Here is a 54,381-nt window from a genome sequence, read left to right on the forward strand (position 1 = left end):
TCAGGCTGTCACTATTGATTTTATTTCTTAAGCCGGTGATCGGATTTGAACCGACGACCTACTGATTACGAATCAGTTGCTCTACCCCTGAGCTACACCGGCAGCTCAATGAAATTAGCATTCAGGGGTTGGCCTTGATGGGACGGGTAAGTGATGGGATCCAAGCCAGATTCAATTGATCCAGCCCTTAAGGCGAGGTTGCTCCAGGAAGCTCGTACCCCCTGGCGTGGTCTGCGGCGCGGTCTCTGGGTGGCCTTGGCCGCTTCTGGTGCTGTGGGGTTAGCCACGATGGCAATGCGATTGGCAAGCGGAGCTGAAGTTGCCTCAACTGACCTGCTGATCCAGGTCGGTGCGCTCAGCTTGTTCGGCAGTCTCATCTGGTTGGATCGCAACCGCGTCGGCGACTGAAGACGCTTCAGGTTGGACGAGAGCCTCTGCCGCTGGAGCAGCCGGCTGGGTGGTCAGAAGCGGGTTCAGCAGCAACAGGGGCAGCCCTAGGGACATTCGCTGGCTGACGAGCTGCTGCAGGCTCAGGGATGGACGCTCAGGGAGCGTGGCGGGGTTGCGGATTAGCAGGGCGCTTGCCTGGATCAGCTGTTGCCACTGCCAGGTGATTACTGCTAGCAGCGGGCAGGCCACCAGCAGACCCACGAAGCGAGGGCTGGCGGCCAGTGGGGAGAGCGGCGTAGCTAGGGCGGCGTGCTGGTCTATCCACCAAAAAAGGGGCAGCAGGGCTGCAGCGCCAGCTCCCATCAGGAGCTTGAGCACCAGGCTGCTCTGCAGTGCCGCCAAGCTGAGCTGGGCCCCGCTCCTGGCTTTGATTGGTACCTTGATTACCAGCAAAGACCAAACGTCGGCTGGGCGCTGCCAGAGCAGGATGGCTGGCCCTAGGGCGCCGATTGCCCAGGCCAGTAACCGCTCCAGCCCAGGCAGGGGGCCAGGATCAGCACCCGCCAGCACAAGTACCAACCCCAAAAGCTCCAGTGGCAAGGCCCCAAGGGCTACCAGCTGGAGCCAGAGCAGGGGCTCGCTGCGGGGGTTCACGGAGGTCAGATGGTGAGGGTTCGGCGCTGGGTGGCCAGTTTGAACGCCTCCACCCGATCCCCTTCCTGCCAGCCGGTGTAGCGGTCGGTGCCGATGCCGCACTCGAAGCCGGTAGCAACTTCCTTGACGTCGTCCTTGTTGCGACGCAGGGAGTCGAGGTCGCCCTCGAACACCTTCTCCTTGCCGCGCCACACCCGCACTTTGCAGTTGCGTTGCAGCTTGCCGCTGGTCACATAGCAACCAGCCACGGCACTGCGGCCAATGGTGAATACGGCGCGCACCTCGGCTTCGCCGAGGGACTCCTCCACCAACTCCGGCTCTAGCAGGCCTTCCATAGCCATCTGGATGTCTTCCAGCAGCTTGTAGATGACGTCGTAGTCGCGCACGTCGACGCCGGTGGCATCGGAGGCGCGTTTGGCGCCAGGGGCCATTGAGGTGTTGAAGCCAACGATCACGGCGCCGGAGGCGGCGGCTAGATCGACGTCGGTTTCGGTGATCTCGCCCGGTGCGGAGAGCAGAACCCGCACCTGCACCTCGCCCTGAGGGAGCTGCTCCAGGGAGCCGAGAATTGCTTCCACGGAGCCCTGAACGTCAGCTTTGAGGATCAAGTTGAGCTCCTTGAGCTCGCCCTCGCTGGCCTGGCCCGACATCGAGGCCAGGGAAACCCGGCGTGAAGCCATTTGCTGGGCAAGACGGGTGGCCCGTGCCTCGTTGGCGCGGTCGCCCACCACCGAGCGGGCGGTCTTCTCATCTGGATAGACCTCAAATTCGTCGCCAGCGGTTGGGACTTCGCTGAAGCCGAGGGCTTCAACGGCATAGGAAGGACCTGCCTCCTTAACCCGCTTGCCGGTGTCATCCACCATGGCTCGCACCTTGCCCAGTACCGGGCCGGCCGCCAGCACGTCACCAGCTTTGAGGGTGCCGTTCTGAATTAGCAAGGTGGCAACAGGGCCCTTGGCCTTGTCGAGGTGAGCCTCGATAACGGTGCCCCGAGCCATGCGGTCCGGGTTGGCCTGGAGGTCTTCCACCTCGGTGACCAGCAGGATCATCTCCAGCAATTTGTCGACGTTCTCACCCTTGAGGGCGCTCACAGGCACCATCACCGTGTCGCCACCCCAGTCTTCAGCCACCAGTTCGAGGCCGGAGAGCTCCTGTTTGACCCGGTCGGGGGAGGCGCCTTCCTTGTCGATCTTGTTGATCGCCACCACGATCGGCACCTTGGCGGCCCGGGCATGGCTTATGGCTTCCAGGGTCTGGGGCCGAACACCATCATCGGCTGCCACCACCAGCACAGCCACGTCTGTGACCTTGGTGCCGCGGGCCCGCATGGCAGTGAATGCCTCGTGGCCAGGGGTGTCCAGGAAGGTGATCTTGCGTTGTTCGCCTGCGTGGGGGATCTCCACTTGATAGGCGCCGATGTGCTGGGTGATGCCGCCGGCTTCGCCCGCGGCCACCCTTGTTTTGCGGATTGCGTCCAGCAGGCTGGTCTTGCCGTGGTCGACGTGGCCCATCACGGTCACCACGGGTGGGCGACGGATCAGGTGGGCGCGATCGCTTTCCTCGATCATCTCGACTGTCTTGGCGGCCGCTGCCTCGACGTCGTCTTCGAGTACCGGTACGCCGAATTCCTCGGCCACCGCTTCGATTGTGGAGAGATCAAGGCTCTGGGTCACCGTGGCGATGACGCCCTTGAAGAAGAGGCTCTTGATGATCTCGGAGCTTTCGACGCCGAGCTTTTCGGCCAGCTCCTGCACGGTGAGGTTGCCCTCCGGCACGATCAGCATTTCGGGCCGAACAGACTTGGCCTCGCGGGTTGCCCGCAGTTCCATGGCCCGGCGCCGCTGCCGCTGGCGGGTGGTTTCCTTCTTGCGCTTGCGCATCGCCGCCATGGGCTTTGCGGCAGGGGCGGGTGCGGTGCGGGGCTTGGCCGGGCGGGCCAGGCTGGCCTGCAACACATAGGCCTCCTGTTCACCGGCGTAGCCACCGGTTTCAGCCGTGAGCGCATCATCGTTTTCGCCGATGATGTGAACCTTGGTGCGCTGCTTTTGCGGCGTGCGGCTGCGCAGGGCCTCAAGTTTGGCGCTGTCATCCCAGTCAGGGCGACGGGGGCGTCCTGCTGCACCAGCGGGAGTTGGCGCCCGGAAGCCAGGCCTTCTGGGGGCTGCTGGCGGGGTTGCGCTAGGTCGCACCAGTTCAGGGGTGCCGCCTGGGCTGCTGGGTGCACCTGCTGGGGCTTCGCTGCGGTCGCCGGGGCGCCGCGGCGGCGGAGCTGTGGGGCGGCCGGAGGGCTTCTGGAGCTGCATCAGCTCGCCAGGAGCCATGGGCTTGCGCATGCCGGCTGGCATACCCGGACGGCCAGGTGCAGCCGGGCGACCGGGAGCTCCCAGGCCAGTAGGTGCTCCAGGGGCTGCGCTATCGCGGCGAATCGGCTTGCCGACAAGCTCCAGTGGGGTTGGACCAGGACGGCCCCCAGCTCCAGGCTGGCCGGGACGGGTTGGAGCTGGCACGCCAGCGCGTTGGGGGCTGGCGGGACGCTGACTCAGAGGCGCCCTGCCTGCAGGCGGAGCCGGGCGGCTGCTGGTGGTGCCCGCAGGGGTGCTGATGGGCCTACCCACCAGCTGGGGCTTGCCGGGCGCTGGCCGCATCGGCAATTCCGGTTTGCGGCTCGCAGCTGGTGCCGGAGCTGCAGGGGCCGGGCGGGACGGGGCTGGGGTGGCGGGGCGAGCTGGTTTGGATGCAATCACCACAGGCTTGCTGGGCGCAGCGGGCTTGCTGGGTGAGGCAGGCTTGCTGGGTGAGGCAGGCTTGCTGGGTGAGGCAGCGGCGGGCCTGGCTGGTGCCGGCGGCTTGCTAGGTGCCGGTGGCTTGCTCACCAAAATGGGCTTGCTGGCAGCCGCCGGCTGTTTGACAGCTTCTGGTGCTTTTACAAGCTCAGGCTGTTTTGCAGCCTCTGGCTGCTTAGAGACCAGCTGAGGTTTGGCGACGACTTGTGGCTTGGCAACCACTAGTGGCTTGGAGGCCAGGGGTGGCTTGCTTGCCAAGGGCGGCTTGTTGGGCTGGGCTGGCTTACCCGCAGGAGCTGCGGCAGGGCGGGCCGGTGGCATGACCGGCTTGGCTGCCGCCGGAGCGACCGGCCGGGGGCTGGTGGCTGGTTGGGGAGGGGCGGGCGATGGGACAGCGGTTGTCTCAGCCTTTTTGACGGAGAGGATCGCTTTCGGTGGAGCTGCAGAGGCCGGCGCCGCCGCCTTGCTGCCGTTCGAGCCGCCCTCGATCAAGGAGCGAATCCGTGTCGCTTCGTCGTCGCTGATAGAGCTGCTATGGCTCTTAGCCGCAACCCCCAGCTTCTCGGCGGCGTCGAGCACGTCCTTGTTCTCCAGGCCTAAGTCCCGGGACAGCTCATAAATTCTGACTTTGCCGCTGCTGGTCATTCAGGTCTCCATGGGTCGGGGCCCAAGGGCCGCCATGCGGGGCCGAGGGGCACACCAGGCCGCACGCGCGCTGCGGCCAATGTTCATCTTGCCTCAGAGGCGAGATCGGCGCCTGGGGTCAGGCGCTTTTCCAGCGTTTCGACAATTGCATCTGCAACCTGGCAGCGCAGGGCCCGCTGCAGACGCTTACGTCGTTTCGCCTCTTCTAGACACGCCTGGTTGGGGCAGAGATAGGCCGAACGGCCCATGCCCTGATCCAACCCGAGTCCCCCTTCGGCCAGCCGAATTACCCGCCAAAGCTGCTGGCGATCCAGCAGCGCGCGGCAGGCAACGCAGCGCCGAAGCACGGCACGGCGACTCACCGGGCCTCTGCCTCGGTTGCCTGGGGCGCCTCTTCTGGAGCGGGCTCATATTCGGCCTCGGCCACCTCCTCTTCCTCGTAGTAACCGGCTTCGTCTTCTGGCAGCGGATATAGCTCCCGCAAACGGGCATCCTCCTCGGCCCGGGCGGCCTGTTCGATTTCGAGGCGGGCTTCGGCTTCGGCCTGAAGAGCCTCCTCCTCTTGCCGCTGGGCAATCAGCTCAGCTACCACCGCATCTTCCGAGGACTGGTCGTATTCGCCGGCGTTTTTGATGTCGAGCTTCCAGCCGGTAAGTCGGGCGGCTAGACGCACGTTCTGGCCTTCGCGGCCAATGGCGAGGCTGAGCTGATCGGAGGGAACCAGCACGTGGGCGTGCTGGCCTTCAGGGTCGACCAGGCGCACCATCTCAACCCTTGCCGGGCTGAGAGAGTTGGCGATGTACTGGCCCGGGTCGGGCGACCAGCGAATCACGTCAATTTTCTCGCCACGCAGCTCGTTGACCACTTGCTGAATGCGGGAGCCGCGGGCGCCAATGCAGGCACCCACTGGATCAACTTCGCGCTCCACTGAGTCGACGGCCACCTTGGTGCGCGGGCCGACTGAGCGGGAAGGGGGATTGGCTTCCCTGGCTACGGCGACGATTCGGACCGAACCCTCCTGGATCTCGGGAACTTCATTTTCGAACAAATAGACCACCAGGCCCGCGTTGGAGCGACTCACGAATAGCTGGGGGCCGCGCCGCGCCACCTCGCTCACTTCCTTGAGGAACACTTTGAAGGTGGCATTTGCCCTGTAGTTGTCGTTCGGTAGCTGGTCGCGGCGGGGCAGCTCGGCCTCGACCTCGGGACGACCCAGGCCAGAACTCACGGCCATGATCACGCTTTGGCGCTCGAAGCGGATCACCCGAGCGGTGAGCACGGGGTCTTCCAGGTCGGCGAACTCCTCCTGGATCATGCGGCGCTGCTGGTCACGCAGCTTCTGAGCCAGCACCTGCTTGGTGGTGGCGGCGGCCATGCGGCCGAAGTCTTCTTTCTCCGGGGTGACATCAAGCACCACCGTGTCGCCGATCTGGGCGTCATCGGCAACCTGCTGCACTTCGGCAAGGGCGATCTGGTGGTCTTCGCTCTCAACTTCCTCAACAATTATTTTCGAGGCCAGAACTCGGTATCCCTCCTCCTCCAGGTCCAAACCCACATCGAAGTTGGAGAAGTAGTCCTCTTCGAAGGGGTCTTCGCTGATCCCGAGGTAGAGGGTGCGGCGGTAGCGCTCGTAGCCCTTGAGCAGGGCTTCCCGCAGGGCAGCCTCCACCACGGCGGGCGCAAGTTTCTTCTCGTCGCTGATGTCCTCGATCAGGTTATTCAGACCGGGGAGCAGAACCAGGGCCATGGATCAGGGGTGAGAAATGGTCAGGGAAAGGTCAGTCGGACTCGGATGGGGTGACCAGGCAGACGCTGATCACGGAGTCTCGGGGGATGCGCTGAGTGCGGCCGCGGATGTTGATGTGAACATCCGTCGCATCGCGCTCTAGGAGGAGCCCTTCGCGCTGTACATCGAGCCCTTGGTTGTCACGGCAGAGCACGACAACGGGAAATCCGCGAAATGAGCGGAAATCCCGATCGTCGCGCAGGTCGTCGCTGACGCCAGGGCTGCTGACCTCCAGCACATAAGCATCACCAAGCAGCTCGGCTGCCTCGATCGCCTCGGCCAGCGGTGCACTAAGGGAAGCGCACTCATCCAGGTTTATGTCACTGCCATCAGCTCGCTGCACCAGCACCTGCACCGTCATGGGGATGCGATGGGTGAAGACATGTACTCCTTTGAGCTCAAAGCCAGTAGCAACCACAGCCGCTTGGGCTAGGCGCTCCAGATCTGGCAGGAGAGGGTGGGGCAATGGGGCGGGGAAGCTGGGGGCAGGCGGCCCGCCGGCTTGTGCAGTACTAAAACTGCCCTGCAAACCACAGCTGTTCAGTAAAAAACTGAACCCTTAGCGAAGCGCTGAATGCTCAGCGAGGCGCCAAACCGTGACTAGAGGGTATGCCCGCCGGGCAAGCATTCACCCTAGGGGATGGACGGCTCAGGGGCCAGGCGCCGCCGCCGGCGGTATTTCGATGATCGGGGCTTCGGCGAAGTAATCGCTTTGTTGGACGGTGCCCCTTTGGCTGGCGTCCTGATTTAGGCACTGGGCCTGCTGCTCGCCGGTCCGCAGGTATTGGCATACCCGTGCCCAGAGCTTTGCCCGGGTGCCGGGGCCTCCCTGGCTGAAGTGGACTAAGTCGTTGCCGCCAACCATGCCCTGGATTTCCACCTGGCAAAGGCTGCATTGCTGACGCGTGCCGGGGGGAATTTCTGCCATTGCCGCTGTCCGATCTCGATTCAATTTAGGCCGTTGCAACAGCCTGCCTGCCCCTATCCCCATTCCCTGCCGTCTTGATGGGCTCCCTAGCCTCATAGCCATGCTTCAAAGAATGTCGATGAATTGGGTGTTGGGGGCGAGCTTGTCCCTAGTCAGGCTGGTTTTGACGGTCGGCCTCGGCTTAGTCCTGGGACTTGGATCTTTCAGCGCTCCTGCCCTAGCTCTGGACCCTGCGGTCGATCCCATTGCCCAGGCCATTCCCCACAGCTTTGTGGCCGAGGCAGCTCGGGCAGTGGCGCCAGCGGTGGTGCGGATCGACACCGAGCGCGAGGTGGCTCGCCAAGCCTTTGACCCCGCCCTGCTAGATCCCTTGCTTCGCGATCTATTCGGCGATCCCTCCGGCAGCATGCGGGAGCGGGGTCAGGGGTCTGGCGTCGTAATCGATGCAGCCAAGGGCCTGGTTCTCACTAACGCCCACGTGGTCGATCAGGTCGACAGCGTTGAGGTCACCTTGGCCGATGGTCGCCATGTGGACGGTGCGGTGGTGGGCGCCGATTCGGTTACCGATCTGGCCGTGGTCAAAATCTCCGGCCCGCGGGATTTGCGCTCCGCCCGTCTGGGCGACTCCGAGGCCCTGGAGGTGGGCGATTGGGCCATAGCCATGGGCAGCCCCTATGGGCTTGAGCGCACCGTGACCCTGGGCATCGTTTCTAGCCTGCACCGCAACATCAACAGCCTGGGTTTCTCCGACAAGCGGCTCGATCTGATCCAAACCGATGCGGCCATCAATCCAGGCAATTCAGGTGGTCCGCTGATCAACGCCAGTGGCGAGGTGATCGGTATCAATACCCTGGTCCGCTCTGGACCAGGCGCAGGGTTGGGATTTGCGATCCCTATCAACTTGGCCCGAGGTGTGGCCAGCCAGCTCAGCAGCGGCGGCCAGGTGATCCACCCCTATCTGGGCTTGCAGCTGGTGCCGCTCACTGCCCGCCGCGCACGGGACAACAATCGTGATCCCGAGGCTCTGCTGCAGCTGCCAGAGCGTGATGGTGCCTTAGTGCAACGGGTGCTGCCCGCTAGTCCGGCGGAAACGGCTGGCCTACGCCGCGGTGACCTGGTGGTGGCTGTGGCAGACCAGCCCGTGCCCGATCCGGCCAGCCTGCTGGAGCGTGTTGAGCGCAGCAGCGTTGGTGAGCCCCTGGCGCTCACGGTGGTTCGGGGTCAACGCGAACTCAGCCTGATGATCAAGCCGGCGGCCTTGCCCCACTCCGGTTGAGCACTGCTACGGTCGCGGCCGATTCAGGAATATTTGATGTCGGATCTGCAGGACCGGATGAAGCAGGCAGTGGCTGCTGCGGCCACTGAGCAGATCCAGAGCGGCATGGTGGTCGGCCTGGGTTCTGGCTCTACCGCAGCCCTAATGATCCAGGCCCTCGGCGCCAAGCTCAAAAGCGGTGAACTCAGCGACGTGGTGGGTGTCACCACCTCCTTCCAAGGCGAGGTGCTGGCAGCTGAGCTCGGCATTCCGCTCAAGAGCCTTAATGCAATTGAGCGCATCGATCTTGCAATTGATGGCGCAGATGAGGTGGATCCCGCTTTTCAATTGATCAAGGGCGGTGGTGCCTGCCACGTTCAGGAGAAATTGGTAGCAGTGCGGGCCGAGCGCTTTGTGGTGGTGGTGGATTCCACCAAGCTCGTCGACACCTTGAATCTCAGCTTTCTGTTGCCCGTAGAGGTCCTGCCTGGTGCCTGGCGTCAGGTGCAGGCCCAGCTAGCAGCGATGGGTGGCGATGCCCAGTTGCGCATGGCCGTAAAGAAGGCGGGTCCGGTGGTCACCGACCAGGGCAATCTCGTGTTGGATGTGAAATTCGCCGCTGGTATCAGCGATCCGGCGGAACTGGAGGCGGCGATCAACAACTTGCCGGGCGTGTTGGAGAACGGCCTATTCGTGAACATCACCGACCAGGTGCTGGTGGGCGAGATCGTTGATGGCGAGCCCCGGGTGCGGGATCTGGTCAAGCGCTGAGGCTCAGCCCCCAACCCCGCTCCCGTCTCCGCACAGCTGCAGCAGCACCTGGCGCTGACGGGGGCCATCCAATTCCACCAGCAGCACGGCCTGGTAGCGGCCCAGGCCCAAGCGGCCGTCCACGACCGGCAGGGTGAGGTGGTTGCCCAGCTTCAGGGCGATCAGGTGGGCATGGGCGTTGCGCGGTTCATCGGCGGGAATGCCCGGACGCAGATGCAGGTCGTTGTGGGCGTAAGCCCGGTCGGGGGGCGTCAGGGCCAGGAAATGGCGCTCGATGTCGCCCAGCAACCGTTCCTCGGCCTCGTTCACTACCAGGGCGGTGGTGGTGTGCTGGCCGGCGGCCACCAGCAGACCATTGCGGATCCCGGTGGCATCCACGAAGGCTTGCAGGTCGGCGCTGATGTCGTCGCAGCTGATGTTGGCCGTGGTGGTGCGTTCCAGCCGGGTGGAGTGAAACGTCACCATGGCGAGGCAAACTCCCCCATCTCAGTTCAGCCTGCGCTTGACGGACTCGGCGTGACTGTGGAGCCCCTCGCTTTCGGCCAGGGTGATCACCGCGGACCCGGTGGCCTCCAGGGCCTCCCGGTTAAAGCGGATCAGGCTGGTGTGGCGCATAAAGGTCTCCACGCTGAGGGCCCCGGCGAAGCGGGCCGTGCCCGCGGTGGGCAGGGTGTGGTTGGGGCCCGCTAGGTAGTCGCCGACGGCCTCGGGGGTGTATGGACCCATAAAGATGGCGCCGGCGTGCTGGATTTGTTCGGCCAGGATTTCGGGGTCTTCCACCAGCAGCTCCAGATGTTCGGGGGCGAAGCAGTCGCTGAGTTGGGCGGCGCGGCCAAGGCTGTCGCAGAGCACGATCAGCCCCCAGTCGTTGAGGGCGGTGCGGGTGATTTCAGCCCTGGGGTGGTTTTCAAGCTGGGCCTCCAGGGCTGCTGGCATGGCGGCGGCCAGCTCCGGGCTGGTGGTCAGCAGGATGGCGGCGGCCAGGGGGTCATGCTCGGCCTGGGCCAGCAGGTCGGCGGCTACTTGGTCTGCCCTGGCGCTGTGGTCGGCGATCACCAGCACCTCACTTGGACCTGCCAGCGAATCGATTGCCACCCGTCCGTAGACCGCTTTTTTGGCCAGGGTCACGTAAAGGTTGCCAGGGCCGCTGATCACGTCGACCCGGGGAATGGTGGCGGTACCGAAGGCAAGGGCGCCGATCGCCTGGGCGCCCCCAACCCGATACACCTCCTCGACCCCGGCCAGGTGGGCGGCCGCCAGCACGGTTTCATGGGGCTCGCCGCCGGGGCCTGGGGGTGTCACCATCACGAGCCGCTGCACCCCTGCTACCCGTGCCGGCACCGCATTCATCAGCACGGTGCTGGGGTACGAAGCCCGTCCCCCAGGCACGTAGAGGCCGGCCCGCTGCACCGGCCGCCAGCGCCGGCCCAACAGTTCGCCATGGGGACCGGTGACGGCCAGGTCGGTCGGCAGTTGATGCTGGTGGAAAGCGAGGATTCGCTGGTGCGCCAGGCGCAGTGCGTCCTTCAGGGACTCCGGTGTGGCTTGCCAGGCGTCAGCCAGCCGCTGTGGCGGAATCCGCAGGGGATCGGGGCGCACGCCATCAAAGCGTTCGGTGAGCTCCATCAAGGCGGCATCGCCTTCCGCTTGCACCCTGGAGAGGATCTCCTCGACCCGAACCATCTCTTCGCGCAGGCGCCCGCCACTGGTGCGTTCAGCGATGGTTCCCAGTCGATCAGCGGCGGCGTTTGAACCGTCATCGCGCAGGCAGCTGATCGATAGGGCAACAGGCGTTGCGACCACGGAAAGGTTCAGGGTTACAAGATTGTCAAGTTAGGCCGGCACAGCTCTTGCAGGCGGTGAGGGTCCTTAGGAGGGCCTGGCGGTAGGATCTACCTTCTCTGATCCAGCGTCCGTCCGCCTGTGGCCAATAACACCTCATCGAAGAAGCGCATTGAGGTTGCTGAGCGCAACCGTCTTCGCAACCGCACCTACAAGTCGGCCCTGCGCACCTTGATGAAGCGCTGCTTCACCGCTTGCAGCGCCTACTCCCAGACCCCTGGTGAAGACGCCAAGACAGCTGTTCAAACCACCATGAACGCTGCTTTCAGCAAGATTGATAAGGCTGTGAAGGTGGGTGTGCTTCACCGCAACACCGGAGCCAACCAGAAGTCGCGCATCAGTGCTGCTGTGAAGCAGGTGACCGCGCCGGCCGCAGCCTCCCAAGCCTGAACCAGGTCCCGTCCGTGATTGCCTCGCCAGCATCGACCGAATCGGGTTTGCCCGTTTTGGTTGACAGCCACTGCCACATCGTTTTTCGCAATTTCGACGACGATCTGGAGGAAGTGGCCCAGCGCTGGCGCGATGCTGGAGTTCGTTCCCTGGTCCATGCCTGCGTTGAGCCTGGGGAAATTCCAGCGATTCGCGCCTTGGCAGATCGTTTTGAAGAGTTGCGTTATTCCGTAGGGGTCCATCCGCTCGATACCGAGCATTGGCAGCCCGACACGCCAGAGATTTTGCGTCAAGCCGCCCAGGCTGATAGCCGGGTTGTGGCGATCGGAGAACTCGGCCTGGATCTGTTCCGTGAGCAGAATCTGGCTGCCCAACTGGCCATGCTCGAGCCCCAGCTTGATTTGGCAGTGGAGCTAGACCTGCCTGTGATCGTCCATTGCCGCGACGCTGCCGAGCCGATGTTGACCTTGCTGAGGCAACGGGCCTCCCTAGGTGGCTGCCCTCGCGGGGTGATGCATTGCTGGGGCGGAGATCCTGGAGAGATGGCTGGTTTCTTAGAGCTCGGTTTCTTCATCAGCTTTAGCGGCACGGTGACTTTTCCCAAGGCGGAAGCCACCCATGCCTGCGCCCGCCACGTGCCTGCCGATCGCTACCTAGTGGAAACCGATTGCCCCTTCTTGGCGCCGGTGCCCCGCCGCGGCAAGCGCAACGAACCGGCTTTTGTGGCGGCGGTGGCAGCCCGGGTCGCCGATTTGCGTGGGCAAACCCTCGCAGAAGTGGCTAATACCAGCACTTCCAACGCGGCAAGGCTGTTCGGACTGCCACTTCACAATGTATAATGTTTTATTGGTCTGGAAGCGGAAGCGCTGCTTGTTGTCGACGTCTGCATTCTTGAAGCGACCCCGTTGAGCATGCCCCCGCGGGCGGCCGTTCCCTACGAGGGGAGCGGCTGTTCGTGTGGGCGGTTGCGGAGCATTCAAGTCAGCGGTGATCGGCATCAGGTGCGTTCCACTGCCCAGTCCTTATCCACCCGTTCCTGCAGGTTCACCGCATGAGCAGCGCGATCCAGGTCGCCAAGACCGCCACTTACCTCCCCGATTTGGTGGAGGTGCAGCGCGCGAGCTTCAAATGGTTCCTGGAGAAGGGCCTGATCGAAGAGCTCGAGAGCTTTTCGCCGATTACTGACTACACCGGCAAGCTTGAGCTGCACTTCATCGGTAGCGAGTACCGCCTGAAGCGCCCGCGTCACGATGTTGAAGAAGCAAAGCGTCGTGACGCGACCTTTGCATCCCAGATGTATGTCACCTGTCGCCTGGTTAATAAGGAGACAGGGGAGATCAAGGAGCAAGAGGTTTTCATTGGCGAGCTGCCCTTGATGACCGAGCGAGGCACCTTCATCATCAACGGTGCCGAGCGGGTGATCGTCAACCAGATTGTGCGTTCACCTGGCGTCTATTTCAAGGACGAGCAGGATAAAAACGGCCGTAAAACCTTCAATGCCAGCCTGATCCCCAACCGGGGTGCCTGGTTGAAGTTTGAAACTGATAAAAACGACCTGCTGCACGTTCGTGTCGACAAGACTCGCAAGATCAACGCCCACGTGTTAATGCGTGCTATCGGCCTGTCTGACAACGACGTGCTCGATAAACTTCGCCATCCCGAGTATTACCAGAAGTCGATCGAGTCGGCCAACGACGAGGGCATTTCTTCCGAAGATCAAGCTCTCCTTGAGCTCTACAAAAAGCTTCGTCCAGGTGAGCCTCCCTCTGTCAGCGGTGGCCAGACCCTGCTGCACAGCCGCTTCTTCGATGCCAAGCGCTACGACCTAGGTCGCGTCGGTCGTTACAAGATCAATAAAAAGCTGCGCCTCACCATCCCCGATGCGGTGCGCACCCTCACCCCTGAGGACGTGCTCAGCACTATCGACTACTTGATCAATCTCGAGCTCGATGTGGGCGGCGCCAGCCTCGATGACATCGACCACCTCGGCAATCGCCGGGTGCGCTCAGTGGGAGAGCTGCTGCAAAACCAGGTGCGGGTCGGTCTCAACCGGCTCGAGCGCATCATCAAAGAGCGCATGACGGTCGGTGAAACCGAATCGCTTACCCCTGCCCAGCTGGTGAACCCCAAGCCCCTAGTGGCGGCGATCAAGGAGTTCTTTGGCTCCAGCCAGCTGAGTCAGTTCATGGACCAGACCAACCCGCTGGCGGAGCTAACCCACAAGCGCCGGATCAGCGCCTTGGGCCCAGGCGGTTTGACCCGCGAACGGGCCGGCTTTGCGGTTCGCGACATCCACCCTTCCCACTACGGGCGCATCTGCCCGATCGAGACACCGGAAGGACCGAACGCCGGCCTGATCGGCTCCTTAGCCACCCACGCTCGAGTCAATGAGTACGGCTTCATCGAGACGCCGTTCTGGAGGGTGGAAGAGGGCATCGTCCATAAGACCGGTGATCCCATCTACATTTCTGCTGATCTCGAGGATGAGTGCCGCGTAGCCCCTGGCGACGTGCCCACCAATTCCGATGGCTACATCACCGCAGATCTGGTGCCTGTGCGCTATCGCCAGGACTTTGAGAAGGTGCCCCCTGAGCAGGTCGATTACGTCCAGCTTTCGCCGGTGCAGGTGATCTCGGTAGCTACCTCCTTGATCCCCTTCCTGGAGCATGACGACGCCAACCGGGCCCTAATGGGATCGAACATGCAGCGCCAGGCCGTGCCCCTGCTGCGGCCAGAGCGTCCCTTGGTGGGTACCGGTCTGGAAACCCAGGTGGCCCGCGACTCCGGCATGGTGCCGATCACCCGGGTCAATGGCACGGTCACCTTTGTCGATGCCACAGCCATCGTGATTCGCGATGAGCAGGGCACCGACCATGTGCACCACCTACAGAAGTACCAACGCTCCAACCAGGACACCTGCCTCAACCAGCGTCCAATCGTCCGCCAGGGCGATCCGGTGATTGCCGGTCAAGTGCTGGCCGATGGTTCTGCCTGCGAGGGCGGCGAGATCGCCCTGGGGCAAAATGTGCTGATCGCCTACATGCCCTGGGAGGGCTACAACTATGAGGACGCGATCCTGCTGAGCGATCGTCTCGTGCATGACGATCTATACACCTCGGTTCACATCGAGAAGTACGAGATCGAAGCCCGTCAGACCAAGCTTGGGCCTGAGGAGATCACGCGAGAAATTCCTAATGTGGCCGAGGAGAGCCTGGGCCACCTCGACGAGATGGGAATTATCCGCATCGGCGCTTATGTCGAGAGCGGCGACATCCTCGTGGGCAAGGTGACCCCCAAGGGTGAATCCGACCAACCCCCCGAAGAGAAGCTGCTGCGTGCAATCTTCGGCGAGAAGGCCCGCGACGTGCGTGACAACTCCCTGCGAGTGCCGGGTACTGAAAGGGGTCGGGTTGTGGACGTGCGCATTTATACCCGCGAGCAGGGCGACGAACTGCCGCCCGGCGCCAACATGGTTGTGCGGGTCTATGTGGCCCAGCGTCGCAAGATTCAGGTTGGCGACAAAATGGCTGGCCGCCACGGCAACAAAGGCATCATCAGCCGGATCCTGCCCCAGCAGGACATGCCCTACCTGCCCGATGGCACCCCCATCGATATCGTGCTCAACCCCCTAGGGGTACCGAGCCGCATGAATGTGGGCCAGGTGTTCGAGTGCCTGATGGGTTGGGCGTCTTCCCACCTCGACTGCCGGGTCAAGGTGGTGCCATTTGACGAGATGCACGGCGCTGAAAAGTCGAAACAAACCGTTCAGGCTTACCTCGAGGAAGCTGCCAAATTGCCCGGCAAGGAATGGGTCTACAACCCCGATAACCCAGGCAAGATTCAGTTGATCGACGGCCGCAGCGGTGAGCCTTTTGACCAGCCAGTGACTGTTGGGTACGCCCACATCCTTAAGCTGGTACACCTGGTGGATGACAAGATCCACGCCCGGTCCACCGGCCCCTACTCCCTGGTTACCCAGCAGCCCCTGGGCGGCAAGGCCCAGCAGGGCGGCCAGCGTCTCGGTGAGATGGAGGTCTGGGCTCTTGAGGCCTATGGCGCCGCCTACACCCTCCAGGAACTGCTCACCGTCAAGTCCGATGACATGCAGGGCCGCAACGAGGCCCTCAACGCCATCGTTAAAGGCAAGCCGATTCCCCGTCCTGGCACGCCGGAGTCGTTCAAGGTTCTGATGCGCGAGCTTCAGTCGCTGGGTCTAGACATCGCCGTCTATACCGACGCCGGCGAAGAAGTGGATCTGATGCAGGACGTCAACCCCCGCCGCAGTACCCCCAGCCGCCCCACCTACGAATCCCTCGGCGTCGCGGACTATGACGACGACTGATCGCTGATTGATCGCGGATCGCTCCTCCAGCGGGCGAAGCCGTGCCTCCCATTCCTTTCTCGATCTCCGCGAGCTGCAAGCCGATGTCCAACAGCAACCTCCGCACTGAAAACCACTTCGACTACGTCAAGATCACCTTGGCGTCGCCGGAGCGGATCATGCAGTGGGGGCAGCGCACGCTGCCCAACGGTCAAGTGGTGGGTGAGGTAACAAAGCCCGAAACCATCAATTACCGCACGCTGAAGCCCGAGATGGACGGGCTCTTCTGCGAGAAGATCTTTGGCCCGTCCAAGGACTGGGAGTGCCACTGCGGCAAGTACAAAAGGGTGCGCCATCGCGGCATCGTCTGCGAGCGCTGTGGTGTGGAGGTGACGGAGAGCCGGGTGCGCCGTCACCGCATGGGTTTCATCAAGCTGGCTGCCCCCGTATCCCACGTTTGGTATCTCAAGGGCATTCCCAGCTACGTAGCGATCCTGCTCGACATGCCTCTGCGGGATGTGGAGCAGATTGTTTACTTCAACTGCTACGTGGTGCTCGACCCGGGCGACCACAAGGACCTCACCTACAAGCAACTTCTTACGGAAGATGAGTGGCTGGAGATCGAGGACCAGATCTACGCCGAGGATTCGGATATTGAGAATGAGCCCGTAGTGGGCATCGGCGCCGAGGCGTTGAAGCAACTGCTGGAAGATCTTGAACTCAACGAGACCGCCGAGCAGCTGCGTGGGGACATTGCCGCCAGCAAGGGGCAAAAGCGCGCCAAGCTAATCAAGCGTCTGCGCGTGATCGACAACTTCATCGCCACTGGTGCCCGTCCCGACTGGATGGTGCTCGATGTGATCCCGGTGATTCCGCCCGACCTGCGCCCGATGGTGCAGCTTGATGGCGGCCGCTTCGCCACCTCAGACCTCAACGATCTCTACCGCCGCGTCATCAACCGGAACAACCGGTTGGCCCGTTTGCAGGAGATCCTGGCTCCTGAAATCATCGTTCGCAACGAGAAGCGGATGCTGCAGGAGGCGGTAGACGCCCTAATCGACAACGGACGCCGTGGTCGCACCGTGGTGGGGGCCAACAACCGAGCTCTGAAGTCGCTGAGCGACATCATCGAGGGCAAGCAGGGTCGCTTCCGTCAAAACCTGCTTGGTAAGCGGGTCGACTACTCCGGTCGTTCCGTGATCGTGGTGGGTCCGAAGCTGAAGATGCACCAGTGCGGCCTGCCTAAGGAGATGGCGATCGAGTTGTTCCAGCCGTTCGTGATTCATCGCCTGATCCGCCAGAACATCGTCAACAACATCAAGGCCGCTAAGAAGTTGATTCAGCGCGCCGACGATGAAGTGATGCAGGTGCTTCAGGAGGTGATCGAAGGTCACCCGATCCTGCTGAACCGAGCTCCGACCCTGCACCGTCTTGGCATCCAGGCCTTTGAGCCGAAACTTGTTGATGGTCGCGCCATCCAGCTGCACCCACTGGTGTGTCCGGCCTTTAACGCCGACTTTGACGGTGACCAGATGGCCGTGCACGTGCCGCTGGCGATCGAAGCTCAAACTGAGGCCCGCATGTTGATGCTGGCTAGCAACAACATCCTTTCGCCTGCCACTGGCGAGCCGATCATCACCCCTTCCCAGGACATGGTTCTTGGTGCTTACTACCTCACGGCCGAAAAGCCTGGAGCCATCAAGCCTGAATTTGGCGACCGGGCCAATACCTTCGCCAACCTCGACGATGTGATCGATGCCTTTGAGGAGAAGCACCTTCACCTCCACGATTGGATCTGGGTGCGTTTCAACGGCGAGGTGGAGAACGACGACGAGGACAAGCAGCCCCAAAAAGAAGAAACCCTCAGCGACGGCACTCGCATTGAGCAGTGGCTGTTCCGCCGCGATCGCTTTGATGAAGATGGCGCCCTTATCAGCCGCTACCTGCTCACCACCGTGGGTCGCGTCGTGATCAACCACACGATCATCGACGCCGTGGCTGCGACCTGACGGCCGTTCCGGATTCAAGGTTCCGGGTTTCCGTTTTCCTTCCTCTTACGTCTATCAACTGCGCGCAGCCATGACAGCCACACCCGCTAAGAAAACCACCAAGAAGAGCGCCAAGAAGGCCGCCGAGGCAGCCGCTCTCGAAATTGCAGCTGCTGCAGCACTAAAGGCGAGTAAGGCGCTTAGCAAGCAGGCGCCACCCTTCCGCAACCGCATCATCGACAAGAAGGCGCTGCGCAATCTGGTCGCTTGGGCCTACAAGCACCACGGCACGGCTGCTACGGCCTCACTGGCTGATGAGCTCAAGGATCTCGGCTTCCACTACGCCACCCAGGCCGCCGTTTCGATCTCCGTCGACGACCTGCGAATTCCTGGTGACAAAGCTGCCCTGCTGGCTGAAGCCGAGGAGCAGATCACTGAAACCGAAGAGCGCTACCGACTTGGTGAGATCACCGAGGTTGAGCGTCACACCAAGGTGATCGACACCTGGACCGAAACCAACGAACGGCTCGTGGCTGCGGTTCGCCGCAACTTCAACGAGAACGATCCACTCAACTCGGTTTGGATGATGGCTAACTCCGGCGCCCGGGGGAATATGTCCCAGGTGCGCCAGCTAGTGGGCATGCGCGGCTTGATGGCCAACCCCCAGGGGGAAATCATTGACTTGCCGATTCGCACTAACTTCCGTGAGGGTCTGACGGTCACCGAATACGTGATCTCCTCCTACGGCGCCCGCAAGGGTTTGGTGGACACCGCTCTGCGTACAGCCGACTCCGGCTACCTCACCCGTCGCTTGGTAGACGTAGCCCAGGACGTGATCGTGCGGGAAGACGACTGCGGTACAACCCGCAGCATTCCTATCGATGCCGATGAGAAAGGCAGGTTTGGTTCCAGGTTGATCGGCCGCTTAGCAGCCGAGCCCGTGGTGGCAGAGGACGGCGAAATCATTGTTGATCGCGATGGTGAGATCGATCCGATCCTGGCTCGCCGGATCGAGGCAGGTGGTGTGAAAACAGTGAAGGTGCGTTCGCCGCTCACCTGCGAAGCCTCCCGCTCGGTGTGCCGTAAGTGCTACGGCTGGGCCCTAGCCCACAACCAGCTGGTAGATCTGGGCGAAGCCGTCGGCATCGTCGCCGCCCAGTCGATCGGTGAACCCGGCACTCAGCTCACGATGCGGACTTTCCACACCGGTGGTGTGTCCACGGCCGAATCCGGCGTGGTGCGCTCATTGGTAGATGGCACGGTCGAATTCGGGCCCAAGGCTCGGGTGCGCCCCTTCCGCACCCCCCACGGTGTGGAGGCCCAGCTAGCCGAAACAGACTTCACCCTCAGCGTTAAGCCCACGGGTAAGGGCAAGCTGCAAAAGCTCGATATTATTAGCGGCTCGATCCTGTTTGTCGCTGATGGCGACACCGTGCCCGGAGATACGATCCTGGCCCAGATCGCTGCTGGCGTGACGGTTAAAAAGAGCATTGAGAAGGCCACCAAGGACGTGATCTGCGACCTGGCCGGTCAGGTTCGCTACGAGGATGCGATCCAGCCCAAGGAGGTCACCGACCGCCAAGGCAACATCACCCTCAAGGCCCAGCGCCTGGGCCGGATGTGGGTGTTCAGCGGAGACGTTTACAACCTGCCCCCCAATGCCCTGCCAGTGGTGGGCGGCAACAAGGCCGTCACCACCGGAGAAGTGCTGGCCGAAAGCCGCCTGGTGAGCGAGTACGGCGGCGCCGTGCGCCTGCGCGATAGCGCCGGTGACTCCCGCGAGGTACAAATTGTTACCTCCAGTCTCACCCTCAAAGACTGCAAGTTGGTTGGTGAATCCACCCACTCCGGCGAGATCTGGCACCTCGAGGGCAAGGACAACATTCGCTACCGCCTCAATACCGCTCCGGGCAGCAAGATCGCTAATGGTGAGGTGATCGCGGAGCTCGCCGACGACCGCTTCCGCACCCAGACCGGAGGCACCGTCAAGTTTGCCCCTGGCCTTTCGATCAAGAAAGCCCGTAGCGCCAAGAACGGCTACGAGGTGAGCAAGGGCGGCACCCTGCTGTGGATCCCCCAGGAAACCCACGAGATCAACAAGGATATTTCCCTGTTGATGATTGAGGACGGCCAGTGGATTGAGGCCGGCACCGAGGTGGTGAAGGACATCTTCAGCCAGACCGCAGGCATCGTCACGGTGACCCAGAAGAACGACATTCTTCGGGAAATCATTGTGCGCTCAGGCACTCTGCACCTGGTTTCCGATAGCAAAACCATCAGCAAATTTGCTGACGGCAAGATGGTTACTCCTGGCGAGGAGATCGCCAAGGGTCTTAAGGCAGAGGCGATTCTGTTTGTTGAGTCAGTTGAAACTCCCGACGGTGGGGCCCTGCTGCTGCGTCCGGTTGAGGAGTACGCCATCCCAGATGCTGCCCACCTGCCCGAATTGGGCGCGGTTAAGCAGTCTGGCGGCCCCTCTTTGAATCTCAAGGCCACCCAACGCCTGGCCTTTAAGGACGGCGAGCTGATCAAGAGCGTTGATGGAGTGGAACTGCTGCGCACCCAGCTAATCCTGGAAACCATCGACACCACTCCCCAGATGACGGTGGATGTGGAAGCGGTGTCTGATAAGCGGGCTAAGACGATTGAGCGCCTGCAGCTCACGATTTTGGAAACCCTGCTTGTGCGTCGCGACACCCTCTCCGATGCCAGCCACGGCTCCACCCACACCGATCTCCAGGTGGAGGACGGCATTGCTGTGAAGCGCGGCGATGTGGTGGCCACCACCCAGATCCTCTGCAAGGAGGATGGAGTGGTTCAGCTGCCCGATCAGGTCGATGGCGAGCCAATTCGCCGTTTGATCGTGGAGCGCGATGGCGACACCCGCAACATTGAGCTTGGTTTGGCCAAGTGTGAGGTTGGGGTTGAGCAGCGCATCGTCGATGGGGACCGGCTGGCGGAAGGGGTCGAAGCCCCTTGCTGCGGTCAGGTGGAGGCCATCAACGGCAGCACCCTCACGATTCGCCTCGGTCGCCCCTACATGGTTTCGCCCGACTCCGTGCTGCACGTGCGTGATGGCGAGTTGGTGCAGCGCGGTGACGCCCTAGCCCTGCTGGTGTTCGAACGTCAAAAGACAGGCGACATCGTGCAGGGTCTGCCCCGTATCGAGGAGCTGCTGGAGGCCCGCCGTCCGCGGGAATCCACAATTCTCTGCCGCAAGAGTGGCACCGTGCAGATCAAGCAGGGTGATGACGATGACTCGATAACCGTCTCGGTTATCGAGCACGACGATGCCATCACCGAGTACCCAATCCTGTTGGGTCGCAACGTGATGGTGAGTGATAGCCAGCAGGTGCATGCCGGTGAATCGCTCACCGACGGCCCGATCAATCCCCACGAGTTGCTGGAGTGCTTCTTCGAAGATCTGCGCAGCCGCAAGCCCACCATGGACGCGGCCCAGGAGGCGATCTCCAAGTTGCAGTTCCGGATGGTCACGGAGGTGCAGAACGTCTACAAGAGCCAGGGAGTTGCTATTAGCGACAAGCACATCGAAGTGATCGTGCGCCAGATGACCAGCAAGGTGCGCATCGAGGATGCCGGGGACACCACGCTGCTGCCCGGTGAGCTAATCGAGCTGCGCCAAGTGGAGCAGGTCAATAGCGCCATGGCAATCACCGGTGGCGCACCCGCCGAGTTCACACCGGTGCTGCTTGGTATCACTAAGGCTTCGCTCAACACCGACAGCTTTATCTCGGCTGCCTCCTTCCAGGAGACCACCCGGGTGCTGACTGAGGCGGCGATTGAAGGCAAGAGCGACTGGCTGCGCGGTCTCAAGGAGAACGTGATCATCGGCCGCCTGATCCCTGCTGGTACTGGCTTCAGCGGCTTCGAAGAGGAGCTGCGGGCAGAGGCGGGCCCCCATCCCGACATCCTCGAAGAGGAGGCCATGGGCTATCGCCGTATGCAGAATCTGCGTCCCGATTACACAGTCGAGATGCCTGCCCCGGCGGCGTCGATGGCCGTGCTGGATGATCCCTCCGATGAGGATCTTGAGGCAACTCGCAGCCGCCATGGCATCGAAGCCAGCGCCAGCGGCACGGCAGCATTTACCAGGCCATCCGTTGAGGAGGGTCTGGAGGAGGAGCTGATCGCTGATCCCGCTGCCCTCGAGGGCCTACAGGAAGAGGGTCTGCTCACCGATGAGTGATTCCGTCCGCACCAGCCTTAATACGCCGGTGCCCCAGCGCCGGTTGCCCCGATTTGGCTTCCACACCCACACCGAGCTGCTCAATGGCCGCATGGCCATGCTTGGTTTTATTGCCCTGCTGGTGGCGGAGTGGAAGCTGGGCCACGGCTTGCTTATCTGGCCTTGAGCACATCGCCCGCTGAGCAGCTAGCCACTCCCCTGCTGGGGATGGGTTTGCCGGCCCTGGAGCAGTGGGCTGTTGGCCACGGTCAAGCCGCCTTCCGCGGCCGTCAGCTGCACGACTGGCTTTACGCCAAGGGAGCCCGCAGCCTCGACCAGGTAACGGTGCTGCCAAAGGCTTTCCGGGACCGGCTGGCTGGCCAGCCCCCCAGTGGTGCCTCCGACTGGATCGGTCGCTCGAAGGAGCTGCACCGCAGCGTCGCCCGCGATGGCACCACAAAACTATTGCTGGGTACTCACGACGGCCTCAGCCTCGAGACCGTGGGCATCCCCGCCGAAGGCAGGCTCACGGTGTGTGTGAGCAGCCAGGTGGGCTGCCCGATGGCCTGTCGCTTTTGCGCCACTGGTAAAGGGGGGCTGCAGCGCTCCCTGGCGGTCCACGAGATCGTTGATCAGGTGCTGAGCGTGCGTGAGGTGATGGACCAGCGCCCCAGTCACGTGGTGTTTATGGGTATGGGTGAGCCCTTGCTCAACAGCGAGGCGGTGCTGGCAGCGATCGATTGCCTCTGCACCGATCTCGGTATGGCCCAGCGCCAGATCACGGTGAGCACCGTGGGGGTGCCCAAAAGCCTGCCCACCTTGGCGGAGCAGGCCCTAGAGCGGCTGGGTCGGGCCCAGTTCACCTTGGCGGTGAGCCTGCATGCCCCTGACCAGCAGCTACGGGAGGAGCTGATCCCCACGGCCCATGCCTATCCCCTGGAGGCGCTGCTGGCCGATTGCCGTCACTACGTTGAGCTCACCGGCCGGCGGGTGAGTTTTGAATACATCCTGCTGGGCGGGCTAAACGACCAGCCCCGCCATGCGGAGGCCCTTTCGCGGCTCCTGCGTGGCTTCCAGAGTCATGTGAATCTGATCGCTTACAACCCAATTGCCGAGGAGGAATTCCAGCGTCCGGCTCCTGGCGCAGTGGAAGCGTTTCGACAGGCCCTGATCGATCGCCACGTGGCTGTCAGTGTGCGGGCTAGCCGCGGCCTCGATGCCGATGCAGCTTGCGGCCAACTGCGTCGCCGGCTCGAGGGCAGCCTGGAGCCGGCGTGAGCTAGAGCTTGATCAGGTGGCGTCGAGGCTGGGATCGAAGGCGCCGCGTGCTTCCTTTTCCCCCCAGGGGGTGAGCTGCAGCATCAGCAGAAAAGCGGGTATGGCGGCAGCGGCCGTAGCCAGGAAAAACATGGGCCAGCCCACGTTGCCGGCCACCACGCCGGCCGGGGCCGACAGCAGCGAGCGGCTGAGGGCGTAGATGCCGGAAAGTAGGGCGTACTGGGTGGCCGAAAAGCGCGGGTTGCAGAGGCTCATCAGCAGCGCCACAAACACCGCGCCCACCATGCCTCCGCTCAGGTTCTCCAGGCTCACGGCGGCGATCAGCCCGCCGAAGCCCCAATTGAACTGGGCCAAGGCCCAATAGGTGAGGTTGCCGCAAACGCCGGCGATTGCGAACAACCACAGGGAGCGGTTCATGCCGATCCGGGCAAACAGCACGCCGCCAATCACGGTGCCGGCCATGGTGGCGGCAATCGCCCAGCCCCCCTGCACCAAGCCGATCTGGGCATCGCTGAACCCCTGCAATTTCAGGAAGGGGATGGCCATGGCGTTCAGTAGGCCATCGGGCCAGCGGTAGAGCAGCACCAGCAGCAGCAACTGCCAGGCCCGGTTTGGTCCCGCCCGGAACAGGAACTCCCGCGTTGGACCAAGCACCGCCTGCCGCAGGCTCGTGACCGGGTGTTGCACCGGTTGCAGGGCCGGGGCCCAGATGGTGAAGGGCACTACGGCCGCCAGCAGAGCTGCGGCGGCAATAAAGGCGGCAGGCCAGCCAAAGCGATCAGCCAGCAGGAAGCCACCGGCACCCACCGCGAGCATGGCGGCCCGGTAGCCGAGGGTGGCTCCGGCAGCACCTGGCCCCCGCTCCGCCTCGGGCAGGAGGTCGGTGCGATATGCGTCGACAGCGATGTCCTGGGTGGCACTGCAGACGGCCAGCACCAGGGCCGCGATGCCGATGGTGGTGAGGCTGGCTGGATTAGTGCTGGGTTGTAGCAGGGCCATCGCCGCAATCACTGGCACCAGGATTAGCTGCATCAGCAGCAGCCAGCCGCGGCGGCGATCGGGCCAGGCGATCGGCCAGCGGTCTAAAAGTGGCGCCCAGAAAAGCTTGAGGGTGTAAGGCAGCTCAGCTAGCGGGATCAGGCCAATGAGGGCAAGAGGAACTCCGCTAGCGGTGAGCCAGCCCTGCAGCAACTTGCTGCCCACCATCAGCGGGGTGCCGCTGGCTACTCCCTCGGCGGTCACAGCTGTTAGACGCCGCCAGCTGCCGGAACTCTTATCTGCCATCACATAGGCGTAATTCGGCGAACCCTAGGGGCGATGATGGAAGCCAGCACTCGCAAACGCCTCGGCTGTGCAATTTTTTCGCTCCACCCTGCTGCCGGCCGCGATTGTGGTGTTGTTTGGTCTGGCCCTGTTTGCCGTGAGCGCCCGCATCTGGTTGCCAGGTGACATGGCGGCCCCCGCCCCGATTGGCTGATTCAACGTTGTGAGCGTTTCTCCCCAGTCCGATCAGCCCTCCGGTGGGGAGATTCCCTTCGGTGGCAGTCCCCAGGAGCTGTACCTCGACCCCGAGATGCTGGCTCAGGAGCTGGCAGAAGAGCTGCGCGGTGATCCGCTCGACGATCTTGATAGCAGTGATCCAACGGCCAGTGATGTGGCGGCCGAGTGCGATCTGGGCTTGGCGTTGTTGCGGGGCGATGCAGGGGCAGACAGCCACGGGCAGTGCATGCAGGGTTTGCGCATTTTTTGTGAACACCGTGATCCCCGGGCCCTGCCCCTGCTGCTCCCGCTGCTGACGGAGAGCTGCCCGATCCTGCGGATGAGCGCGGTCTACGCCTTGGGCCGCAACCCCAGCCCCCAGGCGGTTGAGCCCCTGCTGGGCCTGCTGGTCTCAGATGACAACGGCTACGTGCGCAAGGCCGTGGCCTGGAGCCTGGGCAACTACCCCGACGCTCCCATCCTCAATCCCCTAATCCGCTCCCTGCAGGTGGATATCTCCGCGGTGCGCCTCTGGGCTGCCAGCTCCCTGGCTGAGGCGGGCTGCACCGGGCCGGCAAAGGCCGATCCAGCTGCGGCCCAACTGTTGCTCAGCATGCGCATCGACAGTGAGCCGGCGGTGCGCAGCAACAGCGCCTGGGCCCTCGGTCGCCTCTTCGGCGAGCTGGTGGAGCCCCGGCAGCAGCTGGTGGTTGAGTCCCTGTTGCACGCCATGCTCAACGATTTCGAATCGGGTGTGCGCGATGAGGCCCGGCTGGCCCTTGAGCAGCTCGAGCAGCCGGAGGTGTTGGAGCGTCTGCAGACCCTGGTGGAGGAGGGGTTGCTCAGCTGAACGGGAGCTGGATTTCCTGGTTAACATCTTCAAATCTTTCCAGCGTGGGATGGAACAGCTCACCATCTGTTATCGAATCCACCCCGATGGGCGCGTCGATGAGCTGGTGGAAGGGCTGAATGGCATGGCGTGCGAGCAGCTCACTGAGCGCATTGAGGCCAGGCTTGGAGTTGTGCAGCAGCGCCGGTCAACGGCTGAGGCATTTCTCTGCGAGCAACAGGCCCAGCAAAGCCAGGTCCAGTCCCTCTCCTGAACCGATTACCTCTTCCTAGATCGATGTCGCACTTCAGCACCATCAAGACCGAGCTCCGTGATCGCCAGACCTTGCTCGAGGCTCTCGAGGATCTGGGCCATGGCCCAAGGCAGGGCAGTTTGATGGTGCGCGGTTATCGCGGCCAAACCGTGGAGGCCCAGCTGGCTGTGGCCCAGGCCAATGGCGCTGATATCGGTTTTCGCCTCAATCCTGAAACCGGTAGCTATGAGCTGGTTACCGATCTCGACCTCTGGAATCAGGCCGTGCCGGTGGAGCGCTTCTTGGCCCAGCTCAATCAGCGATATGCCCTGCGCAGCATCCTGGCCGCCACGGCTGAGGAGGGTTTCCAGGTGAGCGAGCAAGCCCAGCAGCAAGACGGCTCCATTGAATTGGTGGTTACCCGTTGGGCCTAGATCCGGGAGCTCACCCCGGCATGGTTGATCCCTCTCTGGCATTCACCGCCACCGCCCTTTCCCCTGAGTCACGGCGTAGTGGTCACGAACCACTGCTGGGTGGAGCTTTGGGTCAGAAGGCCGTATGGGTTGACGAGGCTGTCTGCATTGGCTGCCGCTACTGCGCCCACGTGGCCGTCAACACCTTTGCGGTTGAGCCCCACTGGGGCCGCTCCCGGGCGATTCGCCAGGACGGCGACTCCACCGAGCTGATACAGGAGGCGATCGATACCTGTCCCGTTGATTGCATCCATTGGGTTGCTTATGAGCAGTTGCCCGAGTTGCAGCAGCAGCTAGACGGCCAGGAAATTCTTCCCCTTGGTGTGCCTTCGCCGGTGCGGCTCAAGCGCACGTTGCCGCGCCCAGGGGCTGCTTAGCTGGCAGCCCCACGGCCCTGGGATAGGTGCGCGGGCAGGGGGCCAGCGGTTTAACCACCATGGCGTGGCGGCTACCCCTGCCACTAGGTAATTCCCTGGCCAGGCACTGGTCGATGCCAGCCTTCAGGGGGATCAGGGCGGCGTTGAGGTCCCGTTGGTCATCGGCTGACCACTGGCCGCGATAAAGCAGGGCTCGCCCTTGGGGTTGCAGCAGCGGTACCAGGTATTCGGCCACCACCGGCGCGCTGGCCACGGCCCGGGCCAGAGCCCAGTCGAACTGGCCCCGACAGGCCTGCTGCTGGCCGGTGCGCTCGATCCTTTCGCAGCGCAGCTGCACTCGCTCCCCAAGCCCTAGCGCTGCGGCCATGGCCTGCACCGCCTCCACCTTGCGCCCCACCGAATCCACCAGGGTCAACCGGGCCTGGGGAAAGGCGATCGCTAGCGCTAGGCCGGGGAAGCCACCGCCGGTGCCCACATCGATCAGCCGCAGCGGTGCCTGGGCTGCCCCCGATTGCAGCAGGGGCACCAGGGGCCAGAGGCTGTCAAACACCTGGGCTATCCAGAAGTCGTCGTCCTCCACCAGCCGGGTCAAGTTGAGCTTGCTATTCCATTGGCGCAGCTGCTCCTGCAGGTCGCCCAGCGACTGTTCTTGGGCTGGGCTGGGCTGCCAGCCGAGCTCCTGCCAGAGGGCATTGCCGGTGAGGGTGCGAGCCATCCAGCTTGGTAACGGGTTTCTGATCTCTAGGATCCCGCAGACCGGATCGTTTTCCCGGCGCCCTGCCCTTGGCCAGCTCCCCACTCAGTTATTACACGTTGCTCCAGGTGCAGCAGAGCGCCTCGCCCCAGGAGCTACGCCAAGCGTTCCGGGGGCTGAGCAAGCGCTACCACCCCGATACCACCGTGCTGCCGGCTGGGGAGGCTGCATTGGCTTTCCAGCAGCTGCAGCAGGCCTATGGGGTGCTGAGCGACCCGGCCCTGCGCCAGCGCTACGACGACCAGCTGCGCCCGCCTTCGGTACCCAGTAGCCCCGTTGCACCGCCCCCGATCATCATTACTAGGCCTGCTTCGGTGCGGCGTGATCTTTCTGGTGGCGAGTGGCTGGCGCTGCTGCTGCTGGGTTTTGCCCTGGTGTTGAGCTTGGTTCTGGGTGTGGGAGTCGCCTGGATGCGCGGCGCCCAATTGGTGCAATGGCCTAGCTGGTGGCCTGAGGGCGCCCCCACCAACGTGACAGGGTTGGTTTCATGACCGAGATGCCCAGTTCCCAGACACCGCTGTACCACCACCCCCTGCCGGCTTTGGAGCACTGGCTGGAGCAGTTGGGTGCCAAGCGGCAGCGCGCCAATCCCTGCCTCTGGGACCTGCAACGCCCCGAATGGAGCGCCCAGATTGAGCTGGAGGTGGACGAGCTCAAAGTGAGCTGGCACAGCGACGGCCAGGTGTGCGTGCGTCACTTTCCCTATGGGTTGTCGCGGGCCGATGCCGAGGCGGTGATCCTGGCGGGGCCTTAACGGCAGATGCGGCTCTGGCGATCATCTGCGCTGGAGAGCGGCCCGCAGTTGACCCAGCGAACCAGGGAGGTTTCCACGTCGGTGAACAGCACCAACACGCCGCCGCAAAGCAGTACTAGGGCGCCACTTACCAACCAGTGCTGCTTGCTCATCTGTGGGGGTTGGGGGCTGCGCCCATGGCTGCCGTCAGGGTACGGCCCAGGTCTTGCGCCTGCCATTGGGCAGCCAGCCCGGAGGCGGTGAGCGGTTCTAAAGGTGGCAGCTGGGCTAGCACCGGCGCTTGGGCCAAGGCGGCCAGGGTGGTGGGATTGTCGGGATGGAGCGGGCCATTAAGCACCAGTCCCAGCAGGGGAATGGAGCGCTGGCGCAGGGCCTCCACCGACAGCAGGGTGTGGTTGAGGGTGCCCAGGCCGCTGCGGGCCACCAGCAGCACCGGCAGCCCCCAGGTGGCTAGCTGATCGATTTGCAGCCAATCGCGGCGCAGGGGCACCAGCAACCCACCGGCGGTCTCAACTACCAATGCTCCGGCCACTGCCGGCAGGGCCAGCCGGGCCGGGTCGATCGTGATGCCCTCTAGTTCGGCGGCCCAGTGGGGTGACACCGGCGTCTGCAGCCGGTAGGCCTCCGGTAGCAACCGCTCCGCTGGCAGCTGCAGCAGGGCCTGCAGGCGGCCCGAGTCGCCGCCGCCTTCCAGTCCGCTTTGTACCGGTTTCCAGTAGGTGGCCCCGAGCCCCTGGACCACAAGGGAGCTCACCACGGTTTTGCCCACGTCGGTGTCGGTGCCGCAGATCACCAGGGCGTTGCTGCAGCTGCTCATGGGCCGGGTCGCTGACCAACTAGCACTAATACTTCCCAGCTGACGCAGCCATCTGCTGGCCAGCAGTGCAGCAGCCGGCGCAACTGGGCCGCACTGAGGCGGTTGGCTCGGCTAGCGCTGGCCCCGAGGCCCTGTAGCTGCTGCAGAAAGCCGAGGCCGCTGCCGTAGGCGCGGCTGAAGCGCAGCCGGCGGCTGTAGTGAGCCATCAGGCCGCCCCTGCTGGCGGCGGCCAGCAGGGCTTCGGCGTCGGGCAGGCTCAGAGCTGTGCAGGGCACCCCTGCAGCCGCGGCGGCCTGGTGCCACTGGGGAAAACTGGCGCTTGTCGGCACTGCCAGGCCGAGCCAGCCCCCTGGCCGCAACTGCTCGCACCAGTGCTGTACTTGGGCTGGGGGATTCTCCAGCCACTGCACCGCGAAGCTGGAGGTGAGCAGGGAGGCCTGGCCCAGTTGCTCCGGCAGCCCCAAGTTGAGGTCCCAGCTGAGCTGGCCGCCGGCAGTGGTTTGGGGGTTATGGGCCAGCAGTTCGGGGCAGATATCAAGCTGCAGGAAGGCTTCCTGGCATCCCTGAGCCCGCAGCGCCTGGCCCACCAGCCCTGAGCCGGCGCCCAGATCGGCCCGGGGGCCGGCGGCAAGGGGAAGGGGCGCGCACAGGTGGGCCAGGCGCCAGGCCACCCCCTGCTGCAGGCGGGCATGGCGGGCATATCCGGAGGCGTGGCGGCCGAAGCGGCTGCTCACTCGCGAGCTGAATACTGAGTCTTGTAAAAGCGTGTCATTTAAAAGTGTGTCACTTAAAAACGTGTCGCGTACTGGATTTGCGTTCATGCCAGGCCCTCGATCCAGCCACACACGGTGGGTACGAGGGCCGGGCTGAGCAGGCAATGCCCCACGCCCGCCAGCACCAGGTTGTCGGCGGCAGGTAGGAGGTTGCGCAGCTGGTGGCGGGATTGCGGACTCACGATCTGATCCTCGCCGCCCTCCACTATCAGCACCCGAGCCTGGAGCGGGAAGCCAGGCGGTAGCCCCGCCGTGGCCGCCAACAGGTTTAGATCTTCCGCCAGCCGCTGGCGGCCGGAGGCAGCAATAGGGGCGGCGGCGATGCCAGGGGGCAACAGGCTGGGGGGCTGGGGGGCTGCGGCGTGTTCCATGAAGGTTTGCAGCATGGTGCTGGCTTCGGGGCCGGCCAGCTGGCTTGCCATGGCCGCCACGGCGCTGCGCAGCCGGCGGCCGCTGGCCCCCCCTGGCAGGAATGCTCCGAAGCTGGCGAGCAGCACCACCGCATCGGACTGGGCCAGCACGGAGGCGGGCAGCAGATGGGGGCCCAGCGAGTGGGCGATCACCAGCTTCAGCCCCTGGCCGCTCTGCCAGGCCACCGGCTTGGGAGCTTGCCTGCCGTAGCCCCGTTCGCCGCACTGCCACGTCCAGCCGCGGGCGCTCCAGGCGCTGTGGAATGGTTCCCATCCCTGGGCATCGCCGGCCCATCCGTGCATGGCGATCAGCTGCATGCAGGACTCCCCAGAGCTGTGAGCAATCGCTCCAATGTGCCCGCCGGTAGGTCGTGGCGCAGCACCAGCCGCAGTCGCGCAGTGCCTTCAGGCACGGTGGGGGGGCGGATGGCGACGCTCAATAGGCCGGCTGCTTCTAAGCGTTGTTGCAGCTCGAGAGCCCGGTGATCGTCGCCCACCAGCAGCGGCAGGATCGGCCCGGTGCCTGGCGGCCGCGGCCAGCCGGCCGCTTCCAGACAGGCGCGCCAACGGGCGGCTCGCTGCAGCAGGGCCTCGCTGCGGGGTTCGGCCTGAATCAGGGCCAGGGCGGCCAGGGCGCCGGCGGCCAATGGTGGGGCTAGGGCCGTGGTGTAGCGGAAGGCGCCGCTGGATTGCAGCAGCCAGTCCCCCACCAGGGCATCGCCGGCCAGAAAGGCCCCGCCGCCACCAAAAGCCTTGCCGAAGGTGCCGCTGATCAGGGCGATTTCGGGCTGGTTGTGGCCCAAGCCCCGTCCGCTCGGGCCGAGCACTCCCAGGGCATGGGCCTCATCGAGCAGCAGGGCGGCGCCGTGTTCGGCGCAGAGGGCCGTCAGGACCGCCACATCCACACTGGTGCCCTGCATCGAGAAGAGGCTCTCGCTCAGTACCAGCAGCCGCTGTCCGGGAGCGCGCCGGCGGGCTGCTTGCAGCTGGGAGTCGAGCTGGGCCAGGTCGTTGTGGGCGAAGCGCTGCAGCCGGGCACCGCTGGCGCGCACCCCGGTGAGCAGGGAGTGGTGGATCAGCCGGTCGGCCAGCACCAGGCTGTGGCGATCGGCCAGGGCCCCTACCGCCGCCAGGTTTGCCTGAAAGCCGCTGGGAAATAGCAGCACCTGCTCGCGCCCCAGCCAGGCCGCCAGCGCTGCTTCTAGCTCGCCGTGCACCGGCCGACTGCCACTCACCAGCCGCGAGGCTCCTGCCCCTAGTCCCTGGCTGGCCGCGGCGGCCTGGGCGGCTGACACCACCTCGGGGTGACGGCTCAGACCTAGGTAGTCGTTGCTGGCTAGATCCAGCAGGGGGGCACTCCTGATACGGGGAGGTGCCAGATCAAGGGTGGCGGCGCTTGCGGCGGGGGCAAAGCTGCGCAGGCCGCGGCGGCGCTGGGGGGGAATGGCTGCAAGTTGACGCCGCAATTCATCCCGCCAGCTGGCGGCTCTTTCCCCTGAGGGGGGAGAGGTGGTGCCGGGTTGTGTCAACGACCGGACAGTGCTGCGCAAACGCTAAATCCGAGCTTGTGCCACGGCCTGTTGCTACTAGAGCTGGCCCGAGGCGGAACAGGCTCCTCCCTCATAGGATGGCTTCATGATCCAGCTCAAATAGCAGCGTGCCTGAAACGGCGCCCAATGGGCTGGATCCTGCAGCAATTTTCCCCTTCCCGCTCGACGACTTCCAGCTCGAGGCGATCGACGCGCTCAACCAGGGCCACTCGGTAGTGGTGAGCGCCCCCACGGGCTCCGGTAAGACCCTGGTGGGTGAGTACGCCATCTACCGCGCTCTGGCCCATGGCCAGAAAGTTTTTTACACCACGCCGCTGAAGGCCCTCTCTAATCAGAAACTGCGCGATTTCCGTGAGCAGTTTGGTGCCGACAAGGTGGGGCTGCTAACCGGTGATATGAGCCTCAACCGGGAGGCCCAGGTGGTGGTGATGACCACCGAGATCTTCCGCAACATGCTCTACGCGGAAGCCGATGCGGGAGATGACCCGCTGGAGGGCGTGGAGGCGGTGGTGCTCGATGAGTGCCACTACATGAACGATTCCCAGCGCGGCACCGTCTGGGAGGAGTCGATCATTCACTGCCCGCCGCCGATTCAGTTGGTGGCCCTTTCGGCAACGGTGGCCAATGCCGGTCAGCTCACCGACTGGATAGAGAGAGTGCATGGGCCCACCCAGCTGGTGCTCAGTGACCACCGGCCGGTGCCGCTGGCCTTCAGCTTTTGCAGTGCCAAGGGACTGCACCCCCTGCTCAACGACGAGGGCACCGGGCTCCATCCCAACTGCAAGGTGTGGCGCGCCCCCAAGGGCAGCCAGCGCAAGGGTCCGAAAACTCCGAAACCACCCCAGCCCGAGGCTCCGCCCCTGGGTTTTGTGGTGGCCCAGATGGCGGAGCGCGACATGCTGCCGGCCATCTACTTCATCTTCAGTCGCCGCGGTTGCGATAAGGGCGTCAAGGAGCTGGGCAAGGCCGCCCTGGTGACGCCTGCTGAACAGGCGCGCATCAAGGCCCGCCTGGATTTGTTTATGTCAATAACCCCCGAGGCGGTGCGGGAAGGTGGCCACGCCGAGGCACTGCTGCGGGGCATTGCCGCCCACCATGCCGGTGTGCTGCCGGCCTGGAAGGAGCTGATCGAGGAGCTGTTCCAGCAGGGGCTGATCAAGGTGGTGTTTGCCACCGAAACCCTGGCGGCCGGCATCAACATGCCTGCTCGCACCACGGTGATTTCGGCGCTGAGCAAGCGCACCGAGCGAGGCCACCGCCCTTTGATGGGCAGTGAGTTTTTGCAGATGGCGGGCAGGGCCGGCCGGCGCGGCCTTGATACCCAGGGCTACGTGGTGACCGTGCAGAGCCGCTTTGAAGGCGTGCGGGAGGCGGGCCAGCTCGCTACTGCGCCGGCAGATCCGCTGGTCAGCCAGTTCATGCCCAGCTACGGCATGGTGCTCAACCTGTTGCAGCGCTACGACCTGGCTAAGGCCAAGGAGCTGGTTGAACGCAGTTTCGGCCGCTACCTGGCCACCCTCGATTTAGTCGAGGACGAGGCCCGCATCGGCCAGTTGATGCAGCAGCTCGAAGGCCTGGAGGATGGCTCCGGCGAGGTGCCCTGGGACGACTTCGAGGACTACGAAAAGCAGCGAGCTCACCTGCGCGAAGAGAGGCGCATCCTGCGGATCCTCCAGCAGCAGGCCGAGGAAACCGTCGCCCATGAGCTCACCTTGGCGCTGCAATTCGCCAGTGAGGGCACTTTGGTGAGTCTCAAGGCGCCCCAGCTACGCGGCCGGGTAACGCCGGCGGTGATTGTGGAGAAGGTGAAGGGGCCGGGGCAGTTTCCTTTGCTCAAGTGCCTCACCGACGAGAACCTTTGGCTGTTGCTGCCCTGCCACGGGGTGGTGAGCCTCCATGCCGAGCTCAGTTGCCTCCAGGTGAGCCAGGTGGATCCCCCCGAGTTGCGCCAGCTTGGCGAGTTGCGCCACGGCGATCAGGCCAGCGGCGGCTTGGCCCTTGCCGTTGCCCACATGGCCAGTCGCCACGACATGGCCACGCCCCAGTACGACTTGGCGGGGGAGGTGCAGGACCAGGCCCAGCAGGTGCATCAGCTGGAGGAAAGCCTGGAGCTGCATCCGGCCCACCGCTGGGGCGACCGCCGCCAGCTCAAGAAGCATCGCCGCCGCATGGAGGAGTTGCAGCTGGAGATCGAGGAGCGCCAGCAGCTGCTGCACTTCCGCTCTAATCGCCACTGGGATACCTTCCTGGCCCTTATTGAGGTGTTGCGCTTTTTCGGTGCTCTGGCGGGAGCTGATGGCCTGGAGCCCACCGAGGTGGGCCGCACCGTGGCTGCCCTGCGCGGCGACAACGAGCTGTGGCTGGGACTGTCGCTGATGAGCGGCCACCTCGATGAGCTCGATCCCCCCCAGCTGGCGGCGGTGTTTGAAGCCATCTCCACCGAAGTCAACCGGCCCGATCTGTGGTGCGGCTACCCGCCGCCACCGGCCGCCGAGGAGGCCCTGCATGATCTGCGCGGCCTGCGCCGCGAGCTGGAGCGTCAGCAGGAGCACGCCAAGGTCAACTTCCCGCTTTGGTGGGAGCCCGAGTTGATGGGCCTGGTACACGCCTGGGCTAAAGGTGCCAGCTGGAGCGACATGATTGCCAACACCTCCCTCGACGAGGGTGATGTGGTGCGGATCCTGCGCCGCACCGTGGATTTGCTGGCCCAGGTGCCCTACTGCGAGGCGATCAGCGAGCAGCTGCGCAGCAAGGCCCGCGCTGCCCTCAAATCGATCAATCGCTTCCCGGTTTGCGAGATCGAGGATTTGGTGGCTAGTGGCAACGGTCAGCTGGATCCGGCGATCGAGCGCCCCCAGTCTTGAGGTTGGTGGGCCGTAACCCGTGATCAATCCCGCCCGCATTCGCATCATTGCCGTCGGCAAGGTGCGCAAGGGCTGGGTGAGCGAAGGGGTAGAGATTTATCGCAAGCGGCTCCCGGGCCTGGAGATCGTGGAGCTGAGGGACGGTGGCATGGCCCGCGAGGCGGAGGCCATATCGGCTGAGCTGCGCGGCGGCGAGCAGTTGGTGGCCCTGTGCGAGGAGGGCCAGGGCTACGACTCGTTGGCCTTCGCCAAGGCGCTTGAAGGTTCTGGCTCGGAGCGGCTGGCGTTTGTGATCGGTGGGGCCGATGGTCTCGACCCGGCGCTCAAGGGGCGGGCCCACTGGCGCCTGAGCCTCTCACCGATGACCTTCCCCCACGAGCTGGCGCGGCTGCTGCTGTTGGAGCAGCTTTACCGGGCCAGCTCGATTCAGCAGGGCGGGCCGTATCACCGCGCCGGCGCTTGACTGGGGTGGTGCTTACGCCACGCGATGACCACGATTGATAGCCGCTACGAGGGAGCCCTGCGCTGCCTCTCCAGCCACGGTCCTTCGGGCTGCGAGCTCGAGACCGATGCACCCACCGACAACCAGGGCAAGGGGGAGCGTTTCTCGCCCACCGATCTGGTGGCCACGGCCCTGAGCACCTGCATCCTGACGATCCTGGGGATCGTTGCTGAGCGCCACGGCTGGCCGCTGCAGGGGGCCAGCGCTCGGATTGAAAAAACCATGACCCCCGAGGCGCCACGGCGCATTGCCCTGCTGGAGGTGTGGATCAGCTTGCCGGCGGGTCTCAGCGAGCAGCAGCGGGATGTGCTTCACCGGGCCGGAGAGGCCTGCCCGGTGAAGCTGAGCCTGGAGGGGGCTGTGCAGATGCGACTGCACTGGGCCTGAACTGCCTGCGAGCTCAAATCCCCAGTCGCTGCCAGATCACGCCCAGGTTGGCCTGATGCAGATCGGTGCTGAAACACTCAGCCAGCTGCTCAGCGCTGAGCTTGCTGGTCACCTCTGCATCGGCTTCAAGGTTGGCGCGGAAGTTGCCGCCATCTTTGTTCCAGGCGCTGTGGGCGTTGCGCTGCACAATCCGGTAAGCGTCTTCGCGGTTGATGCCGGCTTCCACCAGGGCCAGCAGCACCCGCTGGCTAAACACCACGCCGCCGTAAACGTTCATATTGCGGGCCATGTTGTCTGGGTAGACCCCTAGGCCCTTCACTACCTCGGTCATCTCCCGCAGCATGAAGTGCAGGGTGGCGGAGCAGTCGGGCAGCATCATCCGCTCCACCGAGCTGTGGCTGATGTCGCGCTCGTGCCAGAGGGCGCAGTTTTCCAGAGCCACCACCACATAGCTGCGCAGCACCCGGGCCAGGCCACTGATCCGCTCGCTGCGGATCGGGTTGCGCTTGTGGGGCATGGCCGAGCTGCCCTTCTGGCCCTTGGCGAAGTTCTCCTCCACCTCGAGCACGTCGGTGCGCTGCAGGTTGCGGATCTCGGTGGAGAAGCGCTCCAGTGCCGCGCCCACCAGGGCCAGGGTCTGCACGTATTCGGCGTGGCGATCGCGGGCGATCACCTGGGTGCTGGCGGTATCTGGCTCCAGGCCAAGCTTGGCGCAGGCGATCGCCTCCACCTGGGGGTCGGTGTTGGCGTAGGTGCCCATGGCGCCGCTGATCTGGCCCACGCTCACCACCCGCTCGAGCCGCTCGAGGCGCTCGCGGTTGCGTTCCACTTCCGCCAGCCAGCCGGCCACCTTGAAGCCGAAGCTGATCGGCTCGCCGTGGATGGCATGGCTGCGGCCGATCATCACCGTGCCCTTGTGCTGGCTGGCTAGAGCCCTAAGTGCATCCGCCAGTTGGTCGAGCTCGGCTCGCAGCAGAGCCACCGACGCTTTCATTTGCAGGGCCAGGCCTGTATCGAGCACATCTGAGCTGGTCATGCCCACGTGGATGTAGCGGCCCGCATCCCCCACGTGCTCGTTCACATTGGTGAGGAAGGCGATCACGTCGTGGCGCACCTCGGCCTCGATCTCGAGAATCCGCCCTACCGAAAATCTGGCCTTCGACTTAATCGTTGCGACCGCCTCAGCGGGCACTCGCCCCAACTCACAGTTGGCCTCGGTGGCAGCGATCTCCACATCGAGCCAGCTTTGGAACTTCGCCTGCTCGCTCCACAGGGCGCCCATCTCGGGCAGGGTGTAACGCTCGATCAAGGCCGCGCCTGGCTCACTGCCAGCCCAATGTATGGGTGCGCCCCTGCTGACGCCTCAGGCAGCACTCCTTAGGCAGCGGTAGTCAGGCGCTGGTGCTCCACCTCCCACTGCACCAGGCTTCCCCAGGCCTGCTGCCGCACCCAGCAGCGGCCCCCGCGGCATTGGATCAGCTGGAAGGGGGGCAGGTCGGAGGGTTGATTGCGCAGTTTGACGAAGCTGCCGGGATAGAGCAGTTCAAGCACATTGGCTGCAGCATTCGCGGTCCGGATTGAGGAGGCCATCGGTGCCGGATCAACTTCTGGGCGCCATCCTCTGGTGGGTTTTGGTGCGGAGGCAGAGATGCTTGGAATCTGTTCCGTTTGCGTTGTGGTTTGATCACAAAAGGTGGAGCGCCATGGCCCGCAAGCAACGACTGGATTTGGAGCTCGTGGCCCGCGGCCTGGCGGCTAGTCGTCAGCAGGCCCAGCTGTTGATTAGGGCCGGGCGGGTGCGCCACGGCGACAAAGTGCTCGATAAACCAGGCACCGAGGTGTTGCCGGAGGCGGAGCTGCTGGTGCAGCAGCTTCCCCGCTATGTATCAAGGGGTGGCGAAAAGCTGGTGCGGGCACTTGAGGCCTTCCCCATCGCCGTGCAGGGGCGCGTTTGCCTTGATGGCGGCATCTCCACTGGCGGCTTCAGCGATTGTCTGCTTCAGCACGGGGCCTGCCGCATTTATGGAATTGATGTGGGCTACGGCCAGACGGCCTGGAGCCTGCGCAGTGATCCGCGGGTAGTGCTCAAGGAGCGCACCAACCTGCGTCACCTCACCCCGGATGCTCTTTACGGCCCCGAAGACCCCTGGCCCGATCTAGCGGTGGCAGATGTGTCGTTTATTGCCTTGGCCTTGGTGCTGCCTGCCCTCCTGGCGCTGCTGCAACCGCAAGCACCCGTGGATCTGCTGTTGCTGGTTAAACCCCAGTTTGAGGTGGGCAAGGGCCGGGTGGGCAAGGGCGGGGTGGTGCGTGATCCGGTTGCCCATTGCGATGCCATCGAAGGGGTGATCACCGCGGCCTCTGGCCTGGGCTTGGTGGCTTGCGGCCTGGTGGCATCACCAATCACTGGACCTGCCGGCAACCACGAATACCTGCTCTGGCTGCGGCGCTCCGATTGCGATGGGCAGGTCGGAATGGGTGATGTTGCCGGGGATGTTGCTGGGGATGTTGCAGAGGATGTTTTTGAGCCTGTTGAACAGCTTGTTGAACCAGCCCAAACCGACCCGAAATTCTGCCCTGGGGCAATCAGCCCAGAGCAAATAAAAACCCTGGTAGCCAGCACGCTGACTCCCAGGGCATAAAAATCAAAAGCGGTGCTGGCGCTCAGATGGCGCCGCTGTCCCGATCACCGGTGCGGATTCGAATCACAGAATCAATCGTGCTCACGAAGATCTTGCCGTCGCCGATTTCGCCGGTGCGGGCCGCGTCTTGAACGGCGCTAACCACGGTGTCGACCTTGTCGTCATCGACAACTATCTCAAGTTTCAGCTTCTGGAGGAATTCGACGGTGAATTCAGAGCCGCGATAGCGCTCCACCTGGCCCTTTTGACGGCCAAAACCCCGCACTTCGCTCACGGTCATGCCCACGATCCCCGCATTGACCAGGGCGACCTTGACGTCCTCGAGCTTGAAGGGACGAATGATGGCCTCAATTTTTTTCATAGGAACAGCTCGGGCTTGGTAGGAAGTCTCTCAGGAAATCCCTGCCGATGGTAGGGAGTAAAGCCATTACGCCCGAGCTTTGCGGGGGTCGTCGTAGCGATTGCTACCGGCTCGGGCAGCCGTTGGCTGCGGCCACTTTCCTTAAGATCACCTAGTGGCACTGGCCCTTTCCCTTTCCTTGCTCCGATGTCTTCCAGCCCCGCTTCTGCCAGCGCGTCCTCCCTCACCCAGACGCCCATGTATGGCGAGCGCGCCATCGCTGAAGCGGAGCTGATCTGTTTTGACAATCCCAGGCCTGGCCGCGCCTACGAGATTTCGATCGAGCTACCGGAGTTCACCTGTAAGTGCCCATTTTCCGGCTACCCCGATTTTGCGGTGTTGCGCCTGATCTACCAGCCCGGCCCCCGGGTGGTGGAGCTGAAGGCGATCAAGCTCTACGTGAATAGCTACCGCGACCGCTCCATTTCCCATGAAGAGGTGACCAATCGCATCTTGGATGATCTGGTTGCTGCCACCGATCCCCAGTGGATGCAGCTGGAGGCTGATTTTCACCCCCGCGGCAACGTTCACACCGTGGTGCGCGTCAGCCACGGCACGCGGCTGGCTTGTTAGAGCTGGGCGAGTATCTGGGGCAGCTCGGCAGCGAAGCCGGTGAGATTGCGGTTGCAGAGGCCCGCAACGTGCAGCTGACCCGCTTGGCCGGCCGGCTGCTCAGCTATGGCCCAAAGCTGACGCGTAGCAAGCAAGCTGAGACCACCGCCGGCTAGGGCGATCGCAAATCCTGCATAAACCAGTGGAACCCCCGGATCACGCTTCAGCAGGATGCCACTGGCGGGGAGCACGCTTTCAACCCGTATCGGTAGCCCTTTCACTTCCACAGCTGCGCCGCCTGGGGCTAGGCGGGCTAAGGAGATTCCGTCGGCGCCATAGATCTCCACAGGCCCTTGTTCGCTGCCCAGGCTGAGCAGCACCGGCTCGCTGCCATCGGGACGGGTGGGCAGCACGATTCCCCAAATCTGTTCGCCTAGTTGAGGAAAGCTCTGCAGCGGTAGCTCCAGTAGGGGGCTTTTGCCCAGTTGCAGGCTGATAGTGGCCAGGGCCCAGTCGGCTTGATAAAGGGTGACCCCCTGGAAGCGCAGCGGATGGTTGACGCTGATCTCAGCCTGCTTCAGCAGGCTGCCGCCGCTGCCATCGCCCTCCAAGATGCGCAACTGGGAGGTGAATTGCTCAGGTCGTCCGGCGGGATCGCGCTGGATTGAAAAGTGGTCGAGGGCGAGGGTGAGTTGGCTGCTGCCCCGGCTGTCCATCAGCTCGAGGCTGCGGCCGGGGGCGAGGTATTGCTCAGCCCGTTGCCCCCCAAGTGCCCCCCAAGCGGCTCCGAGCATCAGCACCACCATCCCAGCGTGCACCAGCAGGGGCCCAACCCGGCCCAGCAGCCCCTTGCGGGCGGCTAGGCGGTCGTCGTGGCGCTGAATTTGCCAGCCCTGGCGCTGCAGCAGTCCGGCCAGCTGATCGAGGCTCGCCTTGGGGGTGTCGGTAGTGAAGGTTTCGGCCACGCTCAGCTTGCTGAGCTGGCGGGGGGTGCTGTAGTCGATCCAGCGCAGGGCGGCTTGCAGGGCGGGCCACTGGCGGCGCCAGCTGCAGAGCAGCAGGGCTAGGGCCAGCCAGGCCAGCAGCCCCAGGAACCAGCCGCTGGAATACACGTGGTCGAGCTGGAGGGCCAGCACCCCATCACCGTTCAGCAGTCCAAGCCAGGGCTGGGGGTCGTAGAGCCGGTGGTAAAGGTCGGCTGGTTCCCGCTGGGGGATGGCCGTGCCGACGCCACTGGTGATGGCAATCACTAAAAGCAGCACGATCGCTACCCGCAGATCGGAAATCCAGCCCACCACCCGCAGCAAGGCTTTCATCGCCAGTTGGCCACCAGGGTGAGGGCGCCGGTGGTCACCAGCACCACGCCGCTGATCGGGGGAACCCATTGGCCCAGCCGCCTCAGGCTCAGCAAGCCCGGCAGGCTGGCGGCCGCCGTGCCTGCCAGCAGCAGCGGCACCACCTGACCGGCCCCGAAGCTGGTGAGCAGCAACATGCCGACCAGTGGTTTGCCGTTCTGGGCCATCCAGGCCAGCAGCACAGCCAGCACTGGCGTTGTGCATGGGGTTGCGGCTAATCCGAAAGCCAACCCTGCTGCCAAAGGAGCTAGGGGGGCTGGCACCCGGCGACGCCAGACTTCAGGATCGGGTCCGGCGGGCAGGGGCAGCTTCAGCAGGCCCAGCAGGTTTAGGCCCATCAGCAGGGCAAGCACAGCCACCACCGTGGGAATCAGCCCGGGGATTTGGCCGTAGATCCGGCCCAGTAGGCCGCTAACCAGGCCCAGCAGCACCAGGGAGGCCACGATGCCGGCCGCAAAGCTGAGGCTGCGCTGCCAGGGAGCCTGGCTGGGTTTAACGCCGGGCGTGCCGCCAAAGCCGGCCAGATAGGCAAGGGTGACCGGCAAAAGCGACAGGGAGCAGGGCCCCAGGCTCGTTAGCAGGCCGCCAGCAAATACAACCCCAACGGTGGTGGGGGTGGGGCTGGCCAGGGAGTGCTGCAGCAGCGTCTCGCTGCTGCGGGCCCAATCGGCCAGTTGGGGCCCAAAACTGATCATCCAATCAGCCTATCGGGCAGCTGCGGTGCGCCGGCGCCTAGGGGTAGGGGCAAGACCGCCTGCCTCCAGCGAGCAGCGGATCAGCAGGCCGCAAATAAGCAGGCTGGCCATCAAGGAGTTGCCGCCGTAGCTGATCAGTGGCAAAGGCAGGCCGGTGGTGGGCATGGCACCGCTGGCTACGGCGATATTGAGGATGGATTGGCCCACCAGCAAGGTGGTGCAGCCGATGGCGATTAGGCGCTGCTGGTTGCTGCGGCAGCTGAGGGCAACCCTCAGGCCCACAAAGCCAAACAGCAGCAAAAACAGCAACAGCACCAGCGAGCCCACGAAGCCAAATTCCTCAGCAAACACAGCAAAAATGAAATCTGTGCTTTGGATCGGCAGGTATTGCAGTTTCTGGGTGGAAAGGCCAAACCCTTCGCCTAGGAAGCCTCCTGAGCCGATCGCCATCAAGCTCTGCACCAGTTGGTAACCATCCCCCTGGGCATCCCGCCAGGGATCCAGGAAGGACACCACCCGCAAACGCTGGTATTCGTTGATCATGATGCTGGCGCTGCCAAGCAGCCCTCCCGCTCCGGCTGCCCCGAGCAGCATGGGCAGGGAAAGGCCCCCAGCCAGGGCCATCAGCCAGAGCAGCAGCCCGGATAGGGCGGCGGTGCTGAGGTTTGGTTGCTTGAGGATCAGCAGGATCAGGGCCCCAAATGCCCCTAGCCAGAGCAGTTTCTGGTCGTTGCCGATTCGCTTCCAGTGGGCAAACAGGGCAGCGCCCTGCAACACCACAAAAGGCTTGACCAATTCCGATGGCTGCAGCTGTACCGGTCCAAGCACCAGCCAGCGACTGGCGCCGTTGACAGTGCTGCCCATTACCAGGGTGGCTGCGACCAGAACGATCCCAACCCACAACCCCAGCGGAGCCAGGTGCAGCCAGCGTCGCAGGCTGGTGCGCAGGCCGAGCCAGAGCAGCCCCCAGCTAGCAGCCATCCAAATCAACTGGCGCTTGAGATAAAAGGCGCCGTCACCCATCTCCCTTTCAGCTACCCACCAACTGGCGGAGGTGAGCACCAGTAGTCCGATCACGCTCCAGAGCGCCACCATGCCCAGTAGCAATCTGGCCTCTGCTGGCCATTGGGACCAGGGCAACGGCAGCAGCGCCCCAGCCTTCTGAGATCCGCTGACTGCGTCGCGGTGGGGGGTGTGAGTTGCGGTGCGGGCCAAGGCTGGAATTTGGGAGTGGCAGAGGTGGGGCCATCGTCAACCCATTGAGCCGTGCCCGGGGGGGGGTTGTCGACCCCTGGCAACCAGAGTCAAACAATAAAAAAGCCCGGCATCTGCCGAGCTTGGGGAGAAACGAAAGGTACTGACTATTCAGTTGCCGACGTTCTGTTGGCGACGCCCAGCGGCTAGTTCTACTTTGAGGATCTTGCCGCCCTGTTTCATGATCCGCTGCTGCTCAGCGAACCAGCTGTCGTAGGGCACCCATTTGGTGAAATAGGTGTTTTGAAGCTCACGCTGGGAGCGGCTCTTTTCCGGGCAAGGAATGCAAGCCGTGATCTTGAACAGACGCATGGAGATGATCCTCGGGTGTGCCGATGGCAGGGATCAGTTGCCCAAGCCGGAGCAGATGTAGTCGAAGTAGACGGCCATTTCACGACCAGCATCAGGACCCACCAGTGCAGCGGTGGTTTCCTTCATGGCCTGGATGGATTGCACGGTGGCACCAATGGGTACACCCAGGGAGTTATAGGTCTCCTTGAGACCATTCAGCACCCGCTCATCGAGGATGGAGGTGTCCCCAGCCAGCATGGCGTAGGTGGCGTAACGTAGGTAGTAGTCCAGATCGCGGATGCAGGCTGCATAGCGACGGGTGGTGTACATGTTGCCGCCCGGACGGGTGACATCCGAATACAGCAGCGACTTAGCTACGGCCTCTCTGATGATCGCCGAACCATTGGCGCTGATGGTGGCAGCGGCGCGGACGCGCAGTTCACCACTGGTGAAGTACTGCTCCAGGCGGCCCATGGCGGAGTCGTCCAGGTATAGGCCCTGAACGTCGGCTTGGTTAATGACGTTTGTGATCGCGTCTTGCATGAATCCAGCTGTGGTGGCGGGGAGTAGTAAAAGAACGCTGCCTCAGGAGAGGGCGCCAATGACGTAGTCGAAGTAGAAGCCGGCTTCTTCAGCGTCAGAGCCGGTGAGTAGGCCCATGGCGGCGTTCTTCATTTCCCGCACGGACTCAGCCATGGCATCGAGGGGAGTGCCGAGGGAGCGATACATCTCCTTTGCTCCGATGATGCCAACCTCTTCGATGGGGGTCACATCGCCGGCGATGATCCCGTAGGTCACCAAACGCAGGTAGTAGTCCATGTCGCGGAGACACGAAGCGGTCATCTCCTCGCCGTAGGCGTTGCCGCCGGGGGAAATCACGTCGGGACGCCGCTGGAACAGGGCGCCACCAGCGGTCTTGACGATGCGCTCGCGGCTTTCTCCGAGAACCTGGGCGACGCGGATACGACGTTGACCAGCGCCCACGAAGGACTTGATCTGGTCGAGTTCGCCAGGGCTGAGATAGCGGGCTTCCGCGTCCGCGTTGATGATCGAGTTGGAGACGATGCTCATGCAGTTCTGCCTCGAAACAAGCGGCCGCCTTGACGGAGACCGATATCCGGTGGGTAAGGGAAAGGATCGACTTGCGCCGATCGCCTAATCATTCTGCGGCAAAGCCCCTCGCTGCTCCCCTGGTGGTAACAGTTCTTCATGGCGTTTGTGGCTGAAAAACCCCTTGCGGCGCAATGGCTTTGAGCGATATTATTAATAGCGGCTTGGCGCAGCAATTATTCATCATTTTGCTTCGCTAATCGCTCCACTTGTTTCGGCTTGCGGCTCAACTTTTGCGACAATTATTATCTTGATCATAAAAAAGCCCCCGATGTGTCTTCGGGGGGCTCGAAGTCGCTGAAGCAGCGCGCAGGGGTGGCATGCGGTTGAGGCGCCGCTGGACGTAGGGGCCTACTTCCAGCGGCGAGTTGGGGCAGGTGCTTGGCGGATGCTGCCCGGCCCTGCGATGAAGTTGTCTTCGGGCTGAGATGCCGTCATGGTTTCTCCCCCTACGGTCTGAGCTGTCCAGCTCCCCACGACAATCTGCCGGCGCCCCGATAGATTTCGATTGGTTATATCCCCGGTAGTGCGTATGGTCTGCTCAACGGGCACGTTTGGACGTTTGTCCTGGGCAAATTCATTGGCATAGGCAGATGCATCGAAGGGGCGGTTGAGGCCGGGCACCTTACGCGCATTGCGATCAGTAGCGGTGACAAAACGCTCGTAGGGGACTGTGTCTTCGCCGTAGGTTTCGTTGTATTCGACGCTGTTCAGGATCCTGTCGACGACGCCGTAGAAGCCGGTGCGGGCAGCAGTATCGAAGTAGGCGTCAATTTCCCATCTCCCGAAGGTTGGGCGACCTAGCAGCCGGCGATGGATCACCTCGATGGCCTTGGTGATGTAAAGGCCGCTCCAATAACGGCGGCGGAAGGCCTTGGAGCGGGCGACCTGGCGGATGAATTCCCGCAGGCTGATATCGCCGTTCTCGAGCTTGATTTCTTCAACCTTATTGCGCTCTCCGGCATAGCCAGCAGTGCCTAAAACTTGCACATAGACCGCATTAATAACGGCCTGGGTGCTGGCTTCAGTGCCACGGATGCTGGGTTGGCCGCCGCGGCGTGGCACGGAGCTGCCGCCGGTAGCAATCTGCTGGAGGCGTACAACCTTGGGCCCCACCCGGCGGGGCTTGGCCTTACGGAACTGGGCGCTGTCCATCTGGCCAGGCTGGGCCATGCCATTGCCGATCAGGATGCGGCGGCTGTCGTAGCCGTAGGGCGCTGGCCGGGTGGCCACTGAGGCGGTGCCGGAAGGGAAAATCGCGCCGAAGTTGAGGGCCAGTGGATCGTTGCCGCCGCCGTAGACGTGCTGATCGGCGAAGGGTTGGCGATAGGAGGCGTAGAGGGTGACGTATTGGGGTGCGCCTTCAAAAGGAGCGCTGAAGCGGAATAGCTTGCGGTTTGATCCCCAGCCGGCACTCTCCTGGGCTTCTTCACCGAGATCCCGCAGGTAGGGCACGGTTTCCTCGCCGAACACCCGCGCGTATTCAAGGGTATTGATCAGGGAATCCACTAGGCCATTCAGGCCTTGGACGCTGACGATGTCGAAGTAGCGGGTGAATTCCTCACGGGAGCTGATGCCGCGACCGAGGAAGTGGCGGAAGGCCAGCTCAACCGCCCGGCTATTGGAGAAGCGGCCGAAAAACTGTTGGCGATATTCCTTGCTGTGGCCGAGGGAGCGGATGAATTCCCGCATGGAAAGCTGGCCCTGGCGCACCTGGCTGGCTTCAACCGGGCAGGGCGTCTGGCTGTATGCCTTGGCGATGTCCCGTTCAAAAACCTGGCGGTAGGCGGCCCGAATCACTTCGGCCTTTTGGGCACCACTTAGGCGCGGCCGCATGATGAAGCGCTGCTTGCCGTCTGCGGCTAGGGCATAGGTGGCAGGCAGTTGCAGGCCCTGACTTTCAGGGCTGCCGAGGCGCTGCCGGGTGCTTGGTGTGGCCACCTGCAGTTCGGCGAGCAGTACGTTGAAGTACTGGATCACCAGCTCGCGGGCCTGGGGATTGTCTTTGCAGAGGCCGGCGGCTGCGGCGCGCATTTCCTGCAGGGCCACATTGGTAGCCGCCAGGGAGCAGGCCTTCTCCAATATGTCGCGCAGGCCGCGGGTGTTCACGGCCAGGATGCTGGGGTCTCCTGCCACCAGGGCGTAGCCCACATAGCGGAGGAACCAGCCCATGTCGCGCAGCGACTTGCGCATCCGATCGGTGCCGTAACGGCCCACGGCAATCGGGCTGAAGCCAGTGGGCAGCACAACCCTTACATCGGCGTCGCCACCTGTGCTTTCGAGCAAGCGAGTGATCAGGTTGCCGCTGGAGTTGCCGGTGCCCTGGGCGAAGGTCTGCACCGAACGCTGGAAGGCGGCCTGGTCAGCGGCCAAGGGGGTGGCGTCGCTGGACCCACCGCTGACGACGCTCAAAGGAGCATCTAGGTAGGAGAGGGGCGTGCCGCCGGAGAAGATCCGGTTGGCCGCCTTGGCCACGATGAAATCAGCGTTTTCTGAGATGCGGCGTGCAGCTTCTAAGCGCTGCTGGCCACTCTGGAAAAACGCCACCAGGGTTTCAAGCTCGCCGCCGTCGGGGAAGCGATCCTGTTGCTCCGCCTGACGGACGCTGGAGAGCGGCAGGGTGTCGTAGCGCTGGGGTGAAACCCTGGTGCTGCCGCTGCTGGCGGTCACGGTCATTGACGAGAGCGAACCGGGCTGGGCCACGTTACGGCGGGCCCTCGGGTCCTTTGCCCAGCCATGAACAAATGTTTGCAGCTTCGCTGGCTTGCTGATGCCAATTGACCCGTTTTGACTCGTTCTAGTGGCCGCTGGACGTGAAAAGCTCAGCCGGTTGCCGCTGATCCGTCCTTGCCTGCCAGTGATGCCGCCACGCCGATGGTGAGCGCCTTTTACGACCGTTTCCCCTACCCGGGAGACCCCCTCCAAGACGGCCCACCCCCTGGATACAACTGGCGCTGGTGCGTCGATAGCGCCTGGGCTGCTGCTACTGGAGCCCTACCGCTGCGCTCCGACCAAGGTGAACGGCCTTGGCGGATTCTCGACGCCGGCTGCGGCACCGGCGTCAGCACCGATTACCTCTGCCACCTCAACCCCGGTTCCTCGGTGCTGGCGGTAGATATCAGCGCCGGAGCGCTTGAGGTGGCACGGGAGCGCACCAGACGTTCAGGGGCTGCAAAAGCAGTGCGGGAGTTGCGTATCGAACAGCGCAGCCTGCTGGATCTGGCGGGGGAGGGACCCTTCGACTACATCAATTCCGTTGGCGTTCTGCACCACCTGCGCGAGCCAGAGGCTGGTTTGCAGTCATTGGCTGGCTTGCTGCGGCCAGGCGGGCTACTGCATCTTTTTTTGTATGCGGATGGCGGCCGCTGGGAAATTCACCGCACCCAGCGCGCCTTGACGCGGCTGGCCGTCGGTTCAGGAGCGGAGGGGCTAAGGCTGGGTCGCCAGCTGCTGGCTGAGTTGCCTGAGGGAAACCGACTGCGCCAGCATCACGAGCGGCGCTGGATCGTCGACACGGCAGCCGATGCCAATTTTGCGGATATGTATCTGCACCCCCAAGAGACCAGCTACAACCTCGAACGTCTGCTGGCTTTTGTCGCCTCAGCCGGTTTGGAGTTTGCCGGGTTTTCCAATCCGGAGGTGTGGTCGCCCGCGCGCTTGCTTAGTGGTGAGCTGCTGGAGCGGGCCCAGGGCCTTAGTCAGCTTGAGCAGTGGAGCCTGGTGGAGGAGCTTGATCCCGATATCAGCCATTTCGAATTTTTTCTCAGCCATGGTGCGGTGAGGGCACCCGATTGGAGCGACGACGAAGTTTTGCTGGCAGCGCGGGGTGAAATAAACCGCTGCCTTTGGGGTTGGCCAGCCACCCGCTTGATGGGGCCAGACCTAACGCCCCTTGACGTCAGCGAGGCGGGGCTCAATTTGATGGCTGCCCTTGAGAGCGCACCGGGTGTGGCGATCGGCCAGCTGCCTTTGGATTGGCCTGCAGCGCAACGGCTTGCCGTGGCCCGCCAACTGCTGAACCAGAGGGTTTTGCTGCCGGTGCTCTGAGGGGGCGGGGATCAGCACCGTGATAGATTCCGCGCGCCTTTTCAGGGATTTGAGCGCGCTTGTCGGTATCCCTCCCCTGCCCCCTACTTCCCGACCCTGAACCCACCGTTTCAACGGCAGTTCAGGCTGGTGGAGCGGTCGTGCAGCTGGATGATGCCACCGGTGCATCAACCCTGCCAGCGCTAAACGTCGATGTCAGCAATGGCATGGATGGTTATTTCCGGCTCCAACGCCGGCTTTTGCTAGCAACCTTGCTGCTTTCGGCAGTGGCGGTGGCAGTAACAGCCGTTTTGGGCTCCATCTCCACGGCTTCCAGCCTGTTGGTGGGTGCTCTAGCTGGCCTTCTTTACCTGTGGCTGCTCAGCCGCAGTGTCACCAAGCTGGGAGAAAATGCCCGGCGGGTTAGCAAGGTTCAGCTGCTGGTGCCGGTCGTCCTGGTGCTTATCGCAGCCCGGATCCCCCAACTTTCGATCCTGCCGGCTCTTCTGGGCTTTTTGCTCTATAAGCCGGCCGTGATCCTCCAGGCAGTCTTCGACACCTGACCCCGTTTCCGTTCCGTCGCCCTGGCGACCCCGAACTCCCCTTCGCTGGCTCCGATGCCTCTCCTTCTCCCCTTTGCTGAACTGGAGGTTGGTAAACACCTCTACTGGCAACTTGGCAACCTCAAGATTCACGGCCAGGTCTTCCTGAGCTCCTGGGTGGTTATCGGTGCCTTGCTTGCCCTTGTAGTGGTTGGCACCCGCAAGCTGGAGCGTGATCCCCGAGGCACCCAGAACCTGCTGGAGTTCCTTTGGGATTACATACGCGATCTCTCCCGTGAACAGATTGGTGAGAAGGCTTACCGCGATTGGATGCCCTTCATCGGCACCCTGTTCCTGTTCATTTTTGTGAGCAACTGGGGCGGAGCTCTGGTGCCCTGGAAGCTGATCCACCTGCCCAGTGGCGAGCTTGGTGCACCAACGGCAGATATCAACACAACCATTGCTTTGGCTTTGTTGGTATCTCTTGCCTACTTCTATGCCGGCTTGAGCCGTAAGGGACTGAGGTACTTCGAGTACTACGTGGAGCCGACACCGATCATGCTTCCATTCAAGATCGTTGAAGATTTCACCAAGCCCCTTTCCCTTTCCTTCCGTCTTTTTGGCAACATCTTGGCGGATGAACTGGTGGTCGCAGTTCTGGCATTTTTGGTGCCATTGATTGTGCCCCTGCCTGCAATGTTCCTGGGCCTTTTCACCAGTGCTATTCAGGCTCTGATTTTTGCCACCCTCGCTGCCTACTACATCGGCGAGGCGGTGCACGAAGAGCACCACTAATAGCTCTTCACCAGCAGCTCCGCTCCTGCGGTCTGCTAAATCTCCCTCGCGCAGGTCCGGCAGCATCCCGGGCCCATCCTTGAAAGGATGTCCTCAGCGCAGGGTTTTATTCCCGGTCCATAACGCGCCACAACCGCGACCCCAATCCCCCACTCCACCATGGATTCCATCACCTCCGCTGCGTCTGTTCTGGCCGCTGGTCTGGCTGTAGGCCTCGGTGCCATCGGCCCCGGCATCGGTCAGGGCACCGCAGCTGGCGGCGCCGTTGAAGGCATTGCACGTCAGCCTGAAGCCGAAGGCAAGATTCGCGGCACCTTGCTGCTCTCCCTGGCCTTCATGGAAGCGCTCACCATCTACGGCCTTGTGGTCGCCCTAGTGCTGTTGTTTGCCAACCCCTTCGCTGGTTGAGCGTTGTTGTGAGTGGAAGGAGGGCTGGGGCTTGTTGCTCCTGCCCTCCCAGGCTCACAAACCTCAATCCCGACCGATCGTTCCAGCGCCCTCGCCCAAATGACCAGCTGGCTTCTGCTCGCCGAAGCAGGTGTCCCTGAGGGAGGTCTTTTTGACCTCGATGCCACCCTGCCGCTGATGGCGGTTCAGGTTGTTCTCCTCACTTTCATTCTGAATTCGCTGTTCTTCCGCCCCGTAGGACGGGCCGTGGAGGAGCGTGAGAGCTTTATCTCCACTAGCCGCGCCGACGCCAAGCAGAAGCTGGCTCAAGCCGAGCGGCTGGAAGCCGATCTCAAGGAACAGCTCAAGGACGCGCGTCAGCAGTCCCAAAAGCTGATCCTCGAGGCCGAGCAGGACATGGATCGTCTCTACCGCGATGCCCTTGCCGCGGCTACGGCCGATGCCAATGCTTCCCGGGAGCAGGCCCGCCGTGAGATTGATTCTCAGCGAGACCAAGCGATGGACCGGCTTAATAAGGACGCCGACAAGCTCGGTGATCTGATCGTGACCCGCTTGCTGGCTGCCTCATGACTTTCCTGCTCCCCTCTTTGCTAGCAAGTCACGGCGGATTTGGTTTCAACCTCAATCCGTTTGAGACCAACATCATCAACTTGGCGATTGTGATCGCCGGCCTTTGGAAGTTTTTGCCAGGTTTCCTCGGCAGCATCCTGGAGCGCCGTCGTGCAGCCATCCTCAACGATCTGCAAGATGCTGAGCAGCGTCTTCTCGCAGCAACATCTTCGTTAGCTCAAGCCCAGCAGGATTTGTCGGCAGCACAACAAAAGGCTGAGCAGATTCGCGCTGATGGTTTGGCCCGTGCCCAAACTTTGCGGCTGGAAAGCGAAAAGCGCACGATCGATGAAATGGCTCGGCTTAAGCAGGGAGCCATGGCCGACTTGAATGCCGAGGCAGCTCGAGTCACCGACCAGTTGCGCCGCGAAGCCGCCAATCGGGCTATTGCCCAAGCACTTGCCACCCTCCCCGGCAAGCTCAATGCAGATGCCCAGGCACGACTGATCGATCAGTCCATTTCAACCCTGGGTAAAGCCTGATGCCACTCCTCAACTCGATTGCAACTCCATACGCCGATGCGTTGCTGCAGGTAGCTGAATCTCGTAAGGAGACTGATGCTGTTGCCGAACAGGCAAAATCCCTTCTGGCCGTATTGAGTTCGAGCCCCGAGCTAAAAGCTGCTCTTGCGTCGCCCGTCCTTGAGCCGGAAGCCAAGAAGGCTGCTTTGGCAAAGCTTTTCGACGATCAGGTCACCCCTTCGGTGCAAAACCTGCTCAAGCTCTTGGCCGACCGCCAGCGCCTGCCCATGATGGAGGCTGTTTTGATGCGTTTCCTGGAGCTTTATCGGGAGCTGCGCAACATCACTTTGGCCAAGGTGACATCTGCTGCTGCCCTCAGCGAGGAGCAGCAGGCTGAGCTCAACCGCAAGGTTCAAGAGATTGCAGGCTCTAAATCGGTGGAGTTCGACCTCGTGGTTGACCCCTCCTTGATAGGAGGCTTCATCGTCAGCATGGGCTCCCAAGTCATTGACGCCAGCCTTTCTGGTCAGGTGCGCCGTCTCGGACTGGCGCTGGCCCAGGTGAGCTAGCTCCTCTGTCCGCCCAAACTTCCGGAACCTTCTTGCTCCGGTAGCCCTCTCCCCGCTTCCCCGTCTTCCCCTCCATCAGCCCCCCTGTGGGGACTTCCTCCCATGGTTTCCATCCGCCCCGACGAGATCAGCGCCATCCTCAAGCAGCAGATTGAGGACTACGACAAGTCGGTTTCGGTTAGCAACGTTGGCACCGTTCTGCAGATCGGCGATGGCATCGCCCGCGTGTATGGCCTGCAGCAGGTGATGGCCGGTGAACTGGTGCAGTTCGAGGACGGCACCGAAGGCATCGCCCTCAATCTCGAAGACGACAACGTCGGCGTGGTGTTGATGGGCGAAGGTCGCGGCATCCAGGAGGGCAGCACCGTCAAGGCAACCGGCAAGATCGCCGCCGTGCCCGTTGGCGACGCCATGCTTGGCCGGGTTGTTAATTCGCTGGGCCAGCCCATTGACGGTAAGGGTGACATCGCCACTACCGAAACCCGCCTGATCGAATCGATGGCGCCTGGGATCATCCAGCGCAAGTCGGTGCACGAGCCCATGCAAACGGGCATCACCGCTATCGACGCCATGATTCCGATCGGTCGGGGCCAGCGCGAGCTGATTATTGGCGACCGTCAGACGGGCAAAACCGCTATTGCCATCGACACGATCATTAACCAGAAGGGCGAAGACGTCGTCTGCGTTTATGTGGCCATTGGTCAGAAGGCCGCATCCGTAGCCAACGTGGTTGAAGTGCTGCGGGAGAAGGGAGCCCTCGATTACACCATCGTGGTTGCTGCGAGTGCTTCCGAGGCTGCAGCTCTTCAATACCTGGCTCCCTACACCGGCGCGGCGCTTGCCGAATCTTTCATGTACAAGGGCAAGGCCACCTTGGTGATTTACGACGACCTCACCAAGCAGGCCCAGGCCTACCGCCAGATGTCCCTGCTGCTGCGTCGCCCCCCCGGTCGTGAGGCCTATCCCGGCGACGTCTTCTATTGCCACAGCCGTTTGCTTGAGCGTGCCGCCAAACTCAGCGATGCCATGGGCAAGGGCTCGATGACCGCGCTGCCGATTATCGAAACTCAGGCCGGTGACGTATCCGCTTACATTCCTACCAACGTGATCTCGATCACCGATGGCCAGGTGTTCCTGAGCTCCGACTTGTTCAACTCCGGTCTACGCCCCGCCATCAACGTTGGTATTTCCGTGAGTCGGGTGGGCGGTGCCGCCCAGACCAAGGCGATCAAGAAGATTGCCGGCACCTTGAAGCTCGAGCTGGCCCAGTTCGATGAACTGGCTGCCTTCTCCCAGTTCGCCTCCGACCTCGATGCTGCAACCCAGCAGCAGCTCGGCAGGGGTAAGCGCCTGCGCGAGATTCTCAAGCAGCCCCAGTTCAGCCCCCTAATTCTGGCGGAGCAAGTTGCTGTTGTTTACGCCGGTGTCAAGGGCCTGATCGACGAGGTTCCTGTCGAGTCTGTGGTGCAGTTCTGCCGCGAGCTGCGCGAATACCTCAAGAGCAACAAGGCCGAGTTCATCTCCAAGGTGCAGACCGAGAAGCAGCTCAGCGACGAAGCTGAAGCCATGCTCAAGGATGCCATCAACGAGGTGAAGTCGACCATGCTCGCCTCCGTTTGAGGAGGGGCATAACTAATGGCAAACCTCAAAGATATCCGCGACCGGATTGGTTCGGTCAAGAACACTCGCAAGATCACTGAGGCCATGCGCCTGGTGGCAGCCGCCAAGGTGCGCCGCGCCCAGGAGCAGGTGCTGCGCAGCCGTCCTTTTGCTGACCGGCTCGCCCGCGTGCTGGAAAATCTTCAGTCACGCATGCGCTTTGAAGATGCCGACGCTCCCCTGCTCGAGCAGCGCGAGGTTGGCACCATCACTCTGCTTGCCATTACCGGTGATCGGGGATTGTGCGGTGGCTACAACGCCAACATCATCAAGCGCACCGAACTGCGCACCGCTGAATTGGTTGGCCAGGGCTACAAGGTGGATCTGGTATTGATCGGTCGTAAGGCGATCACCTACTTCCAGAATCGCGCTAATCAGTACACGATTCGCGCCACCTTTACCGGTCTTGACCAGGTGCCCAAGGCCAGTGAAGCGATGGGTATCGCCAACGAAGTGCTTGCAGAATTTCTCTCCGGCAGCACCGATCGTGTCGAGATCATCTTCACCAAGTTCATCAACCTGGTGAGCTCCAAGCCCGTGATTCAGACCCTGCTGCCCCTTGATCCCCAGGGCATTGCTATCCCTGAAGACGAGATCTTCCGCCTCACTACCCGGGACGGACGGCTGGGAGTTGAAGCGGGTACGACTTCCAACTTGCAGCCCAAGCTGCCCTCCGACATCGTGTTTGATCAGAGCCCAGATCAGCTGCTCAATGCCCTGCTGCCCCTTTACCTGGAAAACCAGCTTCTGCGTTCTCTGCAGGAGTCAGCAGCTTCGGAGTTGGCCAGTCGGATGACGGCAATGAACAACGCCAGCGATAACGCCAAGGCTCTCGCTAAGAGCCTCACGCTCGACTACAACAAGGCCCGCCAGGCCGCCATTACCCAGGAAATTCTGGAAGTGGTTGGCGGTTCTGCCGGTATGTCCTGAGTCTGGGGGCTGGTTTGCAGATCGAGCCTCTGTTTCCGGTGGCTCTTGGCAGGGTGCAGCTATCGCCTGATCCCCTGGATACGGCACTGCAACTTCAGGCCCTGCACGAGCTGCGGGGCCAAGCCAGCTCCAACCCCGACCCTGGTTGTGCCTGGACCGGTGACCTTAATGGTGTCTGGCAGTTGCAGCGTCAGCCGGCCTTTGCGCCACTGATTGCTGGCTTGACAGGCCATGCAGAAGCTTTTCTGCAGCAATTGGGTTTCGATCTCAGCCGAGTGGCCTTGCACCTGCAGCGCTGCTGGCCCGTGCTCAGCGAGGAGGGGCAGGTGGTAGGCCGCCACCACCACCCCAACGCTCACCTCAGCGCCATTTATTACCTCAATGGTGATGGCAGCGGTCGCAGCGGCTGTCTGCGCCTTTGGCCGCAGCGGCAGGTGAATGAGCTGGTGCCTGGGATGGCAGTTGGCCATGAAGGTCCGTTGGCTGCATCGCCTTGGAGCGCACCTTGGCTGGATGTGGCTCCCCAGGCAGGCCTGCTGCTGCTGTTTCCCAGTTGTCTGGATCACGCCGTGCTTCCCAACGAGGATCCGGATGATTTGCGGTGCTCCCTCAGCATTGATTTCGCCCTAACAGCACCCGTGGCT

Annotated in this window: 57 protein-coding genes and 1 tRNA gene (1 of these 58 only partly in view); 32 read left to right on the plus strand and 26 right to left on the minus strand. The window is 63.1% G+C overall.

Translation table 11 applies throughout. The features are described 5' to 3' along the window. Nucleotides 1–30: 30 nt before the first annotated feature. Nucleotides 31–102, minus strand: a tRNA-Thr gene (locus tag KBY74_RS00005). A gap of 51 nt (nt 103–153) precedes the next feature. Between KBY74_RS00005 and KBY74_RS00010 the strand changes: the two genes are divergently transcribed. Beyond that, on the plus strand, nt 154–408 hold the full coding sequence (locus tag KBY74_RS00010; RefSeq protein ID WP_254940936.1) for a DUF3493 domain-containing protein: 255 nt from the start codon (nt 154–156) through the stop codon (nt 406–408). Here KBY74_RS00010 and KBY74_RS00015 read toward each other — a convergent pair. The 6 genes from KBY74_RS00015 to KBY74_RS00040 form a co-directional block, all read right to left on the minus strand. Continuing rightward, nucleotides 325–1,044, minus strand: coding sequence for a low-complexity tail membrane protein (locus tag KBY74_RS00015; RefSeq protein WP_254940937.1), 720 nt, complete (start codon nt 1,042–1,044; stop codon nt 325–327). The two genes, KBY74_RS00010 and KBY74_RS00015, sit on opposite strands and share 84 nt — an antisense overlap. A 5-nt stretch (nt 1,045–1,049) precedes the next feature. Continuing rightward, a complete protein-coding gene (infB, locus tag KBY74_RS00020; RefSeq protein ID WP_254940938.1) occupies nt 1,050–4,472 on the minus strand; it encodes a translation initiation factor IF-2 in 3,423 nt (1,140 codons plus the stop codon). Nucleotides 4,473–4,555: 83 nt separating this feature from the next. Continuing rightward, nucleotides 4,556–4,834, minus strand: coding sequence for a YlxR family protein (locus KBY74_RS00025; protein ID WP_106502372.1), 279 nt, complete (start codon nt 4,832–4,834; stop codon nt 4,556–4,558). Further along, a complete protein-coding gene (gene nusA / locus KBY74_RS00030; RefSeq protein WP_254940939.1) occupies nt 4,831–6,219 on the minus strand; it encodes a transcription termination factor NusA in 1,389 nt (462 codons plus the stop codon). The genes KBY74_RS00025 and nusA overlap by 4 nt, the downstream gene beginning before the upstream one ends. Before the next feature lie 31 nt (nt 6,220–6,250). After that, entirely contained in the window at nt 6,251–6,724 is a 474-nt protein-coding gene (gene rimP, locus KBY74_RS00035) for a ribosome maturation factor RimP (protein ID WP_254940940.1), read from the minus strand. A gap of 183 nt (nt 6,725–6,907) precedes the next feature. Then, nucleotides 6,908–7,186, minus strand: coding sequence for a hypothetical protein (locus KBY74_RS00040; protein WP_254940941.1), 279 nt, complete (start codon nt 7,184–7,186; stop codon nt 6,908–6,910). Nucleotides 7,187–7,304: 118 nt separating this feature from the next. On the opposite strand from KBY74_RS00040, the gene KBY74_RS00045 reads away from it, so the two are divergent. Both KBY74_RS00045 and rpiA read left to right on the plus strand, forming a co-directional pair. Then, a complete protein-coding gene (locus tag KBY74_RS00045) occupies nt 7,305–8,462 on the plus strand; it encodes a trypsin-like peptidase domain-containing protein (RefSeq protein ID WP_396123043.1) in 1,158 nt (385 codons plus the stop codon). Nucleotides 8,463–8,498: 36 nt separating this feature from the next. Continuing rightward, a complete protein-coding gene (gene rpiA / locus KBY74_RS00050) occupies nt 8,499–9,212 on the plus strand; it encodes a ribose-5-phosphate isomerase RpiA (protein ID WP_254940942.1) in 714 nt (237 codons plus the stop codon). Between the two features lie 3 nt (nt 9,213–9,215). On the opposite strand, the gene KBY74_RS00055 is transcribed toward rpiA, so the two are convergent. Next, nucleotides 9,216–9,677, minus strand: coding sequence for a secondary thiamine-phosphate synthase enzyme YjbQ (locus tag KBY74_RS00055; protein WP_254940943.1), 462 nt, complete (start codon nt 9,675–9,677; stop codon nt 9,216–9,218). Nucleotides 9,678–9,698: 21 nt separating this feature from the next. Continuing rightward, the gene (gene hisD, locus KBY74_RS00060; RefSeq protein ID WP_396123044.1) at nt 9,699–11,015 is read right to left on the minus strand and encodes a histidinol dehydrogenase; all 1,317 of its coding nucleotides are present in this window, start codon (nt 11,013–11,015) and stop codon (nt 9,699–9,701) included. A gap of 120 nt (nt 11,016–11,135) precedes the next feature. On the opposite strand from hisD, the gene rpsT reads away from it, so the two are divergent. From rpsT to rlmN, 7 genes are all read left to right on the plus strand, one after another. Next, nucleotides 11,136–11,444 carry a 30S ribosomal protein S20 gene (rpsT, locus tag KBY74_RS00065; protein ID WP_254940944.1) on the plus strand — a complete coding sequence of 103 codons (309 nt, stop codon included), beginning with the start codon at nt 11,136–11,138 and terminating at the stop codon, nt 11,442–11,444. A 17-nt stretch (nt 11,445–11,461) separates the two neighbouring features. After that, a complete protein-coding gene (locus KBY74_RS00070) occupies nt 11,462–12,283 on the plus strand; it encodes a TatD family hydrolase (protein WP_254941029.1) in 822 nt (273 codons plus the stop codon). 212 nt (nt 12,284–12,495) lie between these two features. After that, nucleotides 12,496–15,786, plus strand: a complete 3,291-nt coding sequence (gene rpoB, locus KBY74_RS00075; protein ID WP_254940945.1) for a DNA-directed RNA polymerase subunit beta — start codon at nt 12,496–12,498, stop codon at nt 15,784–15,786. Between the two features lie 83 nt (nt 15,787–15,869). After that, a complete protein-coding gene (locus tag KBY74_RS00080; protein ID WP_254940946.1) occupies nt 15,870–17,774 on the plus strand; it encodes a DNA-directed RNA polymerase subunit gamma in 1,905 nt (634 codons plus the stop codon). A gap of 70 nt (nt 17,775–17,844) precedes the next feature. Beyond that, on the plus strand, nt 17,845–21,960 hold the full coding sequence (locus tag KBY74_RS00085; protein ID WP_254940947.1) for a DNA-directed RNA polymerase subunit beta': 4,116 nt from the start codon (nt 17,845–17,847) through the stop codon (nt 21,958–21,960). Further along, nucleotides 21,953–22,126 (plus strand): chlorophyll a/b-binding protein, encoded by a 174-nt coding sequence (locus KBY74_RS00090; RefSeq protein WP_254940948.1) that lies wholly within the window; start codon nt 21,953–21,955, stop codon nt 22,124–22,126. Before KBY74_RS00085 ends, KBY74_RS00090 begins: the two co-directional genes overlap by 8 nt. Continuing rightward, nucleotides 22,123–23,217 carry a 23S rRNA (adenine(2503)-C(2))-methyltransferase RlmN gene (gene rlmN / locus KBY74_RS00095; RefSeq protein WP_254940949.1) on the plus strand — a complete coding sequence of 365 codons (1,095 nt, stop codon included), beginning with the start codon at nt 22,123–22,125 and terminating at the stop codon, nt 23,215–23,217. Before KBY74_RS00090 ends, rlmN begins: the two co-directional genes overlap by 4 nt. Before the next feature lie 12 nt (nt 23,218–23,229). Here the strand turns inward: rlmN and KBY74_RS00100 are convergent, their stop codons facing one another. Then, nucleotides 23,230–24,501 (minus strand): AmpG family muropeptide MFS transporter, encoded by a 1,272-nt coding sequence (locus tag KBY74_RS00100; protein WP_254940950.1) that lies wholly within the window; start codon nt 24,499–24,501, stop codon nt 23,230–23,232. Nucleotides 24,502–24,568: 67 nt separating this feature from the next. On the opposite strand from KBY74_RS00100, the gene KBY74_RS00105 reads away from it, so the two are divergent. From KBY74_RS00105 to KBY74_RS00125, 5 genes are all read left to right on the plus strand, one after another. Then, nucleotides 24,569–24,694, plus strand: a complete 126-nt coding sequence (locus KBY74_RS00105) for a hypothetical protein (protein WP_254931229.1) — start codon at nt 24,569–24,571, stop codon at nt 24,692–24,694. A 96-nt stretch (nt 24,695–24,790) separates the two neighbouring features. Continuing rightward, on the plus strand, nt 24,791–25,546 hold the full coding sequence (locus KBY74_RS00110; protein WP_254941030.1) for a HEAT repeat domain-containing protein: 756 nt from the start codon (nt 24,791–24,793) through the stop codon (nt 25,544–25,546). A gap of 49 nt (nt 25,547–25,595) precedes the next feature. Then, the gene (locus KBY74_RS00115) at nt 25,596–25,799 is read left to right on the plus strand and encodes a DUF2997 domain-containing protein (RefSeq protein ID WP_254940951.1); all 204 of its coding nucleotides are present in this window, start codon (nt 25,596–25,598) and stop codon (nt 25,797–25,799) included. A 23-nt stretch (nt 25,800–25,822) separates the two neighbouring features. After that, the gene (locus KBY74_RS00120) at nt 25,823–26,212 is read left to right on the plus strand and encodes a DUF1257 domain-containing protein (protein WP_254940952.1); all 390 of its coding nucleotides are present in this window, start codon (nt 25,823–25,825) and stop codon (nt 26,210–26,212) included. A gap of 20 nt (nt 26,213–26,232) precedes the next feature. Continuing rightward, nucleotides 26,233–26,628 (plus strand): ferredoxin, encoded by a 396-nt coding sequence (locus tag KBY74_RS00125; RefSeq protein WP_254940953.1) that lies wholly within the window; start codon nt 26,233–26,235, stop codon nt 26,626–26,628. On the opposite strand, the gene rsmG is transcribed toward KBY74_RS00125, so the two are convergent. Then, nucleotides 26,594–27,343, minus strand: a complete 750-nt coding sequence (rsmG, locus tag KBY74_RS00130) for a 16S rRNA (guanine(527)-N(7))-methyltransferase RsmG (protein WP_254940954.1) — start codon at nt 27,341–27,343, stop codon at nt 26,594–26,596. The two genes, KBY74_RS00125 and rsmG, sit on opposite strands and share 35 nt — an antisense overlap. A 68-nt stretch (nt 27,344–27,411) precedes the next feature. Here rsmG and KBY74_RS00135 point away from each other — a divergent pair, with 68 nt between their 5' ends. After that, nucleotides 27,412–27,873, plus strand: coding sequence for a J domain-containing protein (locus KBY74_RS00135; RefSeq protein ID WP_254940955.1), 462 nt, complete (start codon nt 27,412–27,414; stop codon nt 27,871–27,873). Next, nucleotides 27,870–28,136: a DUF3143 domain-containing protein gene (locus KBY74_RS00140; protein WP_254940956.1), complete on the plus strand. Its 267-nt coding sequence runs from the start codon at nt 27,870–27,872 to the stop codon at nt 28,134–28,136. Before KBY74_RS00135 ends, KBY74_RS00140 begins: the two co-directional genes overlap by 4 nt. Here the strand turns inward: KBY74_RS00140 and KBY74_RS00145 are convergent. From KBY74_RS00145 to KBY74_RS00165, 5 genes are all read right to left on the minus strand, one after another. Continuing rightward, the gene (locus KBY74_RS00145) at nt 28,133–28,288 is read right to left on the minus strand and encodes a hypothetical protein (protein WP_254940957.1); all 156 of its coding nucleotides are present in this window, start codon (nt 28,286–28,288) and stop codon (nt 28,133–28,135) included. The two genes, KBY74_RS00140 and KBY74_RS00145, sit on opposite strands and share 4 nt — an antisense overlap. After that, nucleotides 28,285–28,953: a dethiobiotin synthase gene (gene bioD, locus KBY74_RS00150; RefSeq protein WP_254940958.1), complete on the minus strand. Its 669-nt coding sequence runs from the start codon at nt 28,951–28,953 to the stop codon at nt 28,285–28,287. The genes KBY74_RS00145 and bioD overlap by 4 nt, the downstream gene beginning before the upstream one ends. Beyond that, complete coding sequence (locus KBY74_RS00155) at nt 28,950–29,687, minus strand: methyltransferase domain-containing protein (RefSeq protein WP_254940959.1); 738 nt, start codon at nt 29,685–29,687, stop codon at nt 28,950–28,952. Before KBY74_RS00155 ends, bioD begins: the two co-directional genes overlap by 4 nt. 83 nt (nt 29,688–29,770) lie before the next feature. Next, nucleotides 29,771–30,454, minus strand: a complete 684-nt coding sequence (locus KBY74_RS00160; RefSeq protein WP_254940960.1) for an alpha/beta fold hydrolase — start codon at nt 30,452–30,454, stop codon at nt 29,771–29,773. Continuing rightward, the gene (locus KBY74_RS00165; protein ID WP_396123047.1) at nt 30,445–31,602 is read right to left on the minus strand and encodes an aminotransferase class I/II-fold pyridoxal phosphate-dependent enzyme; all 1,158 of its coding nucleotides are present in this window, start codon (nt 31,600–31,602) and stop codon (nt 30,445–30,447) included. The genes KBY74_RS00160 and KBY74_RS00165 overlap by 10 nt, the downstream gene beginning before the upstream one ends. A 191-nt stretch (nt 31,603–31,793) precedes the next feature. Here KBY74_RS00165 and KBY74_RS00170 point away from each other — a divergent pair, with 191 nt between their 5' ends. From KBY74_RS00170 to KBY74_RS00180, 3 genes are read left to right on the plus strand one after another with little or no spacing between them, the layout of a single operon-like run. Then, on the plus strand, nt 31,794–34,550 hold the full coding sequence (locus KBY74_RS00170; protein ID WP_254940961.1) for an RNA helicase: 2,757 nt from the start codon (nt 31,794–31,796) through the stop codon (nt 34,548–34,550). Between the two features lie 22 nt (nt 34,551–34,572). After that, the gene (locus KBY74_RS00175) at nt 34,573–35,013 is read left to right on the plus strand and encodes a 23S rRNA (pseudouridine(1915)-N(3))-methyltransferase RlmH (RefSeq protein WP_254941032.1); all 441 of its coding nucleotides are present in this window, start codon (nt 34,573–34,575) and stop codon (nt 35,011–35,013) included. Nucleotides 35,014–35,037: 24 nt separating this feature from the next. After that, entirely contained in the window at nt 35,038–35,439 is a 402-nt protein-coding gene (locus KBY74_RS00180) for an OsmC family protein (RefSeq protein WP_254940962.1), read from the plus strand. 13 nt (nt 35,440–35,452) lie between these two features. On the opposite strand, the gene purB is transcribed toward KBY74_RS00180, so the two are convergent. Together purB and KBY74_RS00190 are read right to left on the minus strand one after the other, a co-directional pair. Next, nucleotides 35,453–36,748: an adenylosuccinate lyase gene (gene purB, locus KBY74_RS00185; RefSeq protein WP_254940963.1), complete on the minus strand. Its 1,296-nt coding sequence runs from the start codon at nt 36,746–36,748 to the stop codon at nt 35,453–35,455. 68 nt (nt 36,749–36,816) lie between these two features. After that, nucleotides 36,817–37,029 (minus strand): hypothetical protein, encoded by a 213-nt coding sequence (locus KBY74_RS00190; protein ID WP_106502348.1) that lies wholly within the window; start codon nt 37,027–37,029, stop codon nt 36,817–36,819. 113 nt (nt 37,030–37,142) lie between these two features. Between KBY74_RS00190 and KBY74_RS00195 the strand changes: the two genes are divergently transcribed. After that, nucleotides 37,143–38,081, plus strand: a complete 939-nt coding sequence (locus KBY74_RS00195; RefSeq protein ID WP_254940964.1) for a TlyA family RNA methyltransferase — start codon at nt 37,143–37,145, stop codon at nt 38,079–38,081. Between the two features lie 22 nt (nt 38,082–38,103). Here the strand turns inward: KBY74_RS00195 and KBY74_RS00200 are convergent, their stop codons facing one another. Then, the gene (locus tag KBY74_RS00200) at nt 38,104–38,442 is read right to left on the minus strand and encodes a P-II family nitrogen regulator (RefSeq protein WP_254937407.1); all 339 of its coding nucleotides are present in this window, start codon (nt 38,440–38,442) and stop codon (nt 38,104–38,106) included. A gap of 186 nt (nt 38,443–38,628) precedes the next feature. On the opposite strand from KBY74_RS00200, the gene queF reads away from it, so the two are divergent. After that, nucleotides 38,629–39,054, plus strand: a complete 426-nt coding sequence (queF, locus tag KBY74_RS00205; RefSeq protein WP_254940965.1) for a preQ(1) synthase — start codon at nt 38,629–38,631, stop codon at nt 39,052–39,054. Here the strand turns inward: queF and KBY74_RS00210 are convergent. The 7 genes from KBY74_RS00210 to KBY74_RS00240 all read right to left on the minus strand — a co-directional run bounded on the left by KBY74_RS00210 (nt 39,051) and on the right by KBY74_RS00240 (nt 46,414). Continuing rightward, the gene (locus KBY74_RS00210) at nt 39,051–40,349 is read right to left on the minus strand and encodes a cytochrome c biogenesis protein ResB (RefSeq protein WP_254941033.1); all 1,299 of its coding nucleotides are present in this window, start codon (nt 40,347–40,349) and stop codon (nt 39,051–39,053) included. The genes queF and KBY74_RS00210 overlap by 4 nt on opposite strands. Continuing rightward, nucleotides 40,346–41,083, minus strand: coding sequence for a cytochrome c biogenesis protein CcdA (locus KBY74_RS00215; RefSeq protein WP_254940966.1), 738 nt, complete (start codon nt 41,081–41,083; stop codon nt 40,346–40,348). Before KBY74_RS00215 ends, KBY74_RS00210 begins: the two co-directional genes overlap by 4 nt. A 9-nt stretch (nt 41,084–41,092) precedes the next feature. Beyond that, entirely contained in the window at nt 41,093–42,232 is a 1,140-nt protein-coding gene (locus KBY74_RS00220) for an FtsW/RodA/SpoVE family cell cycle protein (RefSeq protein WP_254941034.1), read from the minus strand. Nucleotides 42,233–42,448: 216 nt separating this feature from the next. After that, nucleotides 42,449–42,649: a phycobilisome linker polypeptide gene (locus KBY74_RS00225; RefSeq protein ID WP_106502342.1), complete on the minus strand. Its 201-nt coding sequence runs from the start codon at nt 42,647–42,649 to the stop codon at nt 42,449–42,451. A gap of 33 nt (nt 42,650–42,682) precedes the next feature. Then, nucleotides 42,683–43,171 carry an allophycocyanin subunit beta gene (gene apcB / locus KBY74_RS00230; protein WP_106502341.1) on the minus strand — a complete coding sequence of 163 codons (489 nt, stop codon included), beginning with the start codon at nt 43,169–43,171 and terminating at the stop codon, nt 42,683–42,685. Between the two features lie 42 nt (nt 43,172–43,213). Further along, nucleotides 43,214–43,699: an allophycocyanin gene (locus KBY74_RS00235; RefSeq protein ID WP_106502340.1), complete on the minus strand. Its 486-nt coding sequence runs from the start codon at nt 43,697–43,699 to the stop codon at nt 43,214–43,216. 390 nt (nt 43,700–44,089) lie between these two features. Then, entirely contained in the window at nt 44,090–46,414 is a 2,325-nt protein-coding gene (locus KBY74_RS00240) for a phycobilisome rod-core linker polypeptide (protein WP_254940967.1), read from the minus strand. 198 nt (nt 46,415–46,612) lie between these two features. Here KBY74_RS00240 and KBY74_RS00245 point away from each other — a divergent pair, with 198 nt between their 5' ends. The 10 genes from KBY74_RS00245 to KBY74_RS00290 all read left to right on the plus strand — a co-directional run. After that, entirely contained in the window at nt 46,613–47,785 is a 1,173-nt protein-coding gene (locus KBY74_RS00245) for a class I SAM-dependent methyltransferase (RefSeq protein ID WP_254941035.1), read from the plus strand. 59 nt (nt 47,786–47,844) lie between these two features. Further along, complete coding sequence (locus KBY74_RS00250) at nt 47,845–48,327, plus strand: ATP synthase subunit I (RefSeq protein WP_254940968.1); 483 nt, start codon at nt 47,845–47,847, stop codon at nt 48,325–48,327. A gap of 54 nt (nt 48,328–48,381) precedes the next feature. Next, nucleotides 48,382–49,101 carry a F0F1 ATP synthase subunit A gene (gene atpB / locus KBY74_RS00255; protein WP_396093617.1) on the plus strand — a complete coding sequence of 240 codons (720 nt, stop codon included), beginning with the start codon at nt 48,382–48,384 and terminating at the stop codon, nt 49,099–49,101. A 159-nt stretch (nt 49,102–49,260) separates the two neighbouring features. Next, on the plus strand, nt 49,261–49,509 hold the full coding sequence (atpE, locus tag KBY74_RS00260; RefSeq protein ID WP_106502337.1) for an ATP synthase F0 subunit C: 249 nt from the start codon (nt 49,261–49,263) through the stop codon (nt 49,507–49,509). Nucleotides 49,510–49,608: 99 nt separating this feature from the next. Further along, nucleotides 49,609–50,079: a F0F1 ATP synthase subunit B' gene (locus tag KBY74_RS00265; RefSeq protein WP_254940969.1), complete on the plus strand. Its 471-nt coding sequence runs from the start codon at nt 49,609–49,611 to the stop codon at nt 50,077–50,079. Beyond that, entirely contained in the window at nt 50,076–50,600 is a 525-nt protein-coding gene (locus KBY74_RS00270) for a F0F1 ATP synthase subunit B (RefSeq protein WP_254940970.1), read from the plus strand. The genes KBY74_RS00265 and KBY74_RS00270 overlap by 4 nt, the downstream gene beginning before the upstream one ends. Beyond that, the gene (gene atpH / locus KBY74_RS00275; protein WP_254940971.1) at nt 50,600–51,148 is read left to right on the plus strand and encodes an ATP synthase F1 subunit delta; all 549 of its coding nucleotides are present in this window, start codon (nt 50,600–50,602) and stop codon (nt 51,146–51,148) included. The genes KBY74_RS00270 and atpH overlap by 1 nt, the downstream gene beginning before the upstream one ends. Nucleotides 51,149–51,250: 102 nt before the next feature. Then, entirely contained in the window at nt 51,251–52,768 is a 1,518-nt protein-coding gene (gene atpA, locus KBY74_RS00280) for a F0F1 ATP synthase subunit alpha (RefSeq protein ID WP_254937417.1), read from the plus strand. 15 nt (nt 52,769–52,783) lie between these two features. Then, on the plus strand, nt 52,784–53,737 hold the full coding sequence (locus tag KBY74_RS00285) for a F0F1 ATP synthase subunit gamma (RefSeq protein ID WP_254940972.1): 954 nt from the start codon (nt 52,784–52,786) through the stop codon (nt 53,735–53,737). A gap of 14 nt (nt 53,738–53,751) precedes the next feature. Beyond that, nucleotides 53,752–54,381, plus strand: partial view of a TIGR02466 family protein gene (locus KBY74_RS00290; RefSeq protein ID WP_254940973.1) — the 5' portion only. 63 nt of this gene lie beyond the right edge of the window; the window shows 630 of its 693 coding nt (coding positions 1–630); its start codon is at nt 53,752–53,754; the stop codon falls past the right edge of the window.

This window comes from Cyanobium sp. A1C-AMD, assembly GCF_024346495.1.
Taxonomy (GTDB): Bacteria; Cyanobacteriota; Cyanobacteriia; order PCC-6307; family Cyanobiaceae; genus Cyanobium_A; species Cyanobium_A usitatum.

Excerpts from the sequence above, each read along its gene's own strand:
- KBY74_RS00010 (WP_254940936.1), top strand. The coding sequence starts at position 154 with ATGGGATCCAAGCCAGATTCAATTGATCCAGCCCTTAAGGCGAGGTTG.
- infB (WP_254940938.1), bottom strand. The coding sequence starts at position 4,472 with ATGACCAGCAGCGGCAAAGTCAGAATTTATGAGCTGTCCCGGGACTTA.
- nusA (WP_254940939.1), bottom strand. The coding sequence starts at position 6,219 with ATGGCCCTGGTTCTGCTCCCCGGTCTGAATAACCTGATCGAGGACATC.
- KBY74_RS00040 (WP_254940941.1), bottom strand. The coding sequence starts at position 7,186 with ATGGCAGAAATTCCCCCCGGCACGCGTCAGCAATGCAGCCTTTGCCAG.
- KBY74_RS00045 (WP_396123043.1), top strand. The coding sequence starts at position 7,305 with ATGAATTGGGTGTTGGGGGCGAGCTTGTCCCTAGTCAGGCTGGTTTTG.
- rpiA (WP_254940942.1), top strand. The coding sequence starts at position 8,499 with ATGTCGGATCTGCAGGACCGGATGAAGCAGGCAGTGGCTGCTGCGGCC.
- KBY74_RS00055 (WP_254940943.1), bottom strand. The coding sequence starts at position 9,677 with ATGGTGACGTTTCACTCCACCCGGCTGGAACGCACCACCACGGCCAAC.
- rpoB (WP_254940945.1), top strand. The coding sequence starts at position 12,496 with ATGAGCAGCGCGATCCAGGTCGCCAAGACCGCCACTTACCTCCCCGAT.
- KBY74_RS00080 (WP_254940946.1), top strand. The coding sequence starts at position 15,870 with ATGTCCAACAGCAACCTCCGCACTGAAAACCACTTCGACTACGTCAAG.
- KBY74_RS00085 (WP_254940947.1), top strand. The coding sequence starts at position 17,845 with ATGACAGCCACACCCGCTAAGAAAACCACCAAGAAGAGCGCCAAGAAG.
- KBY74_RS00090 (WP_254940948.1), top strand. The coding sequence starts at position 21,953 with ATGAGTGATTCCGTCCGCACCAGCCTTAATACGCCGGTGCCCCAGCGC.
- KBY74_RS00100 (WP_254940950.1), bottom strand. The coding sequence starts at position 24,501 with ATGGCAGATAAGAGTTCCGGCAGCTGGCGGCGTCTAACAGCTGTGACC.
- KBY74_RS00110 (WP_254941030.1), top strand. The coding sequence starts at position 24,791 with ATGCTGGCTCAGGAGCTGGCAGAAGAGCTGCGCGGTGATCCGCTCGAC.
- KBY74_RS00115 (WP_254940951.1), top strand. The coding sequence starts at position 25,596 with ATGGAACAGCTCACCATCTGTTATCGAATCCACCCCGATGGGCGCGTC.
- KBY74_RS00120 (WP_254940952.1), top strand. The coding sequence starts at position 25,823 with ATGTCGCACTTCAGCACCATCAAGACCGAGCTCCGTGATCGCCAGACC.
- KBY74_RS00125 (WP_254940953.1), top strand. The coding sequence starts at position 26,233 with ATGGTTGATCCCTCTCTGGCATTCACCGCCACCGCCCTTTCCCCTGAG.
- rsmG (WP_254940954.1), bottom strand. The coding sequence starts at position 27,343 with ATGGCTCGCACCCTCACCGGCAATGCCCTCTGGCAGGAGCTCGGCTGG.
- KBY74_RS00140 (WP_254940956.1), top strand. The coding sequence starts at position 27,870 with ATGACCGAGATGCCCAGTTCCCAGACACCGCTGTACCACCACCCCCTG.
- KBY74_RS00145 (WP_254940957.1), bottom strand. The coding sequence starts at position 28,288 with ATGAGCAAGCAGCACTGGTTGGTAAGTGGCGCCCTAGTACTGCTTTGC.
- bioD (WP_254940958.1), bottom strand. The coding sequence starts at position 28,953 with ATGAGCAGCTGCAGCAACGCCCTGGTGATCTGCGGCACCGACACCGAC.
- KBY74_RS00160 (WP_254940960.1), bottom strand. The coding sequence starts at position 30,454 with ATGCAGCTGATCGCCATGCACGGATGGGCCGGCGATGCCCAGGGATGG.
- KBY74_RS00180 (WP_254940962.1), top strand. The coding sequence starts at position 35,038 with ATGACCACGATTGATAGCCGCTACGAGGGAGCCCTGCGCTGCCTCTCC.
- KBY74_RS00190 (WP_106502348.1), bottom strand. The coding sequence starts at position 37,029 with ATGGCCTCCTCAATCCGGACCGCGAATGCTGCAGCCAATGTGCTTGAA.
- KBY74_RS00195 (WP_254940964.1), top strand. The coding sequence starts at position 37,143 with ATGGCCCGCAAGCAACGACTGGATTTGGAGCTCGTGGCCCGCGGCCTG.
- KBY74_RS00200 (WP_254937407.1), bottom strand. The coding sequence starts at position 38,442 with ATGAAAAAAATTGAGGCCATCATTCGTCCCTTCAAGCTCGAGGACGTC.
- queF (WP_254940965.1), top strand. The coding sequence starts at position 38,629 with ATGTCTTCCAGCCCCGCTTCTGCCAGCGCGTCCTCCCTCACCCAGACG.
- KBY74_RS00210 (WP_254941033.1), bottom strand. The coding sequence starts at position 40,349 with ATGAAAGCCTTGCTGCGGGTGGTGGGCTGGATTTCCGATCTGCGGGTA.
- KBY74_RS00215 (WP_254940966.1), bottom strand. The coding sequence starts at position 41,083 with ATGATCAGTTTTGGGCCCCAACTGGCCGATTGGGCCCGCAGCAGCGAG.
- KBY74_RS00225 (WP_106502342.1), bottom strand. The coding sequence starts at position 42,649 with ATGCGTCTGTTCAAGATCACGGCTTGCATTCCTTGCCCGGAAAAGAGC.
- apcB (WP_106502341.1), bottom strand. The coding sequence starts at position 43,171 with ATGCAAGACGCGATCACAAACGTCATTAACCAAGCCGACGTTCAGGGC.
- KBY74_RS00235 (WP_106502340.1), bottom strand. The coding sequence starts at position 43,699 with ATGAGCATCGTCTCCAACTCGATCATCAACGCGGACGCGGAAGCCCGC.
- KBY74_RS00240 (WP_254940967.1), bottom strand. The coding sequence starts at position 46,414 with ATGACCGTGACCGCCAGCAGCGGCAGCACCAGGGTTTCACCCCAGCGC.
- KBY74_RS00245 (WP_254941035.1), top strand. The coding sequence starts at position 46,613 with ATGGTGAGCGCCTTTTACGACCGTTTCCCCTACCCGGGAGACCCCCTC.
- atpB (WP_396093617.1), top strand. The coding sequence starts at position 48,382 with ATGCCTCTCCTTCTCCCCTTTGCTGAACTGGAGGTTGGTAAACACCTC.
- atpE (WP_106502337.1), top strand. The coding sequence starts at position 49,261 with ATGGATTCCATCACCTCCGCTGCGTCTGTTCTGGCCGCTGGTCTGGCT.
- KBY74_RS00265 (WP_254940969.1), top strand. The coding sequence starts at position 49,609 with ATGACCAGCTGGCTTCTGCTCGCCGAAGCAGGTGTCCCTGAGGGAGGT.
- KBY74_RS00270 (WP_254940970.1), top strand. The coding sequence starts at position 50,076 with ATGACTTTCCTGCTCCCCTCTTTGCTAGCAAGTCACGGCGGATTTGGT.
- atpH (WP_254940971.1), top strand. The coding sequence starts at position 50,600 with ATGCCACTCCTCAACTCGATTGCAACTCCATACGCCGATGCGTTGCTG.
- atpA (WP_254937417.1), top strand. The coding sequence starts at position 51,251 with ATGGTTTCCATCCGCCCCGACGAGATCAGCGCCATCCTCAAGCAGCAG.
- KBY74_RS00285 (WP_254940972.1), top strand. The coding sequence starts at position 52,784 with ATGGCAAACCTCAAAGATATCCGCGACCGGATTGGTTCGGTCAAGAAC.